Annotated in this window: 56 protein-coding genes (1 of these 56 cut by a window edge); 20 read left to right on the top strand and 36 right to left on the bottom strand. The window is 71.0% G+C overall.

Annotation, left to right across the window (positions count from 1 at the left end; translation table 11 throughout):
- Positions 1–86, top strand: the 3' end of a protein-coding gene (locus tag EO776_RS01565) for a hypothetical protein (RefSeq protein WP_049931879.1). Its footprint begins 373 nt before the window's first position; 86 of the gene's 459 nt are visible here — the last part of the coding sequence; its start codon lies beyond the left edge, outside the window; it ends in the stop codon at positions 84–86.
- A 115-nt stretch (positions 87–201) separates the two neighbouring features.
- Complete coding sequence (locus tag EO776_RS01560; protein ID WP_094521479.1) at positions 202–1470, top strand: hypothetical protein; 1269 nt, start codon at positions 202–204, stop codon at positions 1468–1470.
- A 55-nt stretch (positions 1471–1525) separates the two neighbouring features.
- On the opposite strand, the gene EO776_RS01555 is transcribed toward EO776_RS01560, so the two are convergent.
- The 10 genes from EO776_RS01555 to EO776_RS01510 form a co-directional block, all read right to left on the bottom strand.
- The gene (locus tag EO776_RS01555) at positions 1526–1729 is read right to left on the bottom strand and encodes a helix-turn-helix transcriptional regulator (RefSeq protein WP_094521480.1); all 204 of its coding nucleotides are present in this window, start codon (positions 1727–1729) and stop codon (positions 1526–1528) included.
- Positions 1726–2124, bottom strand: coding sequence for a hypothetical protein (locus EO776_RS01550; protein WP_089308864.1), 399 nt, complete (start codon positions 2122–2124; stop codon positions 1726–1728). The genes EO776_RS01555 and EO776_RS01550 overlap by 4 nt, the downstream gene beginning before the upstream one ends.
- Positions 2121–2402: a hypothetical protein gene (locus EO776_RS01545; RefSeq protein ID WP_094521481.1), complete on the bottom strand. Its 282-nt coding sequence runs from the start codon at positions 2400–2402 to the stop codon at positions 2121–2123. Before EO776_RS01545 ends, EO776_RS01550 begins: the two co-directional genes overlap by 4 nt.
- Entirely contained in the window at positions 2396–2695 is a 300-nt protein-coding gene (locus tag EO776_RS01540) for a hypothetical protein (protein ID WP_094521482.1), read from the bottom strand. The genes EO776_RS01545 and EO776_RS01540 overlap by 7 nt, the downstream gene beginning before the upstream one ends.
- A 113-nt stretch (positions 2696–2808) precedes the next feature.
- Positions 2809–3786, bottom strand: a complete 978-nt coding sequence (locus EO776_RS01535) for an IS1595 family transposase (RefSeq protein ID WP_129452293.1) — start codon at positions 3784–3786, stop codon at positions 2809–2811.
- Positions 3787–4067: 281 nt separating this feature from the next.
- Complete coding sequence (locus EO776_RS01530) at positions 4068–5012, bottom strand: ABC transporter substrate-binding protein (RefSeq protein WP_094520915.1); 945 nt, start codon at positions 5010–5012, stop codon at positions 4068–4070.
- 292 nt (positions 5013–5304) lie between these two features.
- Positions 5305–5571, bottom strand: a complete 267-nt coding sequence (locus EO776_RS01520; RefSeq protein ID WP_089308860.1) for a hypothetical protein — start codon at positions 5569–5571, stop codon at positions 5305–5307.
- Positions 5568–6212 carry a class I SAM-dependent methyltransferase gene (locus tag EO776_RS01515; RefSeq protein ID WP_094494342.1) on the bottom strand — a complete coding sequence of 215 codons (645 nt, stop codon included), beginning with the start codon at positions 6210–6212 and terminating at the stop codon, positions 5568–5570. Before EO776_RS01515 ends, EO776_RS01520 begins: the two co-directional genes overlap by 4 nt.
- Before the next feature lie 193 nt (positions 6213–6405).
- Positions 6406–6582: a hypothetical protein gene (locus EO776_RS18770; protein WP_167373103.1), complete on the bottom strand. Its 177-nt coding sequence runs from the start codon at positions 6580–6582 to the stop codon at positions 6406–6408.
- 164 nt (positions 6583–6746) lie between these two features.
- Complete coding sequence (locus EO776_RS01510) at positions 6747–9833, bottom strand: FAD-binding and (Fe-S)-binding domain-containing protein (RefSeq protein WP_099289188.1); 3087 nt, start codon at positions 9831–9833, stop codon at positions 6747–6749.
- Positions 9834–10065: 232 nt separating this feature from the next.
- Here EO776_RS01510 and EO776_RS01505 point away from each other — a divergent pair, with 232 nt between their 5' ends.
- A complete protein-coding gene (locus EO776_RS01505) occupies positions 10066–10434 on the top strand; it encodes a VOC family protein (protein ID WP_049931864.1) in 369 nt (122 codons plus the stop codon).
- A 156-nt stretch (positions 10435–10590) separates the two neighbouring features.
- On the opposite strand, the gene EO776_RS01500 is transcribed toward EO776_RS01505, so the two are convergent.
- The 7 genes from EO776_RS01500 to EO776_RS01470 form a co-directional block, all read right to left on the bottom strand.
- Entirely contained in the window at positions 10591–10866 is a 276-nt protein-coding gene (locus EO776_RS01500) for a hypothetical protein (RefSeq protein ID WP_129452292.1), read from the bottom strand.
- Positions 10867–10933: 67 nt separating this feature from the next.
- On the bottom strand, positions 10934–11845 hold the full coding sequence (locus EO776_RS01495) for an HpcH/HpaI aldolase/citrate lyase family protein (RefSeq protein ID WP_049931863.1): 912 nt from the start codon (positions 11843–11845) through the stop codon (positions 10934–10936).
- 101 nt (positions 11846–11946) lie between these two features.
- On the bottom strand, positions 11947–12987 hold the full coding sequence (locus tag EO776_RS01490; RefSeq protein ID WP_049931862.1) for a zinc-dependent alcohol dehydrogenase family protein: 1041 nt from the start codon (positions 12985–12987) through the stop codon (positions 11947–11949).
- Positions 12988–13061: 74 nt separating this feature from the next.
- Complete coding sequence (locus EO776_RS01485; RefSeq protein ID WP_094520292.1) at positions 13062–14090, bottom strand: DUF4350 domain-containing protein; 1029 nt, start codon at positions 14088–14090, stop codon at positions 13062–13064.
- On the bottom strand, positions 14087–15073 hold the full coding sequence (locus EO776_RS01480; RefSeq protein WP_049931860.1) for a S49 family peptidase: 987 nt from the start codon (positions 15071–15073) through the stop codon (positions 14087–14089). Before EO776_RS01480 ends, EO776_RS01485 begins: the two co-directional genes overlap by 4 nt.
- A 127-nt stretch (positions 15074–15200) precedes the next feature.
- A complete protein-coding gene (locus EO776_RS01475; protein ID WP_129452533.1) occupies positions 15201–16205 on the bottom strand; it encodes an alcohol dehydrogenase in 1005 nt (334 codons plus the stop codon).
- Between the two features lie 92 nt (positions 16206–16297).
- Positions 16298–17383 carry a sulfite exporter TauE/SafE family protein gene (locus EO776_RS01470; RefSeq protein ID WP_086216994.1) on the bottom strand — a complete coding sequence of 362 codons (1086 nt, stop codon included), beginning with the start codon at positions 17381–17383 and terminating at the stop codon, positions 16298–16300.
- 216 nt (positions 17384–17599) lie between these two features.
- On the opposite strand from EO776_RS01470, the gene EO776_RS19570 reads away from it, so the two are divergent.
- Genes EO776_RS19570 through EO776_RS01460 form a run of 3 tightly spaced genes read left to right on the top strand, consistent with a single transcriptional unit; the run spans position 17600 to position 22184 of the window.
- On the top strand, positions 17600–17728 hold the full coding sequence (locus EO776_RS19570; RefSeq protein WP_254921744.1) for a hypothetical protein: 129 nt from the start codon (positions 17600–17602) through the stop codon (positions 17726–17728).
- Complete coding sequence (locus EO776_RS01465) at positions 17725–20151, top strand: type II/IV secretion system ATPase subunit (RefSeq protein ID WP_094579807.1); 2427 nt, start codon at positions 17725–17727, stop codon at positions 20149–20151. The genes EO776_RS19570 and EO776_RS01465 overlap by 4 nt, the downstream gene beginning before the upstream one ends.
- Complete coding sequence (locus EO776_RS01460) at positions 20148–22184, top strand: type II secretion system F family protein (protein WP_094521099.1); 2037 nt, start codon at positions 20148–20150, stop codon at positions 22182–22184. Before EO776_RS01465 ends, EO776_RS01460 begins: the two co-directional genes overlap by 4 nt.
- A gap of 57 nt (positions 22185–22241) precedes the next feature.
- Here EO776_RS01460 and EO776_RS01455 read toward each other — a convergent pair whose 3' ends face one another.
- From EO776_RS01455 to EO776_RS01435, 5 genes are read right to left on the bottom strand one after another with little or no spacing between them, the layout of a single operon-like run.
- The gene (locus EO776_RS01455; protein ID WP_094521100.1) at positions 22242–24389 is read right to left on the bottom strand and encodes an ABC transporter ATP-binding protein; all 2148 of its coding nucleotides are present in this window, start codon (positions 24387–24389) and stop codon (positions 22242–22244) included.
- Positions 24379–25287 (bottom strand): ABC transporter permease, encoded by a 909-nt coding sequence (locus EO776_RS01450; protein ID WP_094521101.1) that lies wholly within the window; start codon positions 25285–25287, stop codon positions 24379–24381. Before EO776_RS01450 ends, EO776_RS01455 begins: the two co-directional genes overlap by 11 nt.
- Positions 25287–26264: an ABC transporter permease gene (locus EO776_RS01445; RefSeq protein ID WP_094579806.1), complete on the bottom strand. Its 978-nt coding sequence runs from the start codon at positions 26262–26264 to the stop codon at positions 25287–25289. Before EO776_RS01445 ends, EO776_RS01450 begins: the two co-directional genes overlap by 1 nt.
- Positions 26261–27919 carry an ABC transporter substrate-binding protein gene (locus tag EO776_RS01440; protein WP_246041459.1) on the bottom strand — a complete coding sequence of 553 codons (1659 nt, stop codon included), beginning with the start codon at positions 27917–27919 and terminating at the stop codon, positions 26261–26263. The genes EO776_RS01445 and EO776_RS01440 overlap by 4 nt, the downstream gene beginning before the upstream one ends.
- A 24-nt stretch (positions 27920–27943) precedes the next feature.
- Positions 27944–28606 (bottom strand): DUF1028 domain-containing protein, encoded by a 663-nt coding sequence (locus tag EO776_RS01435; protein WP_394338210.1) that lies wholly within the window; start codon positions 28604–28606, stop codon positions 27944–27946.
- A gap of 331 nt (positions 28607–28937) precedes the next feature.
- On the opposite strand from EO776_RS01435, the gene EO776_RS01430 reads away from it, so the two are divergent.
- Positions 28938–29612 carry a hypothetical protein gene (locus EO776_RS01430; RefSeq protein ID WP_094521105.1) on the top strand — a complete coding sequence of 225 codons (675 nt, stop codon included), beginning with the start codon at positions 28938–28940 and terminating at the stop codon, positions 29610–29612.
- A 306-nt stretch (positions 29613–29918) separates the two neighbouring features.
- The gene (locus tag EO776_RS01425; RefSeq protein WP_094521106.1) at positions 29919–30614 is read left to right on the top strand and encodes a CRISPR-associated protein Cas4; all 696 of its coding nucleotides are present in this window, start codon (positions 29919–29921) and stop codon (positions 30612–30614) included.
- A gap of 40 nt (positions 30615–30654) precedes the next feature.
- On the opposite strand, the gene EO776_RS01420 is transcribed toward EO776_RS01425, so the two are convergent.
- Positions 30655–31143 carry a cupin domain-containing protein gene (locus EO776_RS01420; protein ID WP_094579805.1) on the bottom strand — a complete coding sequence of 163 codons (489 nt, stop codon included), beginning with the start codon at positions 31141–31143 and terminating at the stop codon, positions 30655–30657.
- A 339-nt stretch (positions 31144–31482) separates the two neighbouring features.
- Here EO776_RS01420 and EO776_RS01415 point away from each other — a divergent pair, with 339 nt between their 5' ends.
- Both EO776_RS01415 and EO776_RS01410 read left to right on the top strand, forming a co-directional pair.
- A complete protein-coding gene (locus EO776_RS01415; protein ID WP_176450653.1) occupies positions 31483–33054 on the top strand; it encodes an alpha-isopropylmalate synthase regulatory domain-containing protein in 1572 nt (523 codons plus the stop codon).
- A 51-nt stretch (positions 33055–33105) separates the two neighbouring features.
- Positions 33106–33417: a hypothetical protein gene (locus tag EO776_RS01410; protein WP_049931849.1), complete on the top strand. Its 312-nt coding sequence runs from the start codon at positions 33106–33108 to the stop codon at positions 33415–33417.
- A gap of 27 nt (positions 33418–33444) precedes the next feature.
- On the opposite strand, the gene EO776_RS01405 is transcribed toward EO776_RS01410, so the two are convergent.
- Both EO776_RS01405 and EO776_RS01400 read right to left on the bottom strand, forming a co-directional pair.
- Positions 33445–34890, bottom strand: coding sequence for an MATE family efflux transporter (locus EO776_RS01405; protein WP_094552507.1), 1446 nt, complete (start codon positions 34888–34890; stop codon positions 33445–33447).
- Between the two features lie 29 nt (positions 34891–34919).
- On the bottom strand, positions 34920–36023 hold the full coding sequence (locus EO776_RS01400) for an ATP-binding protein (RefSeq protein WP_049931847.1): 1104 nt from the start codon (positions 36021–36023) through the stop codon (positions 34920–34922).
- A 127-nt stretch (positions 36024–36150) separates the two neighbouring features.
- Between EO776_RS01400 and EO776_RS01395 the strand changes: the two genes are divergently transcribed.
- Positions 36151–36558, top strand: coding sequence for a gamma-glutamylcyclotransferase family protein (locus EO776_RS01395; RefSeq protein WP_049931846.1), 408 nt, complete (start codon positions 36151–36153; stop codon positions 36556–36558).
- Between the two features lie 263 nt (positions 36559–36821).
- Positions 36822–38033, top strand: a complete 1212-nt coding sequence (gene ilvA / locus EO776_RS01390; RefSeq protein WP_100050428.1) for a threonine ammonia-lyase — start codon at positions 36822–36824, stop codon at positions 38031–38033.
- A 359-nt stretch (positions 38034–38392) separates the two neighbouring features.
- On the opposite strand, the gene EO776_RS01385 is transcribed toward ilvA, so the two are convergent.
- The 5 genes from EO776_RS01385 to folP all read right to left on the bottom strand — a co-directional run bounded on the left by EO776_RS01385 (position 38393) and on the right by folP (position 45392).
- Entirely contained in the window at positions 38393–38953 is a 561-nt protein-coding gene (locus EO776_RS01385) for a hypothetical protein (protein ID WP_094521109.1), read from the bottom strand.
- Positions 38954–39091: 138 nt separating this feature from the next.
- Positions 39092–40162, bottom strand: a complete 1071-nt coding sequence (locus EO776_RS01380; RefSeq protein WP_094521110.1) for an NAD(P)/FAD-dependent oxidoreductase — start codon at positions 40160–40162, stop codon at positions 39092–39094.
- 181 nt (positions 40163–40343) lie between these two features.
- Positions 40344–41066 carry a class I SAM-dependent methyltransferase gene (locus EO776_RS01375; RefSeq protein WP_094495436.1) on the bottom strand — a complete coding sequence of 241 codons (723 nt, stop codon included), beginning with the start codon at positions 41064–41066 and terminating at the stop codon, positions 40344–40346.
- A gap of 77 nt (positions 41067–41143) precedes the next feature.
- Positions 41144–42640, bottom strand: coding sequence for a DHH family phosphoesterase (locus tag EO776_RS01370; RefSeq protein ID WP_049931836.1), 1497 nt, complete (start codon positions 42638–42640; stop codon positions 41144–41146).
- Positions 42641–42725: 85 nt separating this feature from the next.
- Positions 42726–45392, bottom strand: a complete 2667-nt coding sequence (folP, locus tag EO776_RS01365; RefSeq protein WP_099288967.1) for a dihydropteroate synthase — start codon at positions 45390–45392, stop codon at positions 42726–42728.
- 146 nt (positions 45393–45538) lie between these two features.
- Between folP and EO776_RS01360 the strand changes: the two genes are divergently transcribed.
- The 4 genes from EO776_RS01360 (at position 45539) to EO776_RS01345 (ending at position 48663) form a co-directional block, all read left to right on the top strand.
- Positions 45539–46573: an ABC transporter ATP-binding protein gene (locus tag EO776_RS01360; RefSeq protein ID WP_089308844.1), complete on the top strand. Its 1035-nt coding sequence runs from the start codon at positions 45539–45541 to the stop codon at positions 46571–46573.
- Entirely contained in the window at positions 46570–47325 is a 756-nt protein-coding gene (locus EO776_RS01355; protein WP_049931830.1) for an ABC transporter permease, read from the top strand. The genes EO776_RS01360 and EO776_RS01355 overlap by 4 nt, the downstream gene beginning before the upstream one ends.
- Before the next feature lie 91 nt (positions 47326–47416).
- Positions 47417–47560, top strand: coding sequence for a DUF7560 family zinc ribbon protein (locus tag EO776_RS01350; protein ID WP_129452291.1), 144 nt, complete (start codon positions 47417–47419; stop codon positions 47558–47560).
- A gap of 89 nt (positions 47561–47649) precedes the next feature.
- Complete coding sequence (locus EO776_RS01345; RefSeq protein WP_049931828.1) at positions 47650–48663, top strand: aldo/keto reductase; 1014 nt, start codon at positions 47650–47652, stop codon at positions 48661–48663.
- A gap of 13 nt (positions 48664–48676) precedes the next feature.
- Here the strand turns inward: EO776_RS01345 and hisH are convergent, their stop codons facing one another.
- Positions 48677–49330, bottom strand: coding sequence for an imidazole glycerol phosphate synthase subunit HisH (hisH, locus tag EO776_RS01340; RefSeq protein ID WP_049931826.1), 654 nt, complete (start codon positions 49328–49330; stop codon positions 48677–48679).
- Between the two features lie 129 nt (positions 49331–49459).
- On the opposite strand from hisH, the gene EO776_RS01335 reads away from it, so the two are divergent.
- From EO776_RS01335 to EO776_RS01325, 3 genes are all read left to right on the top strand, one after another.
- Complete coding sequence (locus EO776_RS01335; RefSeq protein WP_049931825.1) at positions 49460–50500, top strand: phosphate/phosphite/phosphonate ABC transporter substrate-binding protein; 1041 nt, start codon at positions 49460–49462, stop codon at positions 50498–50500.
- 71 nt (positions 50501–50571) lie between these two features.
- Positions 50572–51390, top strand: coding sequence for a phosphonate ABC transporter ATP-binding protein (gene phnC / locus EO776_RS01330; RefSeq protein WP_049931823.1), 819 nt, complete (start codon positions 50572–50574; stop codon positions 51388–51390).
- Positions 51387–52394, top strand: coding sequence for a PhnE/PtxC family ABC transporter permease (locus tag EO776_RS01325; RefSeq protein WP_049931821.1), 1008 nt, complete (start codon positions 51387–51389; stop codon positions 52392–52394). The genes phnC and EO776_RS01325 overlap by 4 nt, the downstream gene beginning before the upstream one ends.
- Positions 52395–52400: 6 nt before the next feature.
- On the opposite strand, the gene EO776_RS01320 is transcribed toward EO776_RS01325, so the two are convergent.
- The 3 genes from EO776_RS01320 to EO776_RS01310 all read right to left on the bottom strand — a co-directional run bounded on the left by EO776_RS01320 (position 52401) and on the right by EO776_RS01310 (position 53848).
- Complete coding sequence (locus EO776_RS01320) at positions 52401–53033, bottom strand: uracil-DNA glycosylase (RefSeq protein WP_086215764.1); 633 nt, start codon at positions 53031–53033, stop codon at positions 52401–52403.
- 65 nt (positions 53034–53098) lie between these two features.
- Positions 53099–53665: an endonuclease dU gene (locus EO776_RS01315; RefSeq protein WP_049931817.1), complete on the bottom strand. Its 567-nt coding sequence runs from the start codon at positions 53663–53665 to the stop codon at positions 53099–53101.
- A complete protein-coding gene (locus EO776_RS01310; protein WP_007995123.1) occupies positions 53666–53848 on the bottom strand; it encodes a DUF5786 family protein in 183 nt (60 codons plus the stop codon).
- A gap of 112 nt (positions 53849–53960) precedes the next feature.
- Here EO776_RS01310 and EO776_RS01305 point away from each other — a divergent pair, with 112 nt between their 5' ends.
- Entirely contained in the window at positions 53961–54602 is a 642-nt protein-coding gene (locus EO776_RS01305) for an MBL fold metallo-hydrolase (RefSeq protein WP_099288966.1), read from the top strand.
- 238 nt (positions 54603–54840) lie between these two features.
- On the opposite strand, the gene EO776_RS01300 is transcribed toward EO776_RS01305, so the two are convergent.
- Both EO776_RS01300 and EO776_RS01295 read right to left on the bottom strand, forming a co-directional pair.
- Positions 54841–54990: a 50S ribosomal protein L40e gene (locus EO776_RS01300; RefSeq protein ID WP_006629440.1), complete on the bottom strand. Its 150-nt coding sequence runs from the start codon at positions 54988–54990 to the stop codon at positions 54841–54843.
- A gap of 85 nt (positions 54991–55075) precedes the next feature.
- Entirely contained in the window at positions 55076–55345 is a 270-nt protein-coding gene (locus EO776_RS01295) for a thioredoxin family protein (protein ID WP_006111654.1), read from the bottom strand.
- Between the last annotated feature and the right edge of the window lie 128 nt (positions 55346–55473).

The following is a 55473-nucleotide window of genomic DNA, read 5'->3' as shown; positions in this document are numbered from 1 at the left end:
GCGTGCGCGGCGCGTGGTACTGCGCGGTCGACGACCTCCGCGAGGCCGGGACGCTGTCGGCGCTGCGCGAGCGGGCGGAGACCTGACCGGCCGGTCGTGATCACCGGCTCTACTGAGATACGCCGCGACGGCCGGGCGGACCCGCGAGACGGCACCTGAGCAGACCGAATTTTATTATCGACGAGACTCAGGGCGTTCACGATGCGGTACGGTGCCCTCCTCGCCCTCTGCGTGGTACTCGCGGGATGCGGCGGGTCGCTCGGACTCGGGTCGGCGCCGGCAGACGACGTCTGCCGCGGGGCCACGGGGGCCGAGACTCCCGAGTCGGTAGCCAACACTGCGCCTCCCGACGCCTCCCGGGTCGAGGTCCGAGGTGACGGAGACAGGCTCCCGGTGAACGCCACCGTGGTCTGGCTGCGCGTGCTCGACCTCCACGGACTGTCGCCCGCGGAGGTTCCCGCCCCTGTTGTCAGGGTCGCTCCGGCCAGCGAGCAGACCTTCTCGCAGACCGATCTGGACGGGAACATGGACCGCTTCGGCAACCTAATCGGGTTAAACGAGAACCAGAGTCGAGACGTGACGCTGACCAGCCCCGACGGCTACGTCGCTCCCCCGGATTTCACCGACGGTAATTACTCGAGAGTGAACGTGGGGATCGGCGGGGACGACCCCGTCGCTGACGTCGAGGCCACGCTCGCCCACGAGTACGTACACGTCGTCCAGATCGAGACCGATTTCTGTTTGACCGACGAGGAACTGACACAGGTTCAGGCGAACGTCTCACCGGGGATGTTCGCCGCCGTCCGCGAGGGGGCCGCAGAGTACGTCGCCGATGTCTACGCCGAGCGCTACCTGGAGGGGATCGATCTCAGGGCCGAGCGCCGGGCGGCCTACGAGCGGGCCAGACCGAACGCCTGGAAGCTGTCCAGGGCCGGCTACTATTACGGCTATCGCCACGTCGCGGCCCGCGCCGAGTCGCCGCGACAGCTGCCGGCCGTGTACGAGACGCCCCCGGAGACGACGGAGCAGCTCGTTCACGGGCTGCGACCCGACGAAGCGCCGCCGGTTCCCCTGTCAGTCCGAGCCGGAGAGAAGTGGCAATCCCGCGGGACCGTCGGTGAGCTCCGCCTCCAGGTCGCGCTGACGGAGGGGGTGGCAGAATCGAGCGCTGCCGAGGCCGCGGCGGGGTGGGGCAACGACACGCTCCTGCGGCGCGGTGACGACTACGTCTGGATCGTGCGGATGGACGACGCCGCGAACGCCTCCGATCTCGAAACGGCGCTGGAGTCCCACGTCGACGGGCTCGCGGCCGCCACCGATCCGATCGGCCGACCGTCGGACATCGCATACCGGGTCGTGCGGGTGGACGAGGAGACGCTGGGGCTCGTCGTCGGTGAGTCAACGACCGTCGAGAGCCTCCGTATTTCGGCTGAGGGCGAGGCGGTAAACGTCTCCACCGAGGCCGCGTAGCCGCCGGCCTCGGCGGCGGTTCGGTTTCGAGCGCGCCCCTCGACCGTGCGTCGCCTCAGTTCGTATTGAGGGTCGGGTCGAAGAGCGTCTCGACCCGGCAGTCGAAGTGTGCGGCGAGTTTGAACGCCAGTTCGAGCGAGGGGTCGTACCGCTCGCGCTCGATCGCGTTGATCGTCTGGCGGGACACGTCGACGGCGTCCGCGAGGTCGGCCTGGCTGAGACCGCGTTCCTCTCGGCGCTCCCTGACGCTGTTTTTCATCTGTATCGTAACCAGCCGTAGGTGAGCGCGAACAGTCCCGACTGGACCGCGATCGCCAGTAGCGCCCCGTCGAACGCCGGCGGCGGCGTGTACACGTCGATCTCCGAGAGGACCACCATCGTCGGCCAGAGCAGGATCATCCCCAAGGTGAAGACGGTCGCAGCGAGGGCTATCGCCCGGCGTTCGAGCGCGCGGTCGCGCTCGTCGAACAGGGGGACTGAGGTCCCCTGCCAGACCGCCAGAAAGCCGGCGAACCCCGCCCAGTACAGCGCGACTCCCACGACGGGGTACCCGACAGACTCAGCGGAAATAAACCCGAGGGTCCCGGCGAGGACGCTACCGGCCATCAGCCGGCGGTACCGGCGGATCCGGGCCTGTCTGGACGAGCCGCTCACGGCAGCAACCTCCGGACGCTCCAGTACAGGCCCTGTGCGGCGTCTCGGAGGGCCCCGGTCAGCGACAGCCCCGCGTCGGGGTCCGCGGCGGGCTCAAACTCGGTCCAGAGAGCGGACGCCGTGACGCGGCACACCGCTCCCGTGTGGACCCGACGACCGTCGGCGTCGCCGACCCGGAGGAGCGTCGCGCCGTCGGTGGCCCCGACGACGCGATAGACGCCGGGGTCGTGATCGCCGTCAGTGGGGCGGTAGTGTGCGCCGACGTCCACGGTCAGCACCCCTGTGACGCCACGGTCCCGTCGTGATCGACCAGCTGTGAGAGGAGGGCCGGCAGCGCGATCCAGCACGCGGCCGAGACGGCGAACGCGACCACGAGGCCGTCGATCGGCCCGACGGCGAGCCGGTCTTCGAAGTGGACGAGAGGGGTGATGGCGACGCCGCCCACGAGCAGCTGGAGGTACCAGGGCAGCGCCTCCAGCGTCGCGTGGTCGCCGAGCCGCCGTTCGATGGCGAATCCGGCCGCGAGTACAGCCACGAACACGGCGATATTCGCGAGGAGTGCGGTGGCCATCAGCGCTCACTCCCGTCAACGGCGGTGGTTCCCTGTCGATGCGTTCGAGAGCGGAGATCGTCGTTCATTGGTGGTTTCCGGTAAATCGGCGGCGTCGTAAAGCGCTCTCGCTCTTATGTAGAACTACGGAAAGCCCCCATAACAAGGCAGTCAATGGTGATATCGACGGATGCGCCTGTGAGATTCAGCGATCTAATGATCCCGAATGTATGAGCGGCCTGCTCCAAGCCTTGCTTGGACAGGCCGCGGAACTTCCGCAGCCACGGTTGAACAAGCGAAAACAGACATTCTGCCTGATTAATGTGGACTCCGTCAGGCGATACGTACCTCTCTTTGTGGACGACCGTTCGGTGATCCCGATCCATCTCGCGGTACGCTTGGAGTCCATCTGTCCAGACCTCTCCCAGCCGCTGGGAGAGGTCTTCAGCTTCCTGAATCACTGGCTCAAGATCGCCTTCGTAGTCGATCCCACGCTGTCCGCGAATCACACGAAGCGAGTCGCGGCACGCCGCGACGAGCGTCAATTGGTCACCGTGACGCCCTCGCCAGCGTGATCGGCCAGTGCGCGACGAGCCGCCGCGAGAACGGCTGTTTCGCGGCGGCTCTTGACCTTTGTACCCCGAACAGACTTTGCCAGATTCGTCGACCTGTGTCGGCCCATCAGAGGTCTGAGCAAGCAGCTCCCACGTAACGGGGAAGCCGCGCTGAACCGCGGCTTCCACCTCCCGAATCGCCGTGTGAACGGTTTTGTAAGCGCGACCGAGCAGCGGCGCAATTTGGTTGATACTCAGCAGCGTATCTGCGTAGAGAGTGAAAGCGAGAAGCACCTCACCGCAGGAGAGGTGCTTCTCGTGAAATGGCGTTCCATGGGTGTACACTGGCTTAAATTCGCAATTACGACACCGAACTCTGTCGTGTTTCTCCCACGTCATAATGCTCTGGTGACCACAGCGAGGACAGGATGTATTCTCCCAGAACTGCTTGAGCCGCCGCTCGATGCGGGCATCGAGCGGCTCGGTGTTGATCTCGATGACTCCGAGCTCGATCAACTGCCGAAACATCCCGCCAAACGCTGACTCAGTGGAAGACATATCTCCCGATTACTGGCGACTTAGTGTAATCATACGGGCTTTCCGTGTTTCTACATAAGAGCGAGCGTACTTTACACCTTAGTATTAAATGTGTTGGTCAGTCGGAACGAGCCGGAGAAAGAGGTCCTAAGCAGTCGATGGTCTCGACGAAACCGCCGTTCGGAGGGGCGGCACGCGCTCGCCGTTCCGCTCCGCTGACGACACCGCTCCGTTCTCAGCGAGCGGTCCCCGTCTGTCTCTGAGAACGGTGGCGGGGCGAGAACGCCGGACCGCAGTCGCCGTTATCCGCCGTCGGCGCGCACCGAAGGCGTCGCGGCCGCGTCGACGCGCGCGATCCGGTCGTGCGCAGCGGGCGGCGTCGTGGCGTGCTCGGGGTGGAGACACGCGAACAGCGCCTCCAGCGAGTCGACGAGCCGGTGGCTCGGGCGGTTGAACAGCCCGTTGCCGTCGACAGCGTAAGCGCGGTCGCGGCGGACCGCTGCGAGGTCGTCGAAGCCGGGCCGCGCCGCGAGGTCGCCGACCGCGTCGACGGCCCGGTCGCGGTCGAAGCCGCAGGGCGCGACGACGAGGGCCTCGGGGTCGACCTCGCGCACGTCGTCCCACGCCACCGGCTCCGAGGGGCCGTCCGGCTGGAACGACGGGTCGCCGCCCGCGAGTTCGACCATGTCGCGAACCCAGTGGCCCGCGCGGATCGGCGGGTCGGTCCAGTCGAGGACGGCGACTCGGGGGCGGCCCTCGTCGGCGACCGCGCGCTCGGCGCGCTCGCGGACCGCGTCGACGCGATCGCGGAGGTCGCCCCGGAGCGCGCTCGCGGCGTCGGTCGCGTCGACCGCCTCGCCGATCCGCACCACGTCGTCGAGCGCGTCGGCGAAGGAGTGCGGGTCGCACGCGAGCACGTCGGGCGCGGGGTCGAGCCGCTCGGCGGCCGCGCGGACCTCGCTCGCGTCGACCGCGCAGACGTCGCAGGTCGCCTGCGTGACCAGCAGGTCGGGGTCGAGGGCCGCGAGCCGCTCCTCGTCGAGGTCGTAGACCGCGCCGTCGACCGCGCGCATCTGTTCGTCGATGTCGGCGGCCGAGCGGTCCGCGTGGTCGACGACCGTGCTCGTCAGCGTCGGTAACTCGCGGGCGGCGGGCGGGTGGTCACAGCTGTGAGAGACGCCGACCGGCTCGACGCCGAGCGCGAACAGCGTCTCCGTAGCGGAAGGCAGCAGTGAGGCGACGCGCATGCCCGAAAGAACGCGCTCGACGGGCAAAAGCGAGGGGGCCGGCCCGCGCTACCGGGCGGGGAGCCACGCGAGGAGGGGCCGCGAGACGACGTAGCCGGCGTACAGCAGCGACGCGACCGCCAAGGCGGCTGACGCCGTTGGAACCACCGCGCCGTCGGGGCATCGAGCGTGTTTAGCAGCGTGACGGCGAGCAGGGTACTCAGGAGGACGAACCGCGCGTCGCGCCGATCCGTGCCCGGCCGTGGAACGGAGCTGGTGAAAATGGTCGGTGGTTTCGCGGTCGACGCGACGCCTACTCCGTGACGGCCTCAGCGGTCGCCGTCGCGTACGCGGCCGCGAGGTCGCCGTTCGGCAGGGCGTCGAGCGCGGCCCCGCAGCCCCACCGGACGCGGTCGCGGCGCTCGCCGGCCGGGAGCTTGTTCGTCGCTACCGTCTCGGCCGTGTCGAGGGCGGCCCGCGCAGTCGGCTCGTCGCCCTCGGCCGCCGCGGTCGACGCCGCGACGAGCAGCTGTTCGAGGCTCGCTCGCACGTCGTGAGGGACCTCGTCGGCGTCGGTCACGAGTTTGCTTCCCTGTCGGGTGTCTCGCCGAGCGTCGCGAGCGCGAACTCGGTGCTGCTGCCGAGCGGGTCGGTCGCGGTCGGCGTCTCGACCTCGGTGAACCCCGCGGCGCGGAGCTGGTCGAGCGTGCGCTCGCGGCCAGGTGCGGAGAAGAACATCTCGCCGCCCATCCAGCCGCGCCGGACCGTCTCGAAGCGGCCGCCCGGCAGCGTCGTGAGGAGTCGCCCGCCGGGACGGAGGACGCGGGCGAACTCCGCGTACACCTCGGGGTGGCGCTCCCGCTCGACGTGAAACACCGCGTGGTACGCCGTGACCGCGTCGAAGCGGTCGGCCGCGAACGGGAGCGCCGACATCTCGCCGTGGACGAGCCGGGCCTCGGGGACGGTCTCTCGGGCGAGGTCGAGCCCCCGGCGAGAGATGTCGATCCCAACGCTGCCCGGCGGGAGGTTCGCGAGCGTGCGCGCGCCGTCGCCGCAGCCGACGTCGAGGACGAGCGGGTCGCCGTCGCCGACCGCGGGGTCACTTGCCAGCGCGTCGAGCAGGTCGTCGATCAGCGCCGCGTCCGAGCCGTCGGGGTCGCGGCGGGCGGCGTACGTCTCGGCGACCTCGTCCCACGCGCGGCGCACCGCGTTGCGGTCCATACCGACGTGACGGGCGCGAGCGGCTTGATTTCGTCGGCGGTCGGGGCACGCTGGCGCCGGCGGTCGGGGCACGCTGGCGCCGGCGGTCGGGGCACGCTGGCGCCGGCGGTCGAGGCACGCCGGCGCCGCCGCTCGGCGTTCCGGGCGCGCGAAAAGATTGTCGGGGTTCGAGGCGGGGTCGTGCCCGACCGCGTCAGTCGTCGGCCGGGGCGCGCGGCTCCGCCGGGGGCTCGGGCTCCTCCGTCTCACCCGCCGGCTCGTCGACCGCGTCGGCGTCGGGGATCGCGTCGGGTTCCTCGTCCGCCTCCTCGGATCTGTGGCGTGCCCGGACCTCCTCCCAGGTCATCGCCTCATCGTAATGGTGGCACATGGCAACTATTGACAAGGTCTGTTCGCTCATAAGCGTTACGTCGGTTAAGCGGGGTGAGAGCCCGCAAAGCGCGGTGTCGACGGGACGGACAGATCGGCCCGGGCGCCGAACTGACGGTCGCGGACGCCGGGCCGATCGGCGGGGGCGTCGACCGTAACGCCGGCTCAGTCGTCGGCCGGGGACGGAGTCGTCGCGTCGGCGCCCGCGTCGGGCGCGGGCCCGGCGACCGCCTCGGCGACCTTCTCGATGGGGTGCGGCGGGGCCGCGGCCGCGGCGTCGCGGTCGCCGAGCTGTGACCGGCAGGAGGCCCCGGGGGCGGTCACCGTCTCGCCGTCGCTCTCGTCGACCTGATCGAAGAGGATCCGACCGATCGCCGCCGAGAGGTCGTAGTGTTCGGACTCGTAACCGAACGACCCCGCCATCCCGCAACAGGAGGAGTCGAGCGGGTACACGTCGTAGCCGGCGCGCCGCAGCACGCCGACCGCGTGGTGGTCCTTGTTCGTCGCCTTCTGGTTACAGTGGCCGTGGTAGGTGAGCGACTCCGCGGGCGCGTCGAACGCCAGCCGCTCGTCCACGCGGCCGGCGTCGAGGTACTCCAAGACGCCGCACGCGGCGGCCGACACCGCTCTGACCTCGTCGCCGTCGAGCAGGTCGAGGTACTCGTCCTGGAACATCACCGCGTCCGAGGGCTCGACGAAGACGACCGACTGCCCGTCGCGGACGCGGGGCGCGAGCGCCGCGACGTTGGCCTCGGCGCGCTCGCAGGCCGCGTCGAGGAATCCCGTCGAGAACGCCGCGCGGCCCGAGGGCGCGAGGTCGTCCGGCACCTCGACGCGGACGCCGGCCGCCTCCAGCACCGAAACGGCGGCCTTGCCGGCGGCCGGGTAGCTGTAGTTGGTGTAGGTGTCGGGGAACAGCGCGACCGTGTCGGTCGCGTCGGCGGGGTCGACCGTCGAGCCCCCGCGCGCGTCGAACCACTCCTCGAAGCTCTCGGCGCGGAACGTCGGGAGCTCGCGGTCCGGGGCGATCCCCGCGACCGCGTCCATCACCTTGCGGGCGCCCGGGAGCTTCGTGGCCGCGTTTGAGAGCGGGGCGAGCGCGCTGCCGAGCGCGGAGAGGCGGTCGATGTCGCGGAAGATGCGCTCGCGGAGGCCCGCCTCCTCCCGCTCGTGGTGGTCGTGTTTCACCTCGGCCTTGAGCTTCGCGAGGTCGACCCCCGTGGGGCAGTCGCTCTTACACCCCTTACAGCCGACGCAGAGCCCGAGCACCTCCTCTTGGAACCGGTCGGAGTGGATCTCGTCGTCGTCGAGCTCCCCGCTGATCGCGGCCCGCAGCATGTTCGCCCGGCCGCGGGTCGACTGGACCTCCTCCTCGGAGGCGCGGTAGGTCGGACACATCACGCCGGAGTCGGTCTCTCGGCAGGTGCCGCAGCCGTTACACAGCTCGACGAGGTGCGAGAGCCCGCCCTCGTCGGAGAAGTCCAGCTCGGTCTGCGGCTCGATCGACTCGTAGGCGGGGCCGTACCGGAGGTTCTCGCGCATGTCCGTCTCGGCTGCGGTGTCGGGATAGCCCCGCTCGGCCGCGGTGTCACCGTCGACGTAGACGACCTTCCCGGGATTCATCCGCCACTCGGGGTCGAACGTCGACTTGAGTTCCTGGAACGCCGCCCACAGCGCTTCGCCGTACATCTTCGGGTTGAACTCGGTGCGCGCGAGCCCGTCGCCGTGTTCGCCCGAGAAGGCGCCGTGGTGTTCCAAGACGAGGTCGGTGACGTCCTCGGAGATGGAGTGCATCTTCTCGACGCCTTCCTCCTCTTTCAGCGAGAGGATGGGCCGGATGTGGAGCGTCCCGCTCCCGGCGTGGGCGAAGTACGCCGCCGAGGTGTCATGATCCGCGAGGACCGACTCGAACTGCCCGACGTACTCCGCGAGCTCTTCGGGCGGGACCGTGGCGTCCTCGATGAACGGGTACGGCTTCGGGTCGCCCCGCATTCTCATCAGGAGCGGGATGGCGGCCTTCCGGAGCTTCCAGAGGTCTTCTTGGGCCTCGGGGGCGTACGCCTCCAGTACGTCGAACGCGTCGCCCTCGGCGACGAAGTGCGCCGTCGTGTCGGCGATCGCGTCCGCGAAGTCGTCGACCAGCTCCGAGTCCCACTCCAGCATGAGCGCCGCGGCCGCGCGCTCCGGGATCGGCTCCGCGTACTGCGCGAACTCCTGTGACCCGGCCGCCAGCGAGAACACCTCGTCGTCCATCAGCTCGACCGCGCTCACGGGGAACTCCAGCGCCTCCGGGACCGCCTTCATCGCGTCGACCAGCGAGTCGAAGGCGTACAGCGCGAGCGCCGTCTCCTCGGGTCGCGTGACGAGCGACACCTCCGCCTCGACGATCGTCCCGAGCGTCCCCTCCGCGCCGACGAACAGCTTCGAGAGGTTGATCACCCGCTCGCCGTCGTCGTTCTCGTAGATCACCTTGTGGAGGTTGTACCCGGAGACGGAGCGCTTGAGGTTCGGGTACTTCTCGTCGATCGCGGCCTCGTTCGCCTCGACGAGCGCGCGGGTCGTCTCGTACAGCGCCGCCTCCCGGTCGTCCCCTTCGACGATCGCCTCGTACTCCGGCGAGTCGAGGACGACCTCACGGGTCTCGATCAGCGACCCGTCGGCGAGCACGACTGTCAGCTCCTCCGTGTACGCGTCGGTGATCCCGTACCGGACCGAGTGCGCGCCGGTGGAGTTGTTGCCGATGCCGCCGACGACCGTCGCCCGCGCCGAGGAGGCCGGATCCGGCGCGAACTTCAGCCCGTCCTCCGCCAGCCGGTCGTCGAGTCGGTCCTGAACGACCCCGGGCTGGACCACCGCCCTCCGGTCGTCCGGGCGCACCTCGACGATCCCGTCCATGTGCGTCGAGAAGTCGAGGACGACACAGCCCGGACCGACGCTCTGCCCGGCCAGCGAGGAGCCGGCCCCCCGCGGGATGACGGGGACGCCGTGGTCGGCCGCGACCGCCATCGCCGCCCGCACGTCGTCGATCGAGCGGGGGACGACGACGCCGGCGGGCCGGGCCTGATAGACGCTCCCGTCCGTGGCGTACAGCACCTGCGCGTACTCGTCGAACTGGACCTCGCCCGTCACGCGCTCGCGGAGGTCCGCCGCGAGCGCCCGATACGCGGGCACGTCCGGCCGATCGTGGCCGAGCGCGGCCGCCGACGTGTCCGGGGCAGGTGTGTCACCGCCCCTCGTGGGCTCGCTTGCCATGATAACGACCGGGGGAGAACAGAGAATAAACCTTTGTTCATGATAGTTTCGGCGGGGCGCGGTCGCTCTCGTCGCGTGTTGCCTCGCTGCGTCCGTCCGAGGCGTCCTTCTGCTGCGTCCGTCCGAGGCGTCCTTCTGCTGCGTCCGTCCGAGGCGTCCTTCTGCTGCGTCCGTCCGAGGCGTCCTCCGGCTTGCCGTCGGGATTTATGCCGTCGCCGCGACAGCACGACGCATGGAGATTCTCCACACGTGTCTCAACGTGGCGGACGCCGACCGCGCCGCGGACTGGTACGTCGAGCAGCTCGGGTTCGAACGCGCTTGGGAGTTCACGACCGCCGACGGCGACACGCGCAACGTGTACGTCGCCGGCGACGGCGGCGTCGAGTTCCAGCTGTCTGACACGGACGGCGCGGCGCCGAGCGCGGACGGCGACCGCTACGACCACGTCGCCGTCGGCGTCGACGACGTGGACGCCGCGTTCGAGACGATCGACCACCACGGCGTCGTGAAGGAGCCGGGCGACCAGCCGGAAGCGGGGGCCCGGACCGCCTTCGTGAAGGACCCGGACGGCCACGTCGTCGAGCTGATCGAGCCTCTGTGAGCGGTCGGGCACCGAAGGCGGCGGTGCGTCCGGACCGGACGACGCGCGTACTTCGGCGGTCACCACCCGTCGTCGTCATCGCCGGGCCACACGTCCACGTCGACGTCGTCGAAGAACGCGGACGGTCCTCGACGACCGCCCAGACCAGCACCGTGATCAGCGCGAGAACGAAGAGGCGGCCGAACCGCCCCGCGTCCTCCGTTCCGAGGGCGTGGCCGAACGGCACCGCGTAGCCCACCCACACCAGCAGCCAGCCCCATCGCCTGTTCGCCTCCGTCCCGTGGCGCGGAGCGCCACGTACCCGAGCCCGGCGACGGCGACCGTCACGGGGAGTCCCGGGAGCGAGGAGAGCCGAAAGAGCCAGAACGCCGCGACGAACGTCGACACCGCGACGACGTGGTGAACGAGCGCTCCCCACCTGCCGTCACCCATACTATTAGCGTGGCTCCGAATCGCAAAAAAAGCGGACGCCAGAACAGGGAGTGCGGCGCGCGACTCCTTACAGGATCCCGGCGGCCTCGGCCGTCTCGACGATGTCTTGGGCCATCTTGTTGGTCGCCTCGTCGACCATCTGGCCGTCGACGCTCACGGCGCCTTTGCCCTCCTCCATCGCCTCGGCGTAGGCGTCGACGATGCGCTTGGCGCGCTCTGCGGTCTCCGGGTCGGGCGCGAACACGTCGTTGCCGATCTCGATCTGCGATGGGTGGATCGCCCACTTGCCGTCGCAGCCGATCATGTTGGCGCGCTCGGCGGACTGCCGGAACCCGTCGGCGTCCTCGATGTCGGCGTACGGGCCGTCGAGACACGGCAGGCCGGCCGACTTCGCCGCCGAGTTACACTCGGAGAGCGCGTGGTGCCAGTAGTGGCCGGGGTACTCTGGGAACTGGCCGATGTCGAGCCCGGGCGTGCCCATCGCCGCGGAGTAGTCTCCCGGCCCAAAGATGATCGAGGAGAGCCGGTCGGAGGCGTGCGCGATATCGTGGACGTTGTGGATCCCCTCGCCGTCCTCGATCTGGGGCTCGAGGCCGATGGCGCCGACCTCCAGCCCGTTGTTCACCTCGACCTGCCGGAGCAGGTTCTCGACGGTGTGAATGTCGCTGGCGGACTTCACCTTGGGGATGATGATGTCGTCGATGGACTCGCCCGCGGCGCCGACGACGGTGATCACGTCGTCGTACCACCACTCCGTGTCGATCCCGTTCATCCGGAAGCTGAGGACCTTGTCGCTCCAGTCCTCCTCGCGGGCCGCCTCGATGAGGGGCTCGCGGGCGTCCGGCTTGGCGTTGGGAGCCACGGAGTCCTCGAGGTCGAGGAACACCTCGTCGGCGTCGCTGTCGGCGGCTGAGTGCATCATCTTCTCGTCGCTCGCCGGGGTCGCGAGCTGCGTCCGGCGAAGGGTAACGTCCGTCATCTGTGTCGAATCTATCACGCTCGTCCATGAAAATAAAGCTACCTTACGCGGGGTATTTTCGCCGGGTCGAAAACGAGTTAACGGCTACCGAGCCGCGGTCGCTACGGCTTGACCAGCACCTTGATCGCCTCGCGCTCGTCCATCAGCCGGTACCCCTCGGCGACGCCGTCGAGGTCGACCGTCTCGGTGAAGATCGGCGCGGGGTCGAGCGTTCCCTGTAGCACGTCGGCCATCAGCTCCTCGGCGTATGCGCGGACCGGGGCGACTCCGCCCGCGAGCGTGACGTTCTGTCCGAACATCCCGAACACGTCGAGCCCCTCCTCCTCGACGCCGTAGGGGACGCCGACGTACCCGATCGTGCCGCCGGGACGGACGGCGTCGATCGCGGTGTTCATCGCGCTCGCGGCGCCGACGCACTCCATCACGTGGTTCGGCCCGCCGTAGGTGAGCTCTCGGATCCGCTCGACCGCGGCCTCACCGCGCTCGGAGACGGTCTCGGTAGCGCCGAACTCCTCGGCGAGTTCGAGCCGGTCCTCGTGGTGGCCGACGGCGACGATGCGCTCCGCGCCGAGCCGACGCGCCGCGAGGACGCCGCAGAGCCCGACCGCGCCGTCGCCGATGACGGCCACGGTCGACCCCGCCTCGACGCCCGCGCTGACCGCAGCGTGGTGGCCGGTGCCCATCACGTCGGTGAGCGGGAGCAGCGAGCGGAGCGTGTCCTCGTCGTCGGCGTAGCGGTCGGGCACGCGCACGAGCGTCCCGTCGGCGTGGGTCGACCGGACGTACTCGCCCTGTCCGCCGCCGTTGTCGCCGCCCCAGGAGTCGCCGTTCTCGCAGGAGGTGTGGAGCCCCTTCCGGCAGAACTCGCACTCGCCGCAGGAGATCGCGAACGGCGCGAGCACCCGGTCGCCGGGCTCGACCGAGGTGACGGCCTCTCCGACCGCCTCGACGATCCCCATCGGCTCGTGGCCGACCGGGGAGCCGGGGTCGCGCTCGCTGTCGCCGCGGTAGAACCAGAGGTCGGAGCCGCAGACCGCGGTGTGGGTCACGCGGACGATCGCGTCCGTCGGCGCCTCGATCTCGGGCCGGGGTCGCTCTTCCACGCCGATGTCGCCGGGACCGTTGAAGACGGCTGCTCGCATACAGTTCGCTTCCGGCGCGGGCGGCAAAAATGAGAGGGTGACGGAAGTCGCTCGGGCGCGGACCGACCGACCGATCAGCCAGCGGTGCCGTTCGTCGGCGGCTGGCCGGGCCCCGGCTGCGTCGGGCCCGTGGATCCGCCGTCGCCGGGCGGCGTCCGGTCGTTCGTCACGAGGAAGTCCGCGAGGTTACCGATCAGCGCGTCGTTGTCGGCGCGCCTGGCGTTGTCCGGCGACAGGAAGTCGCTGTCGCCGATCATGACGACCTCGTCGTTGCGGACTAACAGCGGCGCGTCCGTGGGCGCGCGCGTCGTCGAGAGCTCGCTGCCCTCGATCGGGCGCAGCACGTCGGCGCCGCCGGCCGGCGTCCCGACGGGCGTCGCCGACGGGAACACCGCGCGGTCGACGCCCTCGGTCAGCGACGCGTCGCCGGTCGCCTCGGCGTACACGCGCTGGTAGTTCAGGTCGTTCTCTTCCATGTTGTACACGTACCCACTCTCGGTCGTGACGTCGAGCGTCGCGTCGAGAGACGCCGCGCCCGGCTGCGAGTACGCCGCGTCGGGCTCGGTGGCGAGCACGACGTGACCGCCGGACTCGACGAACGACTCGATCGCGTCGATCTCGTCCGGCTCGTAGTCGGTCCGGAACGTCACGAACGCGTCGGCCTCGGCGAGCCGCTCGCCGAGCTGGGTCGTCTCCTCGGCGCCGGGCCGCGCGGGCCGTCGCTGCTGGTCCGGATCGGGGACGTACACGCCCACCTCGTGACCGTTCTCGATGAGCGCGTTCGCGAGCGGCCGGATGTCCCGGTCGGCGACGCCGCCGCCGCCGAGCCCGATGAGGCTGAAGGGGAGCACCGGACGGGCGGTGGCCGGTTCGACGCCGGGGTCGACGAGGACGGTCTGGGAGCCGGCCGAGGCGTCCATCTCGACCGTCGCCTGCCCGGGCGTGTCGTTCGCGATCAGGTCTGGGTTCTGGTAGTGGTCGTTCTGGATCGCCGGTGCGGGCGCGGCGCCGTCGGCGGTCACGTAGCCGGCGATCGCGGCGCCGCCGGTGACCGCCGCGAGGGTCACGACGAACGCGGCCGCGAGGGGGGCGACGCGGGTCACGCGCCAACACCTCCGCTGAGCCGCGCCGTCTCGTTCCCCGGCGTCCCGCGCTCGGTCGAGGCCGCGCCGCCGGTCCGCACGTCGGTCTCGGAGAACCGCTCGATCGTGTCGACGTGCGGGACGGCGGGCGTGTACACGTACGTCGAGGGCATCGGCTTCACGTCGGCGTACCCGGGGTCGTTCGCGTGGATCGCGACGATCCCGGTGTCGGTCCGGACGAGGAAGGGGATGCCGAACTCCTGTCCGGTCTCGCGGGTGTCGACCGTGTACTCGCCGAGTTCCTCCTCGGTCGCAGCCGCGTGAATCGCCTCGTTGAGCGAGCCGATCTCATCGGCGAAGCCGTTCTGAACGGCCTCGGTACCGAGGTAGGTGTCGGCCTTCGCGACCTCCTCGCGGGGCATCTCGAACTCGTCGCTACGCTCGGCCATCATCGCGTTGATGAACGTGTCCGCGAGCGTCTGTTGTTCGGCCCACGCCTGCGTCGGGTTGCTTCCGGCCTTGTCGGGGCCGCTCGGTCCGAGCGCGGTCGACGACGCTCGGGGCGCGGGAGCGTTCAGGCCGATGCTGCCGACCGTCGAGGTCGGGAGCACGTAGATCTCGTCCGCAGGCGCCATCGCGTAGTAGCCGCCCGAGGCGCTGATCGACTGGACGCTCGCGATGACGGTCATGTCATCGCTCGTCCGCTGGACCGCTTTGTACATCCGCTCGGAGGCGACGGGCGCGCCGCCGGGCGTGTCCAGCTTGAGGACGACCGCGCCGACGGACTCGTTGGCGCGGATGTCCGCTAGTTCGCTCTCAACGTCGTCGGCGAGGGCCGTGTTGACGGGCCCCTCTATCTCGACGACGGCGACGGTATCACTCGGTTCGTTTGTCGCCGCGTACACGCTCGGAGCGAGCACGGCGCCGACCAGAGCCGCGGCCAGCACGACGACAGCCACCTGCTGTCGCGACGTGAGGGCCGTGGAGGGCTTGTCTGCTGACATCGCCGTCTTATACGATCGGCAACTGTATGATAAAAACAACGACTCCGGGACGACGACGCCGCGAGCGACGGGGGCGAGACGGGTGGGCAAACCCGTCGCGAGGCCGGGAAGCGATCGCGCCCGTCGCCTACGGCTCCAAGACGACTCGGAACCGCGCCTCGTTGTCGGCCATCCGGTCGTACGCCGCGGCGACATCGTCGAGCGCGAACGTCTCGATCTCCGGCGCGATGTCGCGCAGGGCGCTGAACTCCAGCGTGTCCTGCGAGTCGCGGGCGTGCCCCGAGCCCCACCCCTCGACGGCGCCCCGCGTCCCGACCAGCTGCTGGGCGTCGACCGACACCGGCTCGCCGGGGATCCCGGCGACGATCACCGAACCGTCGACCCCGAGCCCACCCACGACCGACTCGATGGCGTCGCTCGCGGGGGCAGTCGTGAGGACGACGCTCGCGCCGCCCAGCTCCGAGAGCCGCGCGGCCGGGTCCGACTCCGCGGCGTTCACGAAGTGGTCGGCCCCGAGGTCCCTCGCGAGCGGCTCCTTCTCGGGGGTACGCGAGATCGCGACCGTCTCGTAGCCGGCGGCGTGCGCGTACTGGACCGCGAGGTGACCGAGCCCGCCGACGCCGACGACGGCGACGAGGTCGCCGGCGCGGGCGTCGGAGTTACGCAGGGCGTTGTAGGTGGTGATCCCGGCGCAAAGCAGCGGGGCGGCGTCGACAGCGTCGAGGCCGTCCGGGATCGCCGCCAGCGCCTCGGCGGGGACGGTGGCGTACTCGGCGTAGCCGCCGTCGAACGTGAGCCCGGTGATCTCGGCATTCTCGCACTGAAGGAACTGCCCGCGGCGACACGGCTCGCAGGTGAAACAGTGGCCGCCGTGCCACCCCGCGCCGACGCGCTCGCCCGGCTCCCACGCGTCGACATCGGCGCCGACCGCGTCGACGCGCCCAGCGATCTCGTGGCCGGGGACGCGCGGGTAGTCCACGCCGGGATAGCCGCCCTCGACGACGAACTCGTCGCTGCGGCAGATCCCGCACGCCTCGACGGCGACCCGGACCTCGTCGGGGTCCGGTTCCGGCACGTCGCGCTCCACGAGTTCGAACTCGGCTCCGGGCTCCGGCACGACCGCGGCACGCATGGTGTCCGTCATCGGAACATGCTCCGGTCGAGACGATCAAGAAGCTGACGCCGGCGGCGATACGACCGGTCGGCGGCGGGGGGCGTCAGCCCTCAGATCCCGCCGGCGGCCATCGCGAACAGCGCGACTGCGATGACCGCGAACAGGCCGCCCACGCCCGCCTTGATCGTCCCGGTGTCCAGCGCGGTCGAGACGTACGGGGCGATCTGCCCGCCGAGCGTCGTCGCCGGGACCGTCCAGACGACCATGTTCCACGGCGTCGTCGCCAGGTCCATCGTGTGGCCGCCGACCAGTCCGCCGCCGAACACGTGGACGACGGACGCCAAGACGGCAGTCGTCGCGACGACGATGTGGTTGGTGCCGATCGCCACGCGGACCGGGACCTGCGTCCGGAGCATCGAGATGATCCCGAGCTCGCCGATCCCGAAGCCGGCGAGCCCCTGGAACACCCCGCCGACGCTGTAGTTGAGGAACCGTTCGAGGTAGCCGCCGCGGGAGTAGGTGTAGTCGTCGCCGTCGCGGTCGACCCGGGTGACGGTGCCGGACTCGTCGGTGTCGACGCCTGCCGGCCCGAGCTTGTTGTCGTCGTCGGGGAGATCCGGTGACGAGCCGCCGTCGGTCGCGACCTCCTCGTCGCCCCCGCTCTCGGTGGGGTCGCCGTGGGCCAAGTTGGCCTTGAACAGCAGGTACGAGGCCGCCAGAAGCGCGACCCCCAACAGCGCGTGGAACACCGGTTCGGGGATCACGAACGAAAGGAGCGCCCCGCCGACGACGAACGGGACGCCGCCCAACACGAGCGAGAGTGAGAGCCGGCGGTCGACGAGCCCGTACTGGATGAACGCGAGCGACGAACTCGACAGCCCGAACGACTCGCTGATGAGGCCGATCTTCACCAGCGTCGTCGGCTCCAGCGGGTAGGCGACCAGCGGGAAGGCGAAGATGAGGAACGGCACGAACAGCGCCGACCCGCTGATCCCGACGGTGTTGACGATCGTGGCGCCGGCGGTGAAGACCGCGAACAGCCACCAGTACTCGGTCCAGTAGCCGACGCCGGCGTCGGCGGGCGTCGGCGCGAAGGCGTACACGCCCCCGACGAAAGCGAGGGGAGCGAGGAAGACGAAGACGTGCTGATAGCGCAGAAAGGCGCGCTGAACGTCGCTCGACAGTGACGTGCTCATTGAGGCGTGGAACGCGGGTTACGGGGAGACGAATAAATGCGTTTTCACACGTCACGATAGTGATGATCGATCGTCACCGTCGCGGAGCGCGTCGGAGCGGGTACCGCACCTTCGATATCCGACCGGACGAGCGCACGTTTTCGCGGCGTGAAATGAATGGACAGTGACAGAAAAGAAACGGTTAAACGGACCCGTAGATCACCCGCGGATCGAACGATGACACGGGATCTCGGGACCGCGGCGCGCGGCGTCTCGGGGACGGCGACGCGCCCGCCGCGCGCGATAGACGCGATGAGCGGAGAGACGACGACTGCGGACCGGCGGAGCCGGAGGACGGGGCGGTGAGCGACGGAGCGACCCTCCGGATCGTCGACGAGCCCGACGAGGGGTCGAGCGGTGCGGTCCCCGCGCCGGTGCCGCCGGACGACCCCGAGGCGTGGTACGCCCCGGACGTCCGGGCGCAGTACGAGGCCGCCCCCGGCGTGGTGGCGACTGTCCGCGAGCGCGACGGCGGGCGGTTCGGCTACGACGCCCGCGAACCGCCGCTGTCGGTCGGGGACGAGCGCGCGCTCGACCGCGTCCGGGACCGCTTCTCCGCGGTGCGGCACCGTCGCCCGCTCACCCGGGTCGGGGTCGTCGAGCGCGCCGAGGCCGGGTTCGAGCCGAAGTACGCGGAGGCGATCGACCGGTTGGTGGACGCGAGCGCCGCCGCGCGTCGACGGATCGACTACCACGCGCTGCGTGAGTTCCGGCTGCTCGGCGCGCTCACGCCGATCGCCTTGGACGACCGGATCGAGGTGGCCGACGTGGGCGACGACCGCGAGCTTGTCGTCCACACCGAGACGTTCGCGCCGCTGGAGACGGGGATCGACGCCGACGCCGACTACGTCGAACGCGTGGCGGCCGAGCGGCTCGCGCAGTACGCCGTCGAGTTCGCCGGGCTCGCGGTCGAGGTGGTCCTCTACCGCGAGCGGCTGCTCGGCTCGGACGCGTTCGAGACGAAGTACGCCGTGCTAGAGCCGGACCTTCTGCCCGGCGACGAGGAGCTCATCGAGGAGTGTAAGTCGCGGATCTGGGAGACGACCGTCAGCGACGTGATCGAGGATCGGGAGTCGTTCGTCGCCGCCCGCGCCCGCCGCTTCCTCTCGCGGCGGCTGACCGCGCGCAACACCCGGGCGTGGCTCGACGCCGCCGCGTACCGGGCGAGGTCGGCGCTCGCGGACCGGGGGCTCGTCGCGCCGCCCGTCGACTCGCGGTTCGCCCGCGACCGGCTCGACGACCTCGCGTACTACGTGCTGCGCGACTTCGTCGGCGAGGGGATCCTCACGGTCCCGATCCGCGACCCGCACCTCGAAGACGTGGAGGCGAACCGGGTCGGAGAGCGCGTGAAGGTCGTCCCGCGCGCGTCCGTCCTCTCCGGCGCGGCGGACGAGACGGGCCGTTCCGCCGCCGCGAGCCGGGGTGACGGCGAGGCCCCGGCGGTCGGCTCTCGGATCCCGACGAACCTCGCGTTCGACGACGAGACGACGTTCGTCGACGTGGTCACGGGGATCGCCGCCCGCGACGGCACGGAGCTGAACGCCTCGACGCCCTCGGCGAAGGTGAACCTCGAGCTCGACGGCGTGCCGCAGACGATCCGGTGTGCGGTGGCGCTGCCCGTCATCTCCGAGGGCGGGCCGCACGTCTCGATCCGCAAGCAGCGCGCGGACGCGCTCACCCCGGTCGACCTGATCGAGCGGGGGACGCTGTCGGTCGAGCTTGTGACGCTGTTGTGGCTGCTGTACGAACACCGCGGCGTCGTCCTCTTCGCGGGGCCGACCGGCGTCGGGAAGACGACGCTGCTGAACGCGCACGCGCCGTTCATCCCGTTCGACGCCCGCCCGGTCTCCGTCGACGAGGGGTCCCGCGAGGTCCGGCTCCCCCACGAGACGGGCGTCTCGCTCACCACCCGCGACCACGAGGACGCCTACAAGTCCGTGGGGATGGCCGAGCTGATGACTGAAGCCAACTACCTCAACCCGTACGTGGAGGTGATCGCCGAGATCAACACGCCGGAGAGCTTCGAGACCTTCGCGGAGAGCCTGAGCATGGGCCACGGCGTGGTCGGCACCACCCACGCCGAAGACGTGGAGGCGCTCGTCAACCGCCTGCGCGAGCGGGACTTGCCCGCCCGCCTGCTCCGCGAGGTCGACCTCGTCGTCTTCCCCCGGCAGGTCGACGGCGAACGGTACGTCTCGCGGGCGATCGAACCGCTCTCCGAGGCGGCGTACGACGACCTCGGTTCGGAGGCGAAACGGAGCCCGACCGGCGACCCGAAGCGCGGCGGCGCGGGCGCCGTCGAGGCGGGCGCGGACGACGGGAGCGGCGAGCCCCTTCGGTACAACACGGTGGCGTGGCGGGACGGGGGCGGGGCGTTCCGGTTCCCCGGCGCGCCGGGTGGCGACGCCGCCGAGGGGGTCGCCGGGGCGAGCGCGACCGGGTCGGGCCGCGGGTCGGACGGCGGCCGCGGCGGCCCGCGGTTCCGCGTCTTCGACCGGATCGCGAACCGGACCGACCGCGACCGCGAGGCGGTCGCCGCCGAGTTCGAGTCGAAGCGGCGGTACGTGGAGTACCTCGTGCGCGACGGCGTCGACGACCTCGACGCGCTCTTCGAGTTCCTCGCCGACCTGCGCACCGACGAGGCCGCGACCGTCGAGCGCGCCGCCCGGACCATGGACCGCGACGGCGACGAGGAACGGGACGGGCCCGCCGAGCAGGGGCGGCCGTGAGCCGGCGACGCGCAGGCGGGGCGGTCGAGGCGAGCGCGGACGGGAGAGGCGCCGGTCGGACGAGCGCGGACGACGCGGACGCGACCGACGGCCTCGCGGCGGGCGGGCGGCTGGCGGTCGTCGGCCGCGTCTGCTACGCGCTGTTCGCCCGCCACGCGAGCGACCGGCGGCACGACGCCGACCGGAAGCGGTACCGCGGGACCGCGCTCGACACCGGGTTCGAGACGTACCTCGCGCGGGCGTACGCCTGCTCGTGGGTCGTCGCGGTCGCCGCCTTCTTCCCGGCGCTGATCGTCGCGACGGGGGCCGCGCCCGCGGTCGCGGCCGCGGTCGAGGCGCGGTTCGGCGCGGCGCTGCTCTCCGCGGGGTCGGCAGCGGCGCCCGCGCCGACGCCCGATTCGGTCGGGCCGCTGCGGACGGACCACGCCGCGCTGCTCGTCGCCCTCGGCGTCGCGCTCCTCGCGAAGCGTGCGACCGTGGCGGCCGCCGGGCTCGGCCTCCGATGGGTGGCCGCGACGCGGCGGACCGACATCGAACGCACGCTCCCCGGGGCGGTGCGGTACCTCGAACTGCTCTCCTCCGGGAGCGACGAGCCGCGGGCGATGCTCCGGAAGGCGGCCGACGGCGACGCGTACGGCGCCACCGCCACCTCGCTGCGGAAGGCGCTCAACGCCGCCCGACTCGCGGGCAGCCTCGACGAGGGGCTCCGGCGCGTGGCGCGGGACACGCCCTCGCGGGAGCTGCTCGCGCCGTTCCTGCTGAAGTTCCGGAAGCGCGCGGCGGCCGGCGACGAGGCGCTCTCCGAGTTCCTCGCGACCGAGCGCCGCATGCTCTCGCACCGGCAGGACCGCGCCCGGAAGCGCGCCCGCCGGTTCCTCGAACTGCTCACCGAGCTGTTCGTCGCGGTGCTGGTGTTGCCGGCGCTCCTCGTCATCGGCGCGACCGCGCTGTCGGTCGTGATCCCCGAGCTGCTCCCGCCGGTCGAGACGCCGGTCGGCGTGGTGCCGACGCGGGCGGTAGTGCTGTACGGCGCCGTCGCAGTCCTGGTCGCGTTCGGGCTCGCGGCCGCGGTCGCGGTCGGCACGCTCCGCCCGCCGAGCCAACGCGTCAGGTACGAGGCCCCGGCGAGTCCGCGTGCGGTCGTCGCGACCGCCGGACGTAACCCCGCGAGCACCGCGATCGTCGCCGCGGCGCCCGCCGTCGGGCTCGCGGCGTGGCTCGCGTTCGCGGGGTACACGCTCGTCAACGTCGTCCTCGTCGGCTACGCCGGCTTCGCGGTACCGGTCGGGCTGGTTGCGGCGCGACGCACTCGCATCGACGACGCGAAGGACCGCGAACTGGCCGACTTCGTCCACGCCGTCTCCGGGCACGTCGCGCAGGGGCGCCCACTCGAAGGGGCGGTCGCGGCCGTCGCGCGCGACGTCGACCTCGGGGTCCTCGACGACGACGTGGCCGACCTCGCGTTCGCGCTGCGGGCGACGACGGCGCCGGCGGAGGCGGCCGGTGTGGAGTTCGGCTCCGCGGAGGGGTCGGCCGCGGTCGACGTCCGCGGGGCCGCGATCGAGCGGTTCGTCGACCGCGTCGACACGCCGCTGGCGGCGCGGACGCTCGGGCTCGTCACGGGCGCGCTCGACGCGGGCGGCGACGCCGACGCCGTCTTCGAGACGCTCCGGATCGAGGTCGGGCGGCTGTACAGCGAGCAGCGCGCGCTCCGCTCGTCGATGCAGCCGTACATCGCCGTCGGCTGGGCCGCCGCGGTCCTCGTCGCCGGCGTCGTCGCGGTCGTGAACACGCAGGTGGTCGACGCCGCGCGCCTCGCGGAGATCGCGGCCGCCTCGGAGGCCGTGACGGAGCCGGAGGGCGTGTACCCCGAGCTGGAGCGCTTCCGGCTGTACGTCGTCACGCAGGCGACCGTGCTCGCGTCCGGCTGGTTCGCCGGCACCGCGGCGCGCGGGCGCTACGCCGCGCTGCTCCATTCGGGGGCGCTGGTGGCGTGCTGCTACGTGGTCTTCACCGTGGGCGGGCTGGTGTGATCGAGAGGGAACCCGTTCCTCGGCTCGCATTGCCGGAGACGGAAGGGGGGAGCCGGCTCAGTCGAGCGAACTCCAGTCGACCTCGTCGGCGTACTCCTCGCGCATGAGGTGGCAGCCGATCGTCTCGCCGTCGACCTCGTGGTCGGTCGGGTCCTCCCGTTCGCAGACCTCGCCGATCTTCCGCGGACAGCGCGGGTGGAACCGACAGCCGGACGGCACGTTCGAGGGGTCCGGCACGTTCCCCTCCAGGAAGATTCGGTCCTCGCCGTCGTCCAGCCCGGGGATCGCGGACAGCAGCGACTCGGTGTAGGGGTGGTACGGCGGCTCGAACACCTCGGCCGTGGGGCCGTGTTCGACGATCTCACCGAGGTACATCACCGCGACGCGGTCGCAGACGTACTCGACGACGGAGAGGTCGTGACTGATGAGCAGGTACACGAGTCCCAGCTCGTCTTGGAGATCGGCCAGCAGGTTCAGGATCTGCGCCTGAACCGAAACGTCGAGCCCGCTGACCGGCTCGTCCAAGATGAGTACCTCCGGGTTCACCGCCAGCGCACGCGCGATCCCCACGCGCTGCTGCTGGCCGCCCGACAGCTCGTGCGGGTAGCGCTCCAAGTGCGACTCGTCGAGGCCGACCGAGTCGATCAGCTCGGCCACCCGGTCGGAGCGCTCGGCCTGGTCGTCGATGTCGTGGAGGTCCATTGGCCGGCGGACGATCTGCCGCACCGTCCGTCGGGGGTTCAGGCTCGACTGCGGGTCCTGGAAGACGATCTGGAGGTCGCGGCGCAGCGATCGAAGCTCGTCCGATCCCGCCGCCGTGACGTCGCTCTCGCGATACGTCACCGAGCCCTCGGTGGGCTCGATGAGACGGAGCAGCGTCCGGGCGGCCGTCGACTTGCCGCACCCGGACTCGCCGACCAGGCCCAGCGTCGATCCGGCCTCGATCTCGATGTCGATGCCGTCGACGGCCCGCACCGGTTCCGGGTCCCCGAGGAGACGGCCGAGCAGTCCGCTGGTGTCGAAGTGCTTCGTCAGTCCCCGCGCCTCGAGCACCGGCCCGGACGCGCCGTCGCTCCGGTCGTCGATCCGGTCCGTCTGCCAAGACAGCGAGCCCGACTCGTGCTCGTAGTCGTACTCCATCTCCTCGACGTGCTCGTGGCGGTAGCAGGCGACGGACCGCTCCGGATCGTCGGGGACCGGCTCTAGGTCGGGGTGCGCCCGGCGACACTCCTCGGTCGCGCCCGGGCATCGGTCCGCGTACTTACACCCCGTCGCAGAGCCGGTCAGGTCCGGCATCTGTCCCTCGATCACGTCGAGCCGGTTGCGGTCGTCCGGGTCGATCGCGTCGTCGACGCTCGTGATACTCGCGAGTAGCCCCTTGGTGTACGGGTGGCGCGGATCGGTGAACAGCCGCTCCGCCGGACCGGACTCGACGATGCTGCCGGCGTACATCACCGCCACGCGGTCGCAGATCTCGCGGACGACGCCGAGGTCATGGGTGATGAAGAGTATCGACATCCCCAGGTCTTCGCGGAGATCGTCGAGCAGTTCGAGGATCTGCGCCTGAATCGTCACGTCGAGCGCCGTCGTCGGCTCGTCCGCGACGAGGAGGTCCGGCTCGGAGGCGATCGCGATCGCGACGACGACGCGTTGCTTCTGTCCGCCGGAGAACTCGTGAGGGTAGTCGTTGGCCCGCGCCTCCGCGTCGGGGATGCCGACTCGGTCGAGGAGGTCGACGGCCTCCTGACGCGCGGCGCCGCGGGAGAGGTCCCGCGCCGCTTCGACCGCCTCCGCGACCTGTCGGCCGACCGTCATCGTCGGGTTGAGGGTCGCGGTCGGGTCCTGGAAGACCATCCCGGTGTTCGAGGCGCGGAACTGTCGGAGGCGCTCGGCCGAGAGCGAGAGGACGTCCGTCCCCTCGAACTCGACGGTCCCGTCGACGATCTCGCCCGGGTCGTCGATGAGGCGGAGGACAGAGCGAGCGGTCGCGCTCTTTCCCGCGCCGCTCTCGCCGACAAGCCCGAGTATCTCGCCGCGATCGAGGTGGAAATCGACGCCGTCGACCGCGTTGACGACGCCCTCGTCGGTGCGGAACACGGTCGAGAGGCCGTCGACCGTCAACAGCCGATCGTTCGTCTCTGTTCCCTCCGCCGACGCCGCTGGCGCCGACACCTGTCGTGGATGTGCTGATTTCTCACTCGTCATGGTCGGCTCCGAGCTCCGTACTCACGGTCGGATCGAGGACGTCGCGGATCCCGTCACCGAGGAGGTTGAACCCGAGGACGGTCGTGGCGATCCCCAGCCCCGGGAAGACAGCCATCCACGGGGCCTGCGTGAGGTACTGTTTCGACTGCCTGATCATCAGCCCCCACGACGGCTGTGGCGGCTGGGCGCCGAGTCCGAGGAACGAGAGTCCCGCGGCCGCGAGGATGGCGAACGCGAGGCTGATAGACGCCTGAACGATGATCGGCGCGGCGGCGTTCGGTAGGACCTCGGCGAACAGGACGCGGCTGTCCCGTTCGCCGAGCGCACGCGCGGCCTCGACGAAGTCCTCCTCGACGACGGAGACCACCTCGCTGCGGGTGACCCTGGCGAAGTACGGGATGTACGTGATCCCGATCGCGATCATCGCGTTCGTCAGCGACGGTCCGAGGACGGCGACGACTGTGAGCGCCAGCAGAATCGGCGGGAAGCTCATCAGCACGTCCATCGACCGCATGATCGCGTCGTCGACGTTGCCGCCGACGTACCCCGCGGCCGCGCCCAGCGGCACGCCGGCCGCGGTGGCGATACCGACGCTCAGCCCGCCGATGTACAGGCTGATTCGGGCCCCGAGAACGATCCGGAGGAGGATGTCCCGGCCGAGGTGATCGGTCCCCATCGGATGCGCGGGGCTCGGCGGCTGAAAGCGGTTCGCGACGTTGAGGGCGTTGGCCTGTTCTAAGGAGACGAACAGCGGGCCGAGCAGGCCGACCGCGAGCAGTAGCCCGATCAGCGCCGTCCCGGCGACCGCCTTCGAGTTCGACCGGTACCTGTCGAACAGCTCGCCGATCTTCCGGCGACGAGCGTCGGTCAACCACCGCGACGCGTTCTGTGTCGCCATCAGGCGCCACCCCCGGTCTGGACGCGCGGGTCCAAGACCGCGTACAGGAGGTCGACGACGAGGTTACTGAGCATGAACACCGTCGCGATCGTCAGCACGGATCCCTGGATGAGCGTGGTGTCGCGGTTCAACAGCGCCTGGAATGCGAGCCTGCCCAGTCCGGGATACGCGAACACCTGCTCGATGATGACGATCCCGCTGAACAGGAAGCCGATCTGGAGCCCGATCACGGTCAACACGGGGAGGAACGCGTTCCGCAGCGCGTGGCGGTAAACGATGTCGCGGTCCGGAATTCCCTTCGACTGCGCGAGCTTCACGTACCCCGCCTTGAGCTCCTCGATAAGCGAGGAGCGCGTCATCCGCGTGAGGTGCGCCATCAGCGCGAAGCCGAGCGACATCGCCGGCAGTAACACATGTTTGATCCCGGCGACCGGGTCGACGGCCGGGTTCACGTAGCCGGAGGGCGGCAGCACGGCGAAGAACTCGGCGAAGACCAAGATCAACACCAGCCCCCAGAAGAAGTCCGGGAGACTGATCCCGGTGAACGCGACGACGCTCGTCGTGAAGTCTTTCCAGGTGTTCCGGGCGCGCCCGGCGATCACGCCGAGCGGGATGGCAACGGTGACCGCGATGGTGACCGCGGCGCCGGCGAGGAACGCGCTCGCCGGGAGGCGCTGGACGATCAGCCGGGCGACGGGGTCGCCGAAGCGGAGGGAGTTGCCCATGTCGCCGGTCAGCACGCCGGTCAGCCAGTCGATGTAGCGAATCCAGATCGGACGGTTCAGTCCGAGGCTCTGTCGGAGCGCCTCCAGCCGCTCGGGGCTCGCCCGGTTCCCCAAGATCAACAGCGCGACGTCACCGGGGAGCACGTTGACGATGCCGAAGGTGACGATCGACACGCCCAGCAGCGAGACGAGCAGCAGCCCTATCCGGCGGACCGCGTAGCGAACGAAGTCGGCGTCGATGGCCTCCCTCATTCGTCAAGCCACGTCGCGCTGAAGTTCACCTCGCTGTTGTTCGGTGCCAGCACCGTGTCGAGGGCGCCGACAGAGGGTTTCGCACCCATCGCGCCGTCGCGGAACCATAGCATCGGCGACGGCACCTCTTCGTGAAGTACACGCTGCGCCTCGCGGTAGTACTCTACTTCCTCCTCCTCCGTCGGGGCGCTCTCGGCGTTCTCGATGGCGGTGTCGAAGTCGTCGCTGGCGTACGCGAAGGAATTGAACGATCCCTCCGAGTGGAACAGGCCACGGTACATCTGGGCGGGCTCCCACCCTCCGAACCAGTTGACCATCGCCATCCGGTAGTCCATGTTCGCGGTGACCTGCGTCAGCCAGTCGCCCCACTGGAGCTCCTGGATCTCGACCTCCAAGCCGAGTTCCGAGAAGGACTGTTCCATGATGGTCGCGGCGGTGATGTGCCACGGGTAGTTCGTGGTCACCTTGAACTCGATCGGTGCGAACTCGTTCATCCCGTACTCCGACTCCTCGATGAGCGACCGCGCCTGCTCGATGTCCTGCGGTCGAGGTTCGAGTTCCCCGTTTCGGTACGGGCTGTTCGGGAAGCTCGGGGTCGCGAGTGTCGTGCCCTGCCCGAAGAGGGCCCCCTCCACCAGCTCCTGTTTGTCGATCGCGAAGTCGATCGCCCGGCGCCAGTTGACGCTGTCGAACGGCGGGCGGTCGTTGTGAAGGTACATGTGGTTGAACGCCAGCGGTCGCCACGTGGACGTCTGGACGTTGTCATTCGCGCCGTCCACGTAGTCGGTCATGTCGTCGAGCGGAATGTCGTTGATGTAGTCGAGATCCCCGTCCGTCAGCCCGGTGAGCCGGGTGTCGGGGTCCGTCATCGTCCGCTCTTCGAGCGCGTCGACGTACGGGCCCTCTCCCCAGTAGTCGTCGAACGCCGACAGCTCGGCCCGGTTACCCTGCTGACGAGATTCGAACACGAACGGGCCGGTTCCGACCGGGTTCGAGGCCTGGTCCGGACCGGATCCCTCCGGGATGATCGCCGTCCCGGAGAACGCCAGCTGTCGGAGGAGCGGATTGTACCGCTCGCTCATCTGGAGCACGACCGTCGAGTCGTCGGGCGTCTCGACCGACTCGACCGACGTGAACACGCCGCTGTACCGCGCGCCGACGTCCGGGTCCGTGATCCGCTCGATCGTGTACCGCACGTCGCTGCTGGTCAGATCCGACCCGTCGTGGAACGTCACGCCGTCGCGGAGCGTGAACGTGTACTCCGTCCGGTCGTCGTTGATCGACCAGTCGGACGCGAGGCCCGGGCGGGTGATATCGGGATCGGAGGAGATCTCCAGCTCGTTCGTCAGGCCGACCAGCGTCTCGTGAACGTTGTTTAGGAACCGCGACGAGGCGGCCGTCTGTGCGAGGTGGATGTCGAGTTCCTGGGTCACCTCGCTGTGGCCCCAGACGAGCGTGCCGCCCTCCTCCGGCTCGCCCGTCGGTCCGATCGGGGCGTCGTCGGAGCCGTCGCCGCCGTCTCCGCCCGAGCCGTCGGAGCCGTCGCCGCCGGAGGCACAGCCCGCGAGCGTCGTTCCGACGCCCGCCATTCCCGTCGCGACGAGGAACCGTCGCCTGTCAATACTATCGTTCGTGTCCGCAGCGTTATCGCGCATTGTTGTGTGCGTGAGTGGTAGTTGCTAGCGTTTCAGTCCGAAGTCGACGATCGCGTCGGGGTACTCCCCGAGCTGATCCTCGGCGACCGCCGGGAGTTCCGCCTCCGTCTCGACGGCGAGGTCGTACGCCTCGCGGAGCTCGTCGATCGGCGCGTCGCTGTTGTCCACCCGGAGGTTGTGATACAGCTTCGGCTCCGGGGCCGCGACGAGCAGCGCCGCGCTGATCTTGCCGCGCTTGTCGCCGCCGGCCGCCTGTCCGGCTTCGAGCGCGGCGATGAGCCGGTCCGCGAACTCGCCGTCCGCGTCCGCGTAGCCGCGGCGCACCTCCTCGACAACGTCGGCGCCGTCGAGCATGTTACCGGCGACCGTGTAGTCATCCCCGGCGGTGTCACCCGCCCAGTCGACGCAGTCCGCACCGGTGTACCGGAACGAGTCGTCCGCGGTCACCCCGTGGAGCTGACGGTACGTGTCGTGGGGGTCGTCTTCGAGCAGCGTCTCGCAGGCGGTGGACACTGAGACGCCCCTGTCGGCGAGCTCGACCGCGTTTCGGCCGTGCGATACCTTCACGTAGGATTGGGTCGCGACCGCCGCGTTTTCGCTCACGAACGGACACAGCGCGCCGACGCCCACGAGCGCCGTGCTGACCGCGACGCCGAACGCTCCGGTGTCGGGGTCGCGTCCGGCTATCGAGAACGTACCGGGAGCGAACCGTTCGGCGGGTGACGGATCGTCCGTGCCTGTAGTAAAGTGATTCGTGTTACCAGTTGTGTTGCTAGGCACAGTCGTGGTAATACATAACAAGACCTCTATTAAATCTTATTGTTTGAGAGAAAAAGCCCGCTTATGGGAGAAAATTCCACTTACTGCGCCCGGGCATTTATTTTTCAACATTCTGAAGGAATACGCTCTCGAATCGCCACTTCAGAACGTCGCGGCGTCGGCGGGCGCCGTGCGGCTCCGCGTTGCCGCCCGAACCCAACACGAGTCTTTTCAGCCGTGCCCGCGTAGCACCGCCCCCATGGACGAGAAGACCGCCGAACTCCGCGACCTGTTCGTCGACGCCACCGGCTCGGAGACGGTCACCGAGCGGCAGGACGCGGACCGCGGGACCCTCGTCGACCGCGACGACGAGGCGGCCGACGAGGAGGTCCGCGACCTCGTCGCCGCGATGCGCGAGCGGTACGGCTTCTCGACGCCGCTCGGCGACGACGCCTACGCGCTGGTCGCACGCGGACGCTTCGAGGAGAGCGACGAAGCGATCGCCGCGGCCCTGCGCGACGGACTGGAGGGCGGAGGCGACGAATTCGGTCCCGACGACATCGACGCCGCGACCGTCCGGAAAGCGCGCCTCGACCTCCACCTCGTGCGCGAGTCGGACCGGGAAGTGCATACGAGTGAGGAGACGGGCGCCGCCGGCCCGCCCTTCGCGTACGCCGACCTGAAGCGCCTCACCGCGGCCGGGAACTCCATCGTCGAGTGCGCCGAGGAGTTGGACGCCCCGCCGGACGTGATCGCCCGGTACGCCGCCGTCGCGCGGACGGACATCGCCTCCACCCGGGCGAACGACCGCTTCCGCGACGCGTTCCGCGACCTGCTCACCGACGCCGACATCGAGGGATCGCTCGCGAGCGACGCCCGCGAGGACGGCCTCCGCGAGGCGACCGAGGATATCGAGACGGACGTTTCTTTATAGGCAATCAGCTGTGGATCGCCGGTGAACGCCGCCAAAGCCCCAGCCGGGAGCCGGGCGCACGCTCGCTGCGGTCCTCAGTCGCTCGCTTCGCTCGCTCCTTGCGGTCCTTACTTCGCCTGCGCCCGGCTCCCGGCTGCCCCTTTGAGTCCCGCCCCGAACCGCAACCGCGCCTCACGCCTCCCCAGCCTCGTTGGCCTCTCTGCGGTCGGCCGACTCCCTCGCGCGTGCTACTCGGCCGCGAGGCGGCCTCGCAGGCACGCGCCACCGCAGTTCTATTTATAACTGAAGCCGCGGCCAGCCCGTCGCGTGACCCTCGTCCCGTTCAGCGACCTGGCCCGCGCGGCGTACTGCCCCCGACAGCTGTACTACGTCCGACGCGACGACGAGCGGACCGTCCCGCCAAAGGCGCGCGAGCGCATCGACCTCGCCTTCCGGTACGACGAACTGGTCGACGCCCCGGACCGCGCGTTGCGGCAGCTTCCGCTCCACCGGTCGCCAGCCGCCTACCGTCGGAACCTGTCCCGGCTGCGCGAGCGCGACGACTACGACGCCCTCGTCGACCCCGCGAGCGAGCGCGGGTTCCTCTCGGGGAAGGACTGCCACGGCACCGTTCACAAGCTGCTGGAACCGGGCGGCGGGCCGACCGATTCCGGCGGCTCCGAGCCGTCGCCGCCGCCCGTGCCGACGCTCGTCTCCTCGGGCGAGCCGCCGGAGAACGGCGTGTGGGAGCCGCAGGCGGTCCGCGCGGTCGGGCTCGCGAAGGCGCTCGCGTGGGAGCGCGAGCGGGAGGTCGACCGCGCGCTCGTCGAGTACCCCGCCGTCGGCGTCGCCCGCGAGGTCCGGCTCACGCTCCGGAAGAAGGCGGCGTATCGCGAGGCGCTCCGCGCGGCGCGGTCGATCGACGGGCCCCCGCCGCGCGTCGACGACGGCCGCTGTTCGACCTGCGACTACGCCGCCGAGTGCGGCACGCGGCGGCGGTCGCTCCGGTCGCTGCTGGGCTGAGGCGGCGCGGGCGGCGGTCACCGAGCGCCGCAAACGATCCTCACGGCGAAAACGACGTGCCGCACTCGGTACAGGTGAACCGGAACCGGCCCTCGTCGGTGAGTTCGGTGTCGTGGACCCGTTCTTCGCCGCAGTCACGACACTCGACGATCGACTCGACCTGGTCCCAGTCGTGGCGCGCGCCCGGCGCGCCGATCGCCCACGCGATCACCTCCTCGTCGGCGTCCTCGGGGACGAAGCCCGACTGGAACTCGCCGGGCGCGAAGCGGATCGCCTCGTCGGGGCCGACCTCGACGCGCTCGCGCTCGCGCCCGACCTCGAACGTGGCGGTGCCCGAGCGCACGTAGAATATCTCCTCCTGATCGCCGTGAGTGTGGAGGCCGCCGGAAAAGGCGTCGCCGGGCGCGAGCTCGAAGTAGTTCATCGCGACGTGGTCGGCGCCGAGCGCGCGCGAGACCGGCTTTCGGATGTCGTGAACGCCCATCGGGTTCGTGACGACGTCGACGTCGTCGATCGCGGCTCGCTCCATGGGCGTCGCTCTCGGGGGCGGGTCGTAATCCTGTCGCCGGCCGCGTGTGAAACCGCCGGCGTGTGACGCTCTCGCCGACCCGCGCCGAGGATCCCTCAGCGATACCCCGGGTCACGGCGAGGATCGCTCGGCCAAACCTGACGCGACCCAGCAGTTTATACGTGTGTACATTGTTCGCACGGGTACGAATGACGCGAGACACTCGCGATCGTTCGGAGGATAGAGGAAGTCGCCTCGCGGCGGCTGGCCGCGAAATTCTCCGACGATAACGACTCCGGGGCACGACCGCCCCGCGGCGGCACCGACCCCGAGACCACCGCAGAGCCGACGGACTCCCTTTTGACCCGAACACCACTCACCGACCTCGACGAGGTACAGCTACTCGACACCACCCTGCGCGACGGCGAACAGATGCCGGGCGTCTCGATGACCCCCGGCGAGAAGGTCGACGTGGCCCGCGAGCTCGACGCCGCGGGCGTCCACCTGATCGAGGCCGGCTCGGCGTGTACCTCGGCGGGCGAGCGCGAGGCGATCAGCCGCGTCGCCGACGAGGGAGTCGACGCGACCGTGACGAGCTTTGCCCGCGGGGTACGGGCCGACGTGGACCACGCGCTCGACTGCGGCGTCGACGGGGTGAACCTCGTCGTCCCCGCCTCCGACAAGCACGTCGAGACGAAGGTGGGGTCGACCCGCGACGAGGTCGTCGAGACGACCGTCGAACTCGTCGAGTACGCGACGGATCACGGTCTGTGGGTCGAGGTCCTCGGCGAGGACGGCTCGCGCGCCGACCTCGACTACCTCGAACGCCTGCTCGGCGCCGGGCTCGACGCCGGCGCGGACCGGATCTGCTACTGCGACACGGTCGGCGCGGCCGACCCCGAACGGACCGCCCGCGTCGTCTCGCGGCTCGCCGACCTCGGCCCGACGAGCCTCCACACCCACGACGACCTCGGGTTCGGACTGACGAACGTCCACGCGGGGCTGAAGGCCGGCGCCGACACCGTCCACGGCACCGTCCTCGGGGTCGGCGAGCGCGCCGGCAACGTCGCGCTCGAGGAGGTCGCCATCGCGCTCGGGGAGTCGTACGACGTCGACACGGTCGAGCTATCTCGGCTCTATCGGCTCTGCCGGGCCGTTTCAGAGGCGACCGGCGTCGCGCTCCCCCCGAACAAGGCCGTCTGCGGCGCGAACGCCTTCGCCCACGAGTCGGGAATCCACACGGACGGCACGTTGAAAGACGGGACGATGTACGAGCCGTACCCGCCCGAGACCGTCGGCCGGGAGCGCCGGCTCGTCCTCGGGAAGCACGCCGGGCGCGCGGGGGTGAAGGCGGCGCTCGCCGAGCACGACGTGGCGGTCGACGACGGCGAGCTGCGTGAGGTCGTCGCCCGCGTCAAGGAGCTCGGCGAGCGCGGCAAGCGGGTCACCGACGCCGACCTGCTCGCGATCGCCGACGACGTGCGCGGGCGCGAACGCGAGCGCCACGTGGAGCTCGTCGACCTCTCGGCGACCTCCGGCGGGAACCTCCCGACCGCCTCGGTGCGGCTCCGAGTCGGCGAGGACGAGCGCGTCGCCTCCGGCACCGGCGCGGGTCCCGTCGACGCCGGCCTCGAAGCGGTCCGCGCGGCGCTCGCGGGCGACGACGGCGGGCGCGGCGGGGACGCGGGCGCCGAGGCGGACGTCGCCTTCGAGCTCGACTCCTACCACGTCGACGCGATCACGGGCGGCACCGACGCGGTCGTCACAGTCGAGGTCGACCTCTCGCGGGGCGACCGCTCCGTGAGCGTCTCGGCGTCGGACGCGGACATCACCCGCGCGAGCGTCGTCGGGATGGTCGACGGGCTCGACCGGCTGCTCGCGGCGGAGGCGGACGCGGCGGGCGCCGACCCGAGCGCCGTCGCCGACGACTGAGCGCGCCGGCGTCTGACGAAGTTTTTATTCGAGGGCGGTCGATCGTCGGGTGTGAGCGTCGTCGTCGCGATCAAACCCTCGGCCCGCAAGCGGAACGCGAAGGTGGGACGGCTCGTCTTCGAGGACGGTCCCAGCCACACCTTCGAGAGCCGCGCGGCCGCCGAGCGCTGGGCGGACGACCTGTCGGCCGGCGACGGCCACGTCTGGGTCGCGAGCGCGCACCCCCGCGACGACGGCGACGCCGACTGTTACCTCGTCTCGCGGGCGACGAACGCGAAACTGGAGGCCGCCTACGACAAGCGACGCCGCCGGCTCAGGGGCGACGCGGGGTCGGAGCAGGAGTCGCTCGGCGGCGAGCCGTAAGAGCGGGTTTGGAGGCGACCGCGGCGGCTACGACGATTTTTCGCCCGGCGTGGGGTCCGATTCGGCGCCCGATTGCGGGTCGGGGTCGGCGTCCGGGCCGGACCCGCGCGCGTCCATCATGTCCGCGGCGCGGGTCGCCCAACCCGAGTAGCGGAAGCCGGCGATGACGACGAGCGCCATCCACGCGTAGGCCGCGGACACGCCGACGTACGCGCCCGTGGGGCCGAGCCCGACGGTGCGTCCGAGCAGCCACGAGAGCCCGAGGAAGAGCCCGAACATCGCCGAGACGCGCGCGACGAGCGGGATCCGGGTCTCGCTCGCGCCCTGGAGCGACCCGGAGAGCGCGGAGAAGCAGGCGAGGGCCGCGCCGGCGAGCCCGTACACCCGCGCGAAGTCGACCGCGGACGCGACCGTCGCCGCGTCGTCGGTGAAGATCGGCACGATCCGCGGCGCGCCGATCACGAGCCCGAGCCCGATCGTTCCGACCGTGAGCACGCCGAGCCCGGCGACGGCCCAGCCGTCGAACCGCGCGCCCGCCGGGTCGCCCTCGCCGAGCGCCTGGCCGACGAGGACCGACGCCGCGACGTTGTAGCCGCGCGAGAGCGGGCCGGTCACCTGCTGGTAGACCCGGCGACCGATCTGGAAGCCGGCGTTGACCGACTCGCCGAAGCCGAGGAGGAGCGCGTTGAACGGGAACTCGGCGATCTCCGAGCCGAACCCCTCCAGCACGCGCGGGGCGCTCACCACGAGGAGCTGCTTCGCGATGGTGAGGTCGCGCGGCCACGCGAAGTCGGCGTCGGTCCACGACCCCCAGATGGCGAAACAGAGCAGCCCGGCAGTGAGTACGTTCGCGGTCGCGGTCGCGAGACCGACGCCGAACACCTCCAGCCGCGGGAAGCCGAACAGGCCGAGACCGAGGACGACGGAACCGGCGATGTTGACGGAGTTGGCGGCGATGTTGACGTACATCGGCGTGCGGGTGTCGCCGGTTCCTTGGAGCGCGCGGGCGCCGACGAGGGCGACGTGGCGCGCGGGGGCGGTCGCGAACACGATCGCGAGGTACGTCGACCCGAGGTCGACGACCGCGGGCGAGGTCCCCTCGCCGACCAGACGGCCGAACACGTCGATCGCGAGCTCGCCGAAGAGGACCCCGAAGAGGACGAACGGAATCCCGGCGAGCGCGCCGAGTACGATCGCCTGCGTCACCGCCTCGTCGCGGTTCTCAGCGGCGCCCGCGCCGGTGTCCTGCGAGGAGAGCGCGATGGCGCCGCCGCCGAGGCCGAGCCCGATCCGCAGCGGGAACCGGGCGTACAGGTCGGCGAGGCCGATCGCGACGACGGCGGCCGGGGAGAACAGCGCGGTGACCAGGATGTCGGTCGTCCGCATCGCGGTGCGGAACGTCTGCTCGGCCATCACGGGCCACGCGAGCGAGAACACGCGCTTCCAGACGCGCCGCAGCCGCGGGAGGTCCATGCGTCGGTCCCGACGAGCGCCCGCGGTTTCTACGTATCGGAGCCGGCCGAGTCGGCCGGTGCGTGCGGGAGCGTCACCGTGAACCGCGCTCCCCCGAGCGACGACTCGCCGGTGTCGAGGGACCCGTCGTACGCCTCCGCGAGCGTCGCGACCAGCCGCAGGCCGCTGACGCCGCCGTCGCTCGCCCCGCCGACCGCCTCGTCGGTCAGGAACGACCCGTCCCGTACCTCCGGGGGAAGCCCCGGACCGTCGTCCTCGACGACCAGCGCGACCCCGTCGTCGCCCCCGAGGCGCGCCGCCTCGTCGCCGTCGGCGCGGACGGCGACGCGGACGGTGACGCCCGGACCGCCGTGTTCGACCGCGTTCTCGACGAGGTTATGGACGATCGACCGCACGCCGTCGTTGGCGGCGACGGGGGCCGCGTCCGGGAGGTCGGTCTCGATCGCCGCCGATTCCCCGTCGGCGACCCCCGCCAGCACGTCTCGGGTCGTGTCCGCGAGATCGACGCGGCTGGAGTCCGCGTCGCCGAGGATCGCGTCCGCGACCGCGCTCGTCGCCTCGATGCGTTCGAGCCCCTCGCTCGCCTTCGCCGCAACGGTCTCGGCGTGACCGGAGCCGTCGGGGTCGTCGAGCAGGTCGGCGTAGCCGCGGATCGTCGAGAGGTCGTTTCGGAGGTCGTGCCGCAGGAGGTGGTTGACGAAGGAGACGGCGCGGACCGCGTCCCGCGCCCGGCGCGCCTCCGCCGACTGCCGGACCGCGTAGTACCCCGCGATCGCGCCGCCGAGGCTCCCGACGCCGGCGGCGACGAGCATCGGGAAGGCCGGCTCGACGAGCGGACGGCCCTCGAAGGCGCGCACGGCGAGCGTCGCGGCGAAGGCGGCGACGGCGAGGACGGTTCCGGTGGCGGTCCACCGCGCGACGCGCTGCTCCTCGGCGGGCGAGAGGTCCCGGCGAGCGATCCGGCGGCCGGCGACGAGGACCGCGACCGCGATCCCGCCGTCGAGCGCGAACGCCAGCAGCGGCCCGGCGGAGCTCCCGATGGCGCCGATCTCGGCGCCGTGGTGGACCGCGGCGGCGACGAGGAGGCCGGCTCCGATCAGGGAGACGGCGCGGTGGCCGCGCAGCGTAGACATTACGAATCCGACCGCGGAAGCGAGTAAAACGGTTGTGGATTCGTCGGGAGGCCGGCCGCAGCGCGGCGAGAGAGACGCCGCGGGGAGCCGTCCGAACGTTGAAAGCCGCGAGCGACCCACGGCACCCATGGACGTCTTCGTGTACGGGACGCTGACCGAACCGGAGCGGGTCGCCGAGGTCGTCGACTCGTTCGTCTTCGTCGGCTCCGCGACGCTCGACGGCCTCCGGCTCGTGGAGGGGCGGTACCCGACGCTCGCGCCGGGCGGCGAGACGGGGGGCCGACTCCTCCGGACGGAGGCCGTCGACGCGCTCGACGCCTACGAGGACGTCGGGGGCGGACTGTACGTCCGCGAGACCGTCCCGCTCGACGCGCCGGCCGACTACCCCGACGCCGCCGCGGTGTACGTCGGCGACCCCGAACGCCTCGACGCGGACGCGACGTGGCCCGGATCCGGGCCGTTCCCCAACCGAGTGCGCTCCGTCCTCGACGCCCGCGACGTGCGGGTGCGACTGACCCCCCGAGATACCGTCTGACGGGCGGATGACGGCGCCGCTGTCGTGCGGTTTCACTTTCGCTCTGGTAGCCCCACCTTTTTGTATTTCCGTCGCATCGTTTCACTCGCACGTCACACGCGTGCATTCCCCCTTTCACCGACCGCGAGCCGTCGGCTCGGTGTGTCGGGCCGCCCGGCGGCAGGCAGTCGGCACACGGCGACCGCGGCGGGTGCCGTCGACCGTCCCGTGGACGGTCGCCCCCGACCGGAACCGATTAGCGGGCGGCGCGGCGACGGGGTGGCATGCTCAGTCTTGCCGACATCCGCGAGGCGCGCGAGCGGGTCTCGGGCGTCGCCCGCCACACGCCGCTTGAGCGGTCGCGCTCGTTCTCCGAGATGAGCGGCGCGGACCTCCACCTGAAACTGGAGAACTTCCAGCGGACCGGCGCGTTCAAGATTCGCGGCGCGATGAACCGGATACAGACGCTCTCGGAGGCGGAGCGCGAGGCCGGCGTCGTCACCGCGAGCGCCGGGAACCACGCGCAGGGCGTCGCGCTGGCGGCGAGCCGCGCTGGCGTCGACGCCACCGTCGTGATGCCGAAGTTCGCGCCCGTCTCGAAGGTGAAGGCCACCCGCGGGTACGGCGCGAGCGTTCGCCTGGAGGGCGTCGGCTACGACGAAGCGCAGGCGTACGCGCACCGGCTGGAGCGCGAGGAGGACCGGACCTACGTCCACGCGTTCGACGACCCCGTGGTGATGGCCGGACAGGGGACCCTCGGCTTGGAGATCGTCGACGACTGCCCCGACCTCGACACGGTCGTCGTCCCGATCGGCGGCGGCGGCCTGATCTCGGGCGTCGCGGTGGCGATCAAAGAGCAGCTGCCGGACGTGCGCGTCGTGGGGGTCCAGGCGGAGGGTGCGGCGTCGGCCGCGAAGTCGCTCGAGGCGGGCGAGGTCACGGAGATCGACAGCGTCGACACGATCGCCGACGGGATCGCGACGCGGTCGGTCGGCGAGGAGACCCTCGAGGTCATGGCGGAGTACGTCGACGAGGTCGTCACCGTCGACGACCGCGAGATCGCCTTGGCCCTCACGCTGCTCTTGGAGCGCGCGAAGACGCTCGTGGAGGGCGCGGGCGCGGTCGCGCTCGCCGCCGTCCTCTCGGAGGCGTTCGAGTACGACGACGGCGAGACGGTCGTCGCCGCGCTCTGCGGCGGTAACATCGACCTCAACCGCCTCGGCACCGTGGTCCGGCGCGGGCTCGTCCAGATGGGCCGGTACCTCAAGATCACGATCGACCTGAAGGACCGACCCGGCGAACTGGAGCGCGTCTCCAGCATCGTCGCGCGCACCGGCGCGAACGTGTACGCGGTCCACCACGACCGAACCTCGCGGGACGTGGCCGTCAACGCCGCCGAACTCGAACTCGAATTAGAGACCGACGACGCCGAACACGCCGCCGACATCGTCGACGCACTCGAAGCGGAGGGGTACGACGTGGAGATTCTGTCCTGAATCGGTCGGCGATGGCGACCATTTACAAATAGAACTACGGTGGCGCGTGCCTCCGAGCGCCCGGAGGGCGCGAGGAGCGCGCGCGAGGGAGTCAGTCGCCCGGAGCAACGCGGAGGGCGACTGACGAGGCTGGGGAGGTGTGAGGTGCGGTTGCTGTGCGGGGTGGGATTCAACTGGGCAGCCGAGAGACGGGCACAGGTCACGCAAGCACCGAAAGGAGCGAGCAGCGCGAGCGACTGAGGGACACAGCGAGCGTGCGCCCGCCTCTCGGCTGGGGCTTTGGATGCGGCCACCGCCGGTCGATTGTCAGTTGTTCATAAGCGAGCAACTGGGAGTTCGGCTACGATAGTTCGCCCGATTCACTCCGACGAGTCCGTCGAGTTGCTCCCAGAACCGGGAGCCGAAACGCTGCCGCTCACGCTCGTCGACCCGCCGAGGAGCGAGGAATCCGAGTCGCCGCGCAGCGTCGTGACCGTCTCGCCGTCCTGTTTCACGATCAGGGTCCACGGGTCGTTGCCCGCGGGAATCCGCACCGTGCCGTTGTAGCGGACGACGCCGGAACACGACCGCGGCGCCGCGTCCGTCTCCTCGGTCGGAACGTCGAGCACGTAGGCGGACTCGTTCACCCGCTCGAACGTCGGGCCGCCGATCGCGTGCGAGGGTCCCGGCAGCGAGACGTTTCTGGAGTACGTGATCTCCGTGTTCTCGGCGCCGGCGACCACCGACGTCGAGCTGTTCGCCGAGAAGTCGTCGGGACAGCGGACCTCGTCGGTATCGAAGTGGAGCAGCGCCGGCGGATCGCTCGCCCCGCCGAGGAGGCCGCCGGGCCCTCCCGACACGGGGCCGGCGAGGGCGACGGCGCTACCGGTCACGAACAACGCGAGCGCAGCGGCGACGACGACCAGACCGCGTCTGTTCATCACATGTCCAACGACGGGAGAGGCGGAAATAGTACCGCGTATAACTCAAAGAGGGGTTTGCGTCACCGATCGCGTCACGGGTGTGGATGGAGCCGTCGAGACGGCGAATCGAACGCGTCGGAACCGACGGACCGCGCTTCAGTCGTCCGCGGCCGCGGCGTCGAGCTCGCCTTCGTACAGCTCGCCGGCGCGCTCGCGCTCGGAGAGGTACTCGTCGGCGTCGAGCGCGGCCTTCACGCCCATCCCGCCGGCGGTGGCCGCCTGCTGGTAGTGGAAGTCGACCACGTCGCCCGCGCCGAAGAGCCCCTCGACGCCGGTCCGGGTCTGGCCGCCGCCGCGGCCGCCCTCGGTGAGCAGGTAGCCGTCGTCGTCGGTCTCGATACCGGTGCCTTCGAGGAAGTCGGTGTTCGGCGTGTGACCGATGGCGTAGAAGACGGCCCCCACGTCGAAGTCGTACTCGTCGACCGCGTCGGCGGTCGCGGGGTCGTCGAGCTTCTCCTTCGGGTGGCCGTCGGGGTGTTCGACGAGGGTCACGCGGTCGATGCCGTCCTCGGGGGTGCCGTGGATCTCGGTGAGCTCGGTGTTGAGGAGGAGCTCGATCTCGCCGTCTTCGACGGCGTCCATCGTGCGCTCGATCCACACGTCCTCGGCGCGGAACTCCTCGCGGCGGTGCGCGATGTACACCGTGTCCGCGAACTTCGTCAGGAAGTTCGCCTCCTCCATCGCGGCGTCGCCGCCGCCGACGACGAGCATGTCCTCGTCGCGGAAGAACGCGCCGTCGCAGGTCGCGCAGGTGGAGAGGCCGTAACCCATCAGCTCCTCCTCGCCGGGGACGCCGAGCGTCCGCGCGCTGGCGCCCGACGCCGCAATGACGGCGTCGGCGGTGTACACGTCGCCGTCGGTGAGCGCGACGTGGAAGTGGCCCGCCGGCTCCTTCGAGACGTCCTCGATGACGCCGTTTCGGGTCTCGGCGCCGAACTTCTGCGCCTGCTCTTTCATGTCGTTGATCAGCCCCGGCCCGGAGATCCCCTCGGGGAAGCCGGGGTAGTTCTCCACGTCGGTCGTCAGCGTGAGCTGGCCGCCCGGCTCGTCGCCCTCGACGAGCAGCGGGTTGTTGTTCGAGCGCGCGGCGTATATGGCCGCGGAGAGACCCGAGATACCGGTGCCGGCGATGATGAGTCGGCGGTGTTCGACGATGTCGTCGGTCATTACCCACAGTTGGCCGCCGCGTCCTATGTACGTTGCGACCGTTGCGCGATTCCCGCACGACCGCCCCGCCGATGCTGCCGCGGACTTGCCCGCCGGACCACCACCGACCCGCTCGGCGAACTGCTGCGGACCCGCTCGACGAACTGCCGCGGACCCGCTCGACGAACTGCCGCGGACCCGCTCACCGCACCGCGACGAACACGCTCCGGTCGTCGCCGGGGCCGTACCCCGAGGACACGTCAACGTCGTCGAACCCGGCATCTGCGAGCGCGTCGCCGATCCGCTCGTCGGCGAACGGCGTCATCCGGCGCCGGTCGGTGAACGGGTCGCCGTCGGGGGTGAACGTCACCGCGCGCCAGTCGAGCCGGCCGTCGTCGGTCGCGACGTGGTGCGCGACGCGGACGTACCGGAGTTCCCCATTTGCGTCGTGGCCAACGTCGAGACCCGGGGAGTTCCCGTCGGACGGCAGCGGGGAATTATCGAAGACGAGGACGCCGCCGGGCCGGAGTCGGTCCCGGAGCGCGGCGAGCGCGGGGTCGAGGTCGCCGGGCCCGAGGTGGTTCACGACGCCGCGGATGGCGACGGCGGCGTCGAACGGTTCGGTGTCGTGCAGGTCCGGCTCCGGGAGCCCGGTCCGGTAGATCGAGACGGCGTCGGCGGGGCACTTCTCCCGCGCGACCGCGAGCATCCCCTCGTGGACGTCGATCGCGGTCACGTCGACTCCGCGGGCCGCGAACCGGCGCGTGTGCTCGCCGGTTCCGCAGCCGACCTCCAGCAGACGCTCGGGGTCGACGCCGCGGTCGGCGAGCGCGTCGAACACGAAGCCGGCGTCGCGGTCGTAGTCCCACTCCGACTGGATCGCGTCGTACAGCCGCGGGCGCTCGTCGTAGAGGCCGTCGGACATGGCGGGAACAGGCGCTATCTCGGCGCCCGGTGATGAGTGTCTTACGCCGCCTCGGGACCGGTTCGCACGACGGCGCCTCAGTCCGTCGGGAACTCCGGCGGAAGCCCGGTCGGCTGCGCCGGCGCGTCGTCGAGGGCCTCGAAGAAGCGCCCGGCGACGAACTCCTCGACGACCTCGGGCAGCGACTCCGACTCGTCGACCGCGGAGAGGATGCCGAGCGGGACCTGCGCGCCAGCCATCGAGGCGTGGCCCCCGGCCGACCCCGCGGGATCGAGCGCGTCGCGCAGCAACTCGCCGGCGTCGACCTCGGCGCCGCGGGCGCGGGCAGAGCCGTAGATCACGCCGTCGGTGTAGCCGTAGACGAACGTCACTGTCACGTCCTCCAGGTCGAGAAGCCGATCGGCCGCCTGCGCGAGCGCGTCGCGGTCGGTTATCTCGCCGACGCAGGAGGCCGCGACCGACCCGCGCACGTCGCGGTTCTCGATGGCGGCCGCGAGGACGCGGAGCGTCTCCGGGCTCACGCTCGGGCTCTCGACGCGTTCGAGCGTCGACTCGTCGGCGTGCGCGAGCAGCGCGGCGGCCGCCTCGAAGTCGTCGGTCGCGGTCGCGCGGGTGAAGTCCTTCGTGTCGATCCGGATGCCGTACAGCAGCGACGTGGCGAGTTCCCGGTCCGGCGCGATCCCGTACCGCGAGAGGTACTCGGCGATGAGCGTGCTCGTCGCACCGACGTCGGGCCGGATGTCGACGAACGATCCCGCGACCGGCCCCCGCGGCGGGTGGTGGTCGACGACCACGTCGACCGGGTGGCCCTCGGGGAGGCTGTCGTTGATCCCGGCGCGGGAGTGGTCGACTAGGGCGACGCCGCCGTACTCGTCGAGGTCCACCCCGTCGAACGACCGGAGCCCGATGTCGAGGAGGTTCACCAGCGCGCGGTTCTCCTGATGGGAGATGTCGCCGCCGTAGCAGGCGTCGGCGTCGACGCCGATCGACTCCGCGATCCGCGCCAGCCCGAGCGCGCTGGCGATGGCGTCCGGGTCGGGGTTGTCGTGCGCGACGACCAACAGGGGCCCCGAGAACCCCCGGAGCGTCGCGAGCAGCCGGGCCGGCTTCTCGCCGTCGTCGGCATTGGCGCGCGAGAGGGCCGCCCCGGGGGAGGCGCCGCGACCGTCGGCGAGTCCGATCGCCTCGGAGACCCGATCGACGACCGCCTCGACGGGGTCGACCACGCGGTCGGCGACCGCCTCGACCGCCGCCCGCTGCTCCTCGGTCGGCGCCGTACCGAGGTGCGCGACGATCATCGCGTCCGGGTACCTGTCCCGAGCGGCGCGCGCGGCGGCGACGTTGCGCTCGGGGTCGTCGCTCGCGACCAGCACGACCGCCGCCGAGTCCGGATACGTCGCGGGGTCGGAGGGGTCGGCCTCGACGGTGGCGACGTTGCGGTCGCGCAGCGTCGACACCCAGCCGGTGTCGTCCGTGATCGCCACCAGGTCGTCGCGGTCGCCGCGCTCCTCGCGGGCGCGCTCGACGAGCGCGTTCCCGACCGCGCTACAGCCGAGCAGCAGGCGCCGGGTCATACCGGCGCGAGGGGATCGCGAGGCAAAACGCTGCCGTCGGCGCGGCGCGGGGCCGCTCCCGGGCCGAGCGGGCGCCGATGCCGAGTCACTCCGGGTCCTCCCCGTCGCGGAGCGCGCCGTTCGCCGCCGCGGCGACGTCGACCGCCGCGCGGTTCTCGGCCACGTCGTGGACCCGGACGATGTCGGCGCCGCGGTCGGCCGCGAGCGCGGTGCCGGCGACCGTCGCGTGCTCGCGGTCGTCGGCGTCGCGCCCGACCGCGCCGTACAGCGACTTGTGGGAGTGGCCGACGAGGACCGGGCAGCCGAGCGCCGCGAACTCGCCGCAGCGCGCGAGCAGCTCGAAGTCCTCCGCGGGCGACTTCCCGAAGCCGATCCCGGGGTCGACGATGACGCGATCGCGGTCGATGCCCGCCGTGTCGGCCAGCGCGAGGCGCTCGCGCAGCGCGTCGACGACCTCGCCGACCACGTCGTCGTACTCGGGGTCGGCGTCCGGGTCGACCGGCGCGTCGAGGCTGTGCATCACGATCACCGGGCAGTCGGCGTCGGCGACGACCGACCGCATCGCCGGGTCCTCCAGCCCCGTCACGTCGTTGATGATGTCCGCGCCCGCGTCCAGCGCCGCCCGGGCGACCGCCGGCTTGCGCGTGTCGACCGAGACGAGCACGTCCCCGGACCCGACCGCAGGCACCGACTGGATCGCCTCGATCGTCGGGACGACGCGCTCGATCTCCTCGTCGGCCGGGACCGGGTCGGCGCCCGGACGGGTCGACTCGCCGCCGACGTCGACGATGTCGACCCCGGCGTCGACCATCCGCTCGACGCCCGCGACCGCGTCGTCGAGGTCGGCGTGGCGCCCCCCGTCGTGGAAGGAGTCCGGCGTAACGTTGAGCACGCCCATCACGGCGGTCCGGTCGCTCCACGGGAACTCCGGGGCGGACTCGTCGTCCGCGGACGCCGACCTACCGTCCGGCGCGTCGATCCCGACCGACGCGGCGATGTCGGTCGCCACGCCGCCGAGCCCGCCGCCGTCGCTCGCGGCGAGCCGGTCGACGAGCGCGCGGAGCTCGGCGACCGTTCCCGCGACGGTGACGGGGACGTGCTCGCCGCCGGCCCCCCGGTCCTCGTTCGCGCCGAGCCCCCCGAGCGCCGCGTCGCCGCCGACGATCCGCGCCGCGGCCGCGACGCGCTCGGCCCGATCGCCTCGTAGCCGGAGCGTGAGGGTGCGGTGGTCGACGCCGTCCCGGTGCGCCGCGATCCCGTCTGGTTGAACGCCGGCCGTGTCGAGCGCGTGGGCCGCGCCGTCGACGCCGCGGACCGTCCGCTCGCGGACCGTTCGCATCCGCGCCGCCCGGGCCTCGGCGACGGCGAACAGCGAGCCGACGAGCAGCACGCAGTCGCCCGCCTCGGCGCGGTCGACCGCCGCCGCGAGCGCGTCCGCCACGTCGTCGCCGGCGGTCACGCGGTCGACGCCGGCGGAGCGCAGCGCCGCCGCGAGGACCGCGGGGTCCTCGGCGCGGTCGATGGCGGGCCGGCAGGTGACCGCCGTCGCCGCGTCCGGGAGCGCCGCAGCCGTCTCGGCGTGGTCCTTGTCGTGCATCGCCGCGTACACGAGGTGGAGGTCGTCGTAGTCGTACTCGGCGAGCGTCGCGGCGAGCGTGCGGGCGGCCGCGGGGTTGTGCGCGCCGTCGAGGACGGTCAGCGGCGCGGTGTCGACCACCTCGAACCGGCCGGGCCACGTCGCCCGCGCGAGGCCGTCGCGCACGTCGCGGTCGTCGAGGTCGGTTCGCAACGCTGCCGCGGTCCGGTCCGCGAGCGCGACGGCGACGGCCGCGTTCGTCGCCTGATGGCGCCCGACGAGCGGGATTCGGTAGGTGCCCTCGCGCTCGCCGGCGAGCGCGACCTCGGCGTCGGTGGCGCTGACGCGACCCTCGTAGCTCGCCGCGAACGCCGGCGGGTCGTCGGGTTCGGGGTCGCTATCGGTGGGGTCGGCGCCCTCGTCGCGCTCGTCGGGTTCAGCGTCCTCGTCGCTATCGTCGGCTTCGGTGTCCTCGTCGCTATCATCGGGATCGGCCGCCTCCGACGCGCCGTCTCCGACCACTCGCGTCACCGGCGCGCCCGCCTCGCCGGCGACCTCGCGGACCACGTCGAGCGCCTCGCCCTCACAGGCGGTGACGAGCGGCGTGTCGGGGCGGGCGATCCGGGCCTTCGTCCGGGCGATCTCGGCGATCGTGTCGCCCAGCACGTCGGTGTGTTCGAGCGAGACGTTCGTCACGGCGGTCGCGACGGGGTCGACCGCGCTGGTCGCGTCGTACTCGCCGCCGAGGCCGACCTCCAGGACGGCCACGTCCACGTCGCGCCGCGCGAACTCGCGGACGGCCATCGCCGTGACGACCTCGAAGAAGGTGAGCGGCTCGCCGGCGGCCGCCCGGTCGATCAGCCACGGGCGCACCGCCTCGACGAAGTCGGCGATCGCCGACTCGGTCATCTGCCGGCCGTCGACGCGGACCCGCTCGGCGAGCGCGGAGAGGTGCGGCGAGGTGTACAGCCCCACCGACAGCCCCGCCTCCCGGAGGACCGACTCGGTCAGCCGCGCCGCGCTGCCCTTCCCGTTCGAGCCGGCGATCTGGACGAACGGAACGTCCGCCTGCGGGTCCCCGAGGTGCGCGAGCAGCGCCTCCACCCGATCCGTGCCGGGCTTGACCGAGAAGCGGCGGAGGTCGAAGAGGAACGCCGCCGCCTCGTGGTAGTGCATGTCCCGTGAGTCGGCGGCGCGTCGCTTAGACGTAACGGACCTGACCGGGAGGGCGGGCGCGGTGACCACGACCGCGCCGGAGGGGCCGACACCCCTGCGTCGACCGAAAAGTAACCCTTACGCGCGCGGCGGCCGCAGTCGATCGCATGGATGAGACAGCGACCGCCGACGCCGCCGCGGGAACGGCCGCCGACGGGGCCGCGGCCGACCCCGTCGTCGCCGGCGGGGGGGTCCGGAAGGAGTACGGCGAGGTCGTCGCGCTCGACGGGGTCGACCTCGACGTCGCGGCCGGCGAGGTGTTCGGGCTCATCGGACCGAACGGCGCCGGGAAGACGACGCTGGTGCGCGCGCTCACGGGGACCACCGAGGCCGAGGGCGACCTGCGCGTCTTCGGCGAGGCGCCGGCGGCGGTCGACCCGGCCCGGATCGGGCTGCTGCCGCAGTCGTTCGACCCGCCCGCGCGGCTCACGGCTCGGGAGCTGGTCGACTACTACGGCGGGCTGTACGACGCGGCCCGCGACACCGAGTCCGTCCTCGATGACGTGGGGATGGCGGACGACGCCGACGCCTGGTACGAGACGCTCTCCGGGGGCCAGCAGCGGCGCACCTGCGTCGCGACCGCCGTCGTCAACGACCCCGACCTCCTCTTCCTCGACGAGCCGACGACGGGGATCGACCCGGCCGGCCGCCGGGCGATCCACCGCCTGATCGAGCGGCTCGCGGCCGGCGGGACGACCGTCTTCCTCACGAGCCACGCGATGGACGAGGTCGAGCGGCTCGCCGACCGGGTCGCGCTGCTCCGCGACGGGCGGGTCGTCGCGAGCGGAGCCCCCGACCGACTGGTCGCCGAGCACGGCGGCGCGCCCCGCCTCGACGCCGACACCGCGACGGCGACGGGCGAGGAGACCGTCGAGCGCGTCGCGGCCGGCGTCCGCGAGCGCCTCGGGGACGACCCGACCGTCGAGGCGACCGACGGCGGGCTCCGGGTGCGCGGCGTCCGCCCGGAGGCGATCGGGGACGCGGTCGACGCGCTCGACGCGGCCGGCGTCGCGTTCGACTCGCTCTCGTGGTCCGAGCCGTCGCTGGAGGACGTGTACCTGCGGCTCACCGGCGAGGAGTACGCGCGGCGGGGCGGCGCGGCGGAGGCGACCGAGGCCGTCACCGACGGAGGGGAGCGATGAGCCGCCTCGGGCGGGTCCGGACGGAGGCGGTCGCGGCGGCGCGCTCGTTCACGCGCCGCCGGACGGCGGTGTTCTTCACCTTCTTCTTCCCGGTCATCCTCGTCGTCATCTTCGGCGCGCTGGTGCGGACCCAGCCGACCGGCGGCGGCCTCTTCGCCGAGCCCGCGGGCTACTACATCCCCGGCTACCTCGCGGTCGTCGTCCTGTTCACGCCGCTGTCGCGCGTCGGGTCCGAGATCGCGCGCCACCGCGACGGCGGGCGGTTCGAGAAGCTCGCGACGACGCCCCTCTCCCGCGCCGAGTGGCTGCTCGCGCACACGCTCGTCAACGTCGGGATCATCGGCGCCGCGAGCCTGCTCATCCTCGGGCTCGTGCTGGCGGTGACCGACGCGACGCTCATCCTCTCGCCCGCGCTGGCCGTCCTGCCGGTCTTCGTCGCGGTCGCGGTCGCGCTGTTCTGCGGGCTCGGGGCCGTCCTCGGCGCGCTCGCCGACTCGCAGGACGGCGTGATCGCCGCGAGCAACACGGTCGCGCTCCCGCTCCTCTTCCTCTCCGAGACGTTCGTCACCCCGTCGCTGCTGCCGGCGTGGTTCCGGCCCGCGGTCGCGGCCTCGCCGCTGACGTACTTCGCGCGGGGGACCCGGGCGATCACCTTCGAGGGCGGCGCGTGGACCGGCGACCTGCTGGTGTTGACCGCGCTCGCGGCCGTCTTCCTCGCGGTCGGCGCGTACGCGGTCCCGCGCACCGAGTGAGGGCTCGCCTCCGAGGCGGCGTCGGCGCCGCGGTTCGGAACCGTTCATTTATGGTCACAGCCCGCGCATCCGTGAACCGAGAGGAAGGCCGTTGACCACCGTTCACTTCACCTGTCCGGACTGCGACCAGACTATCGAGGTCAACGACGCGATGCGAAAGACGATCCTCGACACCGGCTGCCCGGTGTGTACCGCGGCCGCGGCCGAGGAGCACTTCGCCGTGACCTGTGAGTAGCCGCCGCTGGGACCCTGCGATCGACACTCGTTGACACATCGCGTCCGCTTGCTGTGCCTTTTTGCGTCGACCGCGACAACCGTTCGGCGATGACGCCCGAACTCGACGAGATCGACCTGGGAACCGTGCCGCTCGGCCGAACCGGCCTGCGGACGAGCGAGCTCCAGTTCGGCACGTGGCGGTTCGGCCGCGTGACCGAGGCGGGGAACGTGGAGATCGACGAGGAGCGCGCCCACGAGCTGCTCGACGCCTACGAGGCGGCCGGCGGGCGGTACATCGACACCGCCGACGTGTACGGCGGCGGCGACTGCGAGCGCTGGATCGGCGACTGGCTCGCCGAGCGGGACCGGGAGCGCTACACGATCGCGTCGAAGGTGTACTGGCAGATCCGCGACGGCGACCCGAACAGCCGCGGGACGAACCGCAAGAACGTCCGCCACCGCGTCGACGCCCTCCTCGACCGGCTCGACACCGACTACATCGATGTCCTCTACATCCACCGCTGGGACGACGAGACGCCGGCCCGCGAGCTGATGAAGACGCTCAACGGGCTCGTCGAGTCCGGCAAGGTCCACTACCTCGGCGCCTCCACGCTCCGCCCGAACGCCTGGAAGGTCGCCCGCGCCAACGCGATCGCCCGCAGCGAGGGGTGGGAGCCGTTCACGGTGCTCCAGCCGCGGTACAACCTCGTCGACCGCGAGATCGAGGGGGACTACCTCGAGTTCGCGCGCCAGCAGAATCTCGCCGTCTCCCCGTGGAGCCCGCTCGGGCAGGGCTTCCTGACGGGGAAGTACGACCGCGACGCGGACCTCCCCGACGACTCGAAGGCCGCCGAGTCGAGCCGCTTCCAGGAGGCGTACCTCACCGAGGAGAACTTCGACGTCCACGACGAGCTGGACGCGGTCGCCGACGAGGTCGGCGCGTCGCCCGCGCAGACCGCGCTCGCGTGGCTCGCGCACCGCGACGGCGTCACCGCGCCCATCGTCGGCGCCCGGACGGTCGACCAGCTGCGCGAGAACCTCGCGGCGGCGACGATCGACCTGTCGGACGAGCAGGTCGACCGGCTGACCGCGGCCAAGCCGGGGCCGTACGACGCGCTGTAGAAGGGAACGGGGGCTACCGCTCCGCGCAGTAGTCGACGAAGTTCCGCAGGATCGTCAGCCCCGTCTCGCCGCTCTTCTCGGGGTGGAACTGCGTGCCGAACACGTTGCCGGCCTCGTTGGCGACGACCGCCGGGAAGTCGACCCCGTAGTCGGCGGTGGCGACGACCGCGTCGGCGTCGTCCGGCTCGGCGTAGTAGGAGTGGACGAAGTAGGCGTACTCGCCGTCGACTCCCTCGACCAGCGGGTGCTCCCGCTCGACTTCCAGCTCGTTCCAGCCCATGTGCGGCACCTTCCGGTCCACCTCGAAGCGCACGTTGGTACCGGAGATCAGGTCGAGTCCGGTCACCTCGCCCTCGCCCTCGTGGTCGGCCTCCTCGCTCGTCGTCAGGAGCATCTGCATCCCGAGACAGATCCCGAAGAGGGGGCGACCGGCCTCGGCGTGGTCGGTCAACGCCTCGCGCAGCGGGCCGGCGTTCTCCATCCCCTCGCGGAACGCGCCGACGCCCGGGAGAACGACGCCGTCGGCCGCGGCGAACGCCTCGGGATCGTCGGTGATCTCGACGGTCGCGCCCGCGCGCTCCAACCCCCGAGTCGCCGACCGGAGGTTCCCGAGCCCGTAGTCCACGAGCGCGACGGACACGTCGCGGTCCGGTGGAGATTCGTCCATGGTTCCGGTTCGCGACCGCGGTGGAAGTCAGTTTCCATCCGTGAGGCGTTGCATAGCGGTACGTAGCCGTACGTATATTTGAACAGCAACACTTTTGATAGAACAGTAAAACCCACACACGTACTCCTCATGGAGCGACGACGCCAATTCCTCAAGATCGCGGGTGCGGCAAGCATCGTTGGACTGGCCGGCTGTAGCGGCGGCGGCGACGGGTCGGACGGCTCCGACGGCATGAACGGCTCTGACGGGTCGGACGGCTCCGACGGGTCGGACAGCGAACCGGAGATGACGTTCGGCGGCGACGGCACGATCGACTTCGGCATTTCGCCGTCCGTCCCGCAGGAGGACCTCAACGTACAGTACTCCCCGCTCGAAGAGCACATCGGGAGCTACCTCCGGGAGAACTACGATGTCCCCAGCGACCTCAGCGTTGAGGGGACCATCGGAAGCAACTACAGCGCCATCATCCAGTCTCTCGGCCAGGGGACGCTGGACATCGCCGAGACCGGGCCGTTCGCGGCCGCCCTCGGCGTGAAGACCGGCAACGCGGAGGTCATCCTCCAGCGGTACGGCTACGGCGGCTGGACGTACAAGAGCATCATCGCGACGCCGAACGACAGCGACATCACCGAGCTGTCCGACCTCTCCGGGAAGACGGTCGCGTTCTCCGACCGGCTCTCCACCAGCGGCGCGCTGTACCCGCTGTACAGCATGTCGAGCCAGGGGGACCTCGACGTCGGCGAGCTCCCCGAGGGAAACGGCTCGCAGGCCGAGTTCGACGCCCGCTTCGCCGGCGGCCACGTCGGCTCGTACACCCTCCTCGAACAGGGCCAGGTCGACGCGGCCGCGATGGGCGGCTTCGTCCGCGACACGAAGACCGGCCCCACGCCGGACGAGTGGCAGGAGGTCGCGACTACCCTCCACGAGGACGAGGGGCTCCCGCGCGCACCGATCGTGGTCTCGCCCGAGCTCGACGACGACGTGAAAAGCGCCATCCAGGAGGCGTTCCTGGAGGGCCCGGACAGCATCTACTACGGCGCGGACGGCGAGGACGGCACCGGAGACGACCTCTGGTTCAGCCGCGTCCGCGGGGCGACCCAGGACGACTACCAGTCCGTCATCGACGTCGCCGACGAGCTCGGCGTCGGAACCGACATCTTCAACCAGTAGATCCCTCACGGTCCCCCAACTTCGGATCGTTTTTCACACGATCGGTCTGTTTTTGGACAAACTCACACCTCATGCCAACGATCGAATTCGAAAACGTCAGTAAAATATACGACGAGGACACCGTCGCCCTCGACGACGTGTCGTTCACCATCGACGAGGGGGAGTTCGTCATTCTGCTCGGTCCCTCCGGTGCCGGCAAGTCGACGATGTTGCGGGTGTTGAACGGGCTCACGGAACCCACCGAGGGGTCCGTTCGCATCGGCGGCGAAGAGCTTCAAGGGAACCGCAGCGGGGTCGGGATGGTGTTCCAGGAACACTACCTCATCGAGAGCAAGACCGCGTTCGGCAACGCGCTATCCGGGGCGCTCTCGCGGAACGGGCTCCTCCGGAGCGCCCTCGGGATGCACGACGACGCGGACAAGCGGACCGCCCTGGAGGCACTCCAGACCGTCGGCCTCCTCGACGAGGCCGGGCAGCGCGCCGAGTCGATGAGCGGGGGACAGAAACAGCGCGTCGGGATCGCCCGCGCGCTCGTCCAGAACCCCGAGATCGTCCTCGCCGACGAGCCGGTCGCCAGCCTCGACCCGAAGGCGGCCCGCGACGTGATGCGCTACCTCAAGAAGGCGGCGACCGAGCAGGACCTCACCACGATCACCAGCCTCCACCAGGTGAACATCGCGCGAGAGTTCGGGGACCGGTTCCTCGGGATCCGCGGCGGCGAGGTGATCTTCGACGGCGACGCCGACGACCTCACCATGGACGAGATGGACCGGATCTACTACGGCGAAGCCCAAGGCGGCAAGACGGTTCCGACCGGAACGAGCGGCGACGAACTCGGCGGGAGCGACGCCGACGTCGACGCCGCCGCCGACGGGGGTGAGCGGGCGTGAGCTCGCCAGACTCGGCGATCGACGACCAGTTCCGCGCGCTCGAACGGCTCCGCCGACTCAAATACCTCCTGTGGGCCGGGCTGCTCGCGGCCGTTCTCGGCGTCACCTACTGGGGTCTCGGCTTCATCGGGTTCCAGCCCAACGTCGTCGCCGGGCGGCTCCCGGGGATGTACGAGTTCATCTCGACCGGCTTCTTCCCGCCGGACTTCCAGAACTTCACGATCTACACCAAAGACCAGGGGATCAGCGGGCTACAAGCGATCCCCGCGAGCTTCGGCGACGGCGGCGCCCACATCATCGAGAGCTTCCAGTCGTCGCGGCAGTCGCTGGTGAAGGCGAGCCTCGTGACGCTCCTGCTCGGCATCATGGGCACCGTGTTCGCCTTCCCGTTCGCGCTCGTCCTCGGGGTCCTCGGGAGCGAGCGCGTCACGCCGTTCCCGTTCAACTTCATCTTCCGGGGTACCCTCAGCGGGATCCGCGCCATCCCCGCCATCGTCTGGATTTTCCTGTACATCCCCATCGGCCCACCGGGACAGGTGACGGCGGTGCTCGCGATCGCGACCGACAGCATCGGGAACCTCGGCCGCCTGTTCACCGACGACCTCGAAGAGATCGAGGAGGGGCCGATCGAGGCGATCCGGTCGACCGGTGCGTCGGGCACCCAGACCGTGAGCTTCGGGATGTTGAGTCAGGTCTCCCGCTCCTTCATCGCGTGGACGCTGTACATCTTAGAGATCAACACCCGGATCGCGATCTCGCTCGGCGTCGTCGGCGCTGGCGGGCTCGGACTGATGATCCGGAACAGTCAGGACCTCTTCGAGTTCCAGCAGACCGCCGCGGGGCTGGTGATGGTGTTCATCGTCGTCCTCGGCATCGAACTCATCTCCTCGCGCATCCGCGCCCGGCTCCGGCCGGGCGAGCACGAGGGGAAGGGGCTCATCGAAGCGATCCGCGGCCTGTTCGACCCGAAGAAGTGGCTCGGCGTCGGCGACCGCCGCGACTGAGCCGACTCAGAACTCGCCGAGCCGCGACTGGCCGTCGCCGCCGTTTTCTCCCCGGTCGCTGACGCCGCTCAGTTCGGCCGCCCGGGCGATCGTCTCGAAGAAGCCGTCGCGCTGACTCCGGTCGTACAGCGTCGCTGCGGGGTGGACGGATAACAGTACGCGCCGCGACACGCCGGCGAGCCGCGCGTCGACCACGTCGCCGGACTCGCCGGTGATCGCGACCGAGCGGTCGAGGAGGTGTTCGCTCGGCACCTTCCCGAGCGTCACGATCAGCTCCGGGTCGAGTCGGTCGATCTCGCTTTCGAGGTACCCGCGGCAGTTCGCCAGCTCCTCGGTCGTCGGGTCGCGGTTGTCCGGCGGTCGGCAGCGCACGCAGTTCGTGATCCGCACGTCGGCGCGGGCGAGCCCCGCGTCGCGCAGCGCCTCGTCGAGCACGTCGCCGGACCGCCCCACGAACGGCTCGCCCTCCTCGTCCTCGGTCGCGCCCGGCCCCTCGCCGACGAACAGCAGGTCCGCGTTCGTCGGGCCGACGCCGTCGACGATCCGGCTCCGCGACTCCACCAGCGCCGGGCACCGCTCGCAGGATGGCACTCGGAGGTCCTCGTCGAGCGCGGAGCCGTCGCCGCCGTGTTCGCTCATGCCCACGGCTCCGGGCGCGGTCGTCTAAGTAGCGTCGGTCGAACGGGCCGCACGCCGAGCCCCGCCTACTCGGCCGTCGCCGCCTCACGGTGCGCGCTCGCGGCGAGCGCCGCGATCCGGAGGGGCTCACAGCGCCGGAAGCCGTCGCGAGTGAGTCCCCGGATCGCCGCGGCGGCGCGCTCCGGTTCGATACCGACCGCGCGGACGAATCGGGGCCGATCCGAGTCCGGGTCGCCGACCGGAACGCGGGGCGGAAGCGACCGGTACGCGGCGAGCCGGTCGGCGAGGGCCTCGCCGTCGAACGCGTCCCGGAGCGCCGGTTCGAGCCCGGGGCTCGCCTCGTAGCTCACGGCGTAGACCGGGCGGTCGAGCGTCTCGGCGAGTTCGTCGAGGTCGAGGAGGTTGAACCACGCGGGCGCGACCCCCGCACAGACCACGTGGCGGACGTCCTCGCGGGCGAGCGTGCGCCAGCAGTCGATCACCGCGTCGGTCGCGTCGGTGCCGCCGACGGTACACCGCGCGAACGCGAAGCCGTCGGGGGTCCCGTCGGCGCGAACGACGACGCCGGCCCCGTGGCTCGCGTCGCGGGCGTCAGAGAAAGCGACGCCGAGCGCGCGGCTCGGCGTGGTCACTCACGCGTCCTCGGACTTTATCTCCTGGAGCCGGTCGAGAAGCTCGTCGTTCGAGGCGCCGGGTTCGTAGTCCACGGACCCTTGGTGGGTCTCCTGGGCAGCCCGGACGCCGTCGTCGTCGTCGAAGTCCGCGTCCAGGTCCTGATTCTCCTGTTCGGACTCGTCGTAGCTGCCGAAGCCCATTTGTGTGTGACACTAACAGGGGGTGAGTGATAAATCCACGGCCGTCAGCGGACCCGAGGGGCTCGCTGGGGTGCGACTGTACGCTTTTGTCGCTCCGCGAGCGAGTGGAGGCATGGAGCCGATCACCGTCACCGCGGACGCGGAGGAGTTCACCTGTAACGCGTACCTCGTCGTCGGGGACGAGACGACGCTCGTCGACGCGGGAACGATGCCCGGCGTCGAGGACGCCGTCGCCGACGCCCTCGCCGACGCCGGCGTCGACGGCCTCGACCGCGTCGTGATCACGCACCAGCACCGCGACCACGTGGGCGAGCTCGGCGCGGTGGTCGAGCGCTTCGACGCGGAAGTGCTCGCGTACGCCGATCACCCGCTCCGGGACGCCGCGCTCGGGGACGGCGACGAGGTGGTGGTCGGCGACGAGTCCTGCGAGGTCGTCTACACCCCCGGACACGCCGACGACCACGTCTCGCTCGTCGGCGCAGAGCGGCTCTACTCGGGCGACGTGGTGGTGTACAACGACGGCGCCTTCGACGACGGCTCGTTCGGCCGGACCGACATGGCCGGCCAGTCGCGCGAGCGCCTGATCGAGAGTCTCCGCGAGATCCTCGACCGGCTGCCCGACTCCACGGGGGCGATATTCCCCGGCCACGGCGACGTCTACCGCGCCGTCGACGGCCCGGACACCCTCCGCGAGGTGATCGAGCGCGCGACGGAGCGCGCCGAGCGCCGCGAGCCGAAATACCCCGACGGGTGAGCGGGAGCCAGGTTTAAAACCGAGTGACTGCGAGACCGACCACCGACTTCGGCGCGCGCCTCCGAGCGGCCGCCTTCGGCGGCCGCGAGGAGCGCGTGCGAGGGACGCGGTGAGAGAGGGGTGACCGAAGGGAGCCCCGAGCGAACCGCGAGGCTGGGGCGGAGCGAGGCACACGCGCGGCTGGCGGTCAGGAGGAGAGTCCGCGAGAAGGGCCGTGAACGACCCGGAAACGGCCGGATTACGCCGCGCGGCGCTCGGTCGCCTTCGGGCGGAGCTTGGTGTAGCCGCACTTGCGGCAGCGCTCGGCCTCGGAGGCGTTGCGGGCGTTACAGCGCATACAGATCTGTCGGTCGAGCATGCGACGTTCGGCGGCGTCGAAACTGGCCATACGGCTACTGTGCGGGCGGTGCTGTAAAAGGTTGCGAGACGCCGCGACGGTCGCGGGAGGAGAGGCTAGTCGGCGAAAGTCCTAGTCAGGCGCCCGCTTCCGAGAGGGCGGCCTCGATGTCCTCGCGCTGCGTGACGCCGACGAAGCGGTCGACGACGCCGTCGTCGTTCTCGACGATGAGCGTCGGGAGCGAGCGGACCTGGTACTGGTTCGCGACGTCCTGCTCCTCGTCGACGTCGACCTTCTGGAGCTCGAACGCGTCGCCGAGGTCTTCCTGGATCTCCTCCAGGATGGGGTCTTGGGTCTTACACGGGCCGCACCACTCGGCGTGGAAATCCAGCAGTCGAACGGTCATAGTCGCGGTCAACTACCGCCGGGCCGCGCATAAGGGTTTCCCACTTGTGCGTGCGCGCGCTCGGCGGCGACTCGACCGGGCGACGGCGCGACGGTGGCGCGAACACGGTCCGAACGACGAACGAAACG

The sequence above is a fragment of the Halorubrum ezzemoulense genome, assembly GCF_004126515.1.
Lineage (GTDB): Archaea > Halobacteriota > Halobacteria > Halobacteriales > Haloferacaceae > Halorubrum > Halorubrum ezzemoulense.
Note: the sequence above shows the minus strand (reverse complement) of the source record. Positions and strands in the feature narration are given on the sequence as shown.

What these genes read in the sequence shown, in the direction of transcription:
- EO776_RS01560 (WP_094521479.1), top strand. Translation starts at nt 202, where the DNA reads ATGCGGTACGGTGCCCTCCTCGCCCTCTGCGTGGTACTCGCGGGATGC.
- EO776_RS01555 (WP_094521480.1), bottom strand. Translation starts at nt 1,729, where the DNA reads ATGAAAAACAGCGTCAGGGAGCGCCGAGAGGAACGCGGTCTCAGCCAG.
- EO776_RS01540 (WP_094521482.1), bottom strand. Translation starts at nt 2,695, where the DNA reads ATGGCCACCGCACTCCTCGCGAATATCGCCGTGTTCGTGGCTGTACTC.
- EO776_RS01535 (WP_129452293.1), bottom strand. Translation starts at nt 3,786, where the DNA reads ATGTCTTCCACTGAGTCAGCGTTTGGCGGGATGTTTCGGCAGTTGATC.
- EO776_RS01530 (WP_094520915.1), bottom strand. Translation starts at nt 5,012, where the DNA reads ATGCGCGTCGCCTCACTGCTGCCTTCCGCTACGGAGACGCTGTTCGCG.
- EO776_RS01515 (WP_094494342.1), bottom strand. Translation starts at nt 6,212, where the DNA reads ATGGACCGCAACGCGGTGCGCCGCGCGTGGGACGAGGTCGCCGAGACG.
- EO776_RS18770 (WP_167373103.1), bottom strand. Translation starts at nt 6,582, where the DNA reads ATGTGCCACCATTACGATGAGGCGATGACCTGGGAGGAGGTCCGGGCA.
- EO776_RS01510 (WP_099289188.1), bottom strand. Translation starts at nt 9,833, where the DNA reads ATGGCAAGCGAGCCCACGAGGGGCGGTGACACACCTGCCCCGGACACG.
- EO776_RS01505 (WP_049931864.1), top strand. Translation starts at nt 10,066, where the DNA reads ATGGAGATTCTCCACACGTGTCTCAACGTGGCGGACGCCGACCGCGCC.
- EO776_RS01500 (WP_129452292.1), bottom strand. Translation starts at nt 10,866, where the DNA reads ATGGGTGACGGCAGGTGGGGAGCGCTCGTTCACCACGTCGTCGCGGTG.
- EO776_RS01495 (WP_049931863.1), bottom strand. Translation starts at nt 11,845, where the DNA reads ATGACGGACGTTACCCTTCGCCGGACGCAGCTCGCGACCCCGGCGAGC.
- EO776_RS01490 (WP_049931862.1), bottom strand. Translation starts at nt 12,987, where the DNA reads ATGCGAGCAGCCGTCTTCAACGGTCCCGGCGACATCGGCGTGGAAGAG.
- EO776_RS01480 (WP_049931860.1), bottom strand. Translation starts at nt 15,073, where the DNA reads ATGTCAGCAGACAAGCCCTCCACGGCCCTCACGTCGCGACAGCAGGTG.
- EO776_RS01475 (WP_129452533.1), bottom strand. Translation starts at nt 16,205, where the DNA reads ATGCGTGCCGCGGTCGTGCCGGAGCCCGGAGCCGAGTTCGAACTCGTG.
- EO776_RS01470 (WP_086216994.1), bottom strand. Translation starts at nt 17,383, where the DNA reads ATGAGCACGTCACTGTCGAGCGACGTTCAGCGCGCCTTTCTGCGCTAT.
- EO776_RS19570 (WP_254921744.1), top strand. Translation starts at nt 17,600, where the DNA reads ATGACACGGGATCTCGGGACCGCGGCGCGCGGCGTCTCGGGGACGGCG.
- EO776_RS01455 (WP_094521100.1), bottom strand. Translation starts at nt 24,389, where the DNA reads ATGACGAGTGAGAAATCAGCACATCCACGACAGGTGTCGGCGCCAGCG.
- EO776_RS01450 (WP_094521101.1), bottom strand. Translation starts at nt 25,287, where the DNA reads ATGGCGACACAGAACGCGTCGCGGTGGTTGACCGACGCTCGTCGCCGG.
- EO776_RS01445 (WP_094579806.1), bottom strand. Translation starts at nt 26,264, where the DNA reads ATGAGGGAGGCCATCGACGCCGACTTCGTTCGCTACGCGGTCCGCCGG.
- EO776_RS01440 (WP_246041459.1), bottom strand. Translation starts at nt 27,919, where the DNA reads ATGCGCGATAACGCTGCGGACACGAACGATAGTATTGACAGGCGACGG.
- EO776_RS01430 (WP_094521105.1), top strand. Translation starts at nt 28,938, where the DNA reads ATGGACGAGAAGACCGCCGAACTCCGCGACCTGTTCGTCGACGCCACC.
- EO776_RS01420 (WP_094579805.1), bottom strand. Translation starts at nt 31,143, where the DNA reads ATGGAGCGAGCCGCGATCGACGACGTCGACGTCGTCACGAACCCGATG.
- EO776_RS01405 (WP_094552507.1), bottom strand. Translation starts at nt 34,890, where the DNA reads ATGGACCTCCCGCGGCTGCGGCGCGTCTGGAAGCGCGTGTTCTCGCTC.
- EO776_RS01400 (WP_049931847.1), bottom strand. Translation starts at nt 36,023, where the DNA reads ATGTCTACGCTGCGCGGCCACCGCGCCGTCTCCCTGATCGGAGCCGGC.
- EO776_RS01395 (WP_049931846.1), top strand. Translation starts at nt 36,151, where the DNA reads ATGGACGTCTTCGTGTACGGGACGCTGACCGAACCGGAGCGGGTCGCC.
- ilvA (WP_100050428.1), top strand. Translation starts at nt 36,822, where the DNA reads ATGCTCAGTCTTGCCGACATCCGCGAGGCGCGCGAGCGGGTCTCGGGC.
- EO776_RS01385 (WP_094521109.1), bottom strand. Translation starts at nt 38,953, where the DNA reads ATGAACAGACGCGGTCTGGTCGTCGTCGCCGCTGCGCTCGCGTTGTTC.
- EO776_RS01380 (WP_094521110.1), bottom strand. Translation starts at nt 40,162, where the DNA reads ATGACCGACGACATCGTCGAACACCGCCGACTCATCATCGCCGGCACC.
- EO776_RS01375 (WP_094495436.1), bottom strand. Translation starts at nt 41,066, where the DNA reads ATGTCCGACGGCCTCTACGACGAGCGCCCGCGGCTGTACGACGCGATC.
- EO776_RS01370 (WP_049931836.1), bottom strand. Translation starts at nt 42,640, where the DNA reads ATGACCCGGCGCCTGCTGCTCGGCTGTAGCGCGGTCGGGAACGCGCTC.
- folP (WP_099288967.1), bottom strand. Translation starts at nt 45,392, where the DNA reads ATGCACTACCACGAGGCGGCGGCGTTCCTCTTCGACCTCCGCCGCTTC.
- EO776_RS01360 (WP_089308844.1), top strand. Translation starts at nt 45,539, where the DNA reads ATGGATGAGACAGCGACCGCCGACGCCGCCGCGGGAACGGCCGCCGAC.
- EO776_RS01355 (WP_049931830.1), top strand. Translation starts at nt 46,570, where the DNA reads ATGAGCCGCCTCGGGCGGGTCCGGACGGAGGCGGTCGCGGCGGCGCGC.
- EO776_RS01345 (WP_049931828.1), top strand. Translation starts at nt 47,650, where the DNA reads ATGACGCCCGAACTCGACGAGATCGACCTGGGAACCGTGCCGCTCGGC.
- hisH (WP_049931826.1), bottom strand. Translation starts at nt 49,330, where the DNA reads ATGGACGAATCTCCACCGGACCGCGACGTGTCCGTCGCGCTCGTGGAC.
- EO776_RS01335 (WP_049931825.1), top strand. Translation starts at nt 49,460, where the DNA reads ATGGAGCGACGACGCCAATTCCTCAAGATCGCGGGTGCGGCAAGCATC.
- phnC (WP_049931823.1), top strand. Translation starts at nt 50,572, where the DNA reads ATGCCAACGATCGAATTCGAAAACGTCAGTAAAATATACGACGAGGAC.
- EO776_RS01320 (WP_086215764.1), bottom strand. Translation starts at nt 53,033, where the DNA reads ATGAGCGAACACGGCGGCGACGGCTCCGCGCTCGACGAGGACCTCCGA.
- EO776_RS01310 (WP_007995123.1), bottom strand. Translation starts at nt 53,848, where the DNA reads ATGGGCTTCGGCAGCTACGACGAGTCCGAACAGGAGAATCAGGACCTG.
- EO776_RS01305 (WP_099288966.1), top strand. Translation starts at nt 53,961, where the DNA reads ATGGAGCCGATCACCGTCACCGCGGACGCGGAGGAGTTCACCTGTAAC.
- EO776_RS01300 (WP_006629440.1), bottom strand. Translation starts at nt 54,990, where the DNA reads ATGGCCAGTTTCGACGCCGCCGAACGTCGCATGCTCGACCGACAGATC.
- EO776_RS01295 (WP_006111654.1), bottom strand. Translation starts at nt 55,345, where the DNA reads ATGACCGTTCGACTGCTGGATTTCCACGCCGAGTGGTGCGGCCCGTGT.